Source organism: Staphylococcus sp. Z5-21, assembly GCF_056529615.1.
Map to the genome: position 1 here is coordinate 2,248,620 of NZ_CP096462.1, position 57,671 is coordinate 2,306,290.

Sequence of the window (57,671 nt, forward strand, 5' to 3'; positions counted from 1 at the left end):
CAATGTTACAGAAACATTACTAAAAGTGCAAATTTAAACTAAATATACGATTTATTATTTTGATTATTAGATAACCTAACTTTTGTAATTGTCTAACAAATCATCAGAAAACGCTTTACATCAGCCTTTCTGATGTTATACGACGTTAGACTGATAAAAAGTTGATACTGTAGACTCATGTATTTCGCATGAATTTCTATTATTATATGTAGTGTAGAGAGATGAAGGAGGGAAACTCAACATGATTATCTACAAACAGGCTTTTGAAAATGGTAACCCAATATATGAAATTATCACCAAGACTTTCAAAACGATTTCTGTTAAGTTCGATGAAAGCTTCAACACGAATGAATTATATAAGTTACTCTCTCTACTAGAAAATGATGTTGATAACATGAAATTAAGTTATTAAGTTATTTTCGACTCATCGAAGACAACACAGAAGATGCAATAAATTGAAATTAGAAGAAACGATATACAATTAACTCCCCTTATTAAGAAATATGAAATTAAAAAAAGTATGTCTAAGTTGTCCCCTTAAACATACTTTGAATAACACATCCCTATAAACACACACCCTAAGTGGTACACAGTTAGACAAAGATTGTCCCCTTTGTTTGCTTGGAGAGCAACCTCGAAGCAGTTCTAACTGATGTACCACTCTTTTTATACATACAGTAGCTTAAACTCTTCACAAACCATCATTGAAGTTTCATTAAAATCGATTTCTAATGATTCATAATACGGTTTAAAGAATGCTGTGTGCGCTTCACGCCAATATGTTAACGATTTATCTCCTTCACCTTCCAAGAAAGCATGATGTTCTGTCACCTCATTGAACGGCGTTTGGTATACACGTGTCGTCTCAATCACACATTGTGGATGACCTTTCTCATTTAATACAACACTGACATCTCCTACTTCCGGTAGCGGTTCACCTTCTACTTTGTATGTCTCATAACCACTGGTTGTTGCTGTTTTTTCACCTTGTTTTACTAAATTAGCTAATTCATCTTCATCAACACCAAAAGACCATGCTTCAAATTGTACACCTTTGTATTTTGGAAATGCTTCAATAAATTTGCGCCAATACTGCTCTACTGTCAAAGCCATATAAAATCCCCCATATTTATAAATAGTTCGTTACTATTTAAAAATAACACAAAACGAAAAAATCTTCGCGCAGACATTTTGAATGTACAAAGATTTTTGTATTATTATATTAAATTAGAAAGATTAACCTTCTAATAATTCTGCTTTATCTACTGTCAATCTATCTCGTAATAAGTAAACAATGAGCATCGCAGCCAAAGCACAAATTGTTTCTGCAATTAATAATGACCATACGATGCCAGTTAAACCGAATAATCCATTCAATACAAATAGAACTGGGATAATGACTACACCTTGTAAAATAGCCATGATCGTTGCACCACGTCCTTGACCAGTCGCTTGCAACATACCAGTAAATAAGAAACCAATGCCATTTAATAATAATGAGGTGATTGTTACTTTCAACATAAATGTCGCCATTCCTCCACTAGCCGCATCATTAGAGAAAATACCTATCAATTGATGACCTGTCGTAAACACAATGACCATGCACACTGCAAAAATCACAACGATTGTCATAATTACGACTTTAATAATATTTTTCATACGTGCTTTATCAGACATAAAATTGTAAGCAATTAATGGCACTACACCTTCACATAGCCCCATAATAATCAATTCAGGAAACTGTACTAATCTAAATGAAATACCATAACCCGCAATGGCAAAGTTATCATAGCCAGCTAAAAATAAATTTAAAACTAATCCTGTAACGCCCATTAAAATACTCATTAGAAATGCTGGAAAGCCTACTTTAAAAATTTCTACTAATATTTCTTTCGTCGGTCTTACATAGTTCAAACTCATTGTAATTATGTCACTTTTTCTCAAAAAATAAATGATAAAAAATAGCGACGCAACAACGTTTGAAATAGCTGTACCTAAAGCAGCACCTACTACATTTAAATCAAAACCAAATATTAAAATAGGATCTAAAATGATATTCAAAACCACACTAGCCAACATACCAATCATTGAGATAATTGGTGCACCAATGGATCGAGCGAATTGTTCTAAGATAAAGAACAATATGACAAATGGTGCGCTTAGGAACATTACTTTTAAATATGCACTTGTAAAACCAAGTGTTTCACCACGTGCACCTAATAAATGAGCAATTTGTTCAGTAGCGAAAATAGTCATTAAAATAACAATAACTCCTAATATAAGGCCGCCATAAATAGAAAAACTACTCACAAATTTCGTTTTCACATAATCTTTCGCACCTAATAACCGGGAAATATAAGTTCCTCCACCGATACCAAATAAATTACCTAAACCCATTAACACTGCAAATATAGGTAAAGTGAGTGAAATGGCTGATATCATGTGACTATCACCTAAAAATCCAATAAAATAAATGTTTAAAATACCATAAATTACACTTAATAAACTTCCTATCATCATAGGAATTGAAAAATGCATCATCGCTTTAAATACTGAAGATTTTTCAAAATAATATAACTGTTCGTCTTTCATTTCTATATTACTCCTTTTTATTTAGACACCTAATAATTAGATATCTAACTATATATTCAAAAATATGGTGGCTGTTAATTTTTCAATTTATAACAGCCACTTATAGTAACTAATCTTCTAAACTGCTAAGCATTTTAGATAGATTTTGTTTCATTGTTTCATTCTCTGCTTCTGATAACTGCGCACACATGAGTGCTTCAATCTCGTCAAATACACCTGTAAACCCTTCAACTAATTTCCTACCTGATGCAGTTAGACCTAAATTTTTTCGCCTAGTATCATCCGCGTCTACATAACGGTATATGAGCTTCTTACTTTCTAAGTTCTTAAGTAAATTACTTACTGTTGAACCTTTACGTTGTAAGGCATTCACAATGTCGTTCTGTGTAAGTCCATCCGCTTGGTGTGCATACAAGTAACCTAGCGCGTGACCTTGTTCGTTTGTAATATCATACATTTTCAAACGCTGATCTGCCTTGCGTTTCATCTCATGGCTTATCATTCTAAATAAATATCCATATGACTGTTCCAAACAAGCACCTCATTTAATTAGATATCTAACGATAATAATACACTGTTTTTTTCTAGTGTCAATTGTTATTTTGATATTTTTTAATTTAAGAACAATACTATCATCACTTTGATTTAAAAATATTGACTCAAGCGGCATTTATACAAAAAAGCTGCCATAAAGTCGCTAAACTTGATGACAGCTTAAAATTCAATTTTTTAATTTAAAAATATTTATTTAATTAAACACGTTTGTCTTTTGCCCACCACATTGCTTTATCAGGATTATTGGCATAATACTCGTACTCTTCATCACTTTCAACATTAGGATAAGAACCTTTAAGTGATTTACCAGAGGTACTTACATGTAATAATGAGATAACGATAATACCAACAATACTTACTGCTGTTAGATAATATGCTGGAGATAATGGATCTCCTGTCTTCGCTACAAGTGATGATGCAATTAATGGCGTTGTACCACCAAATAGTGATACAGATACATTAAATGTTACTGCTAGTGTTCTATATCTTATATGCGTATAGAACATTGTAGGTAAAGAACCTGGCATCGTTGCTTCGTAAGTTGATAAGAAGAAACCTAAAACGAAGATACCAACGATTACAAAGATAATTGTTGTTGTTTGAATTAATGCAAAGGCACCAATACTCAATACAGCTGTACCGATAAGACCAATTAAGAATACTTTCTTCTCACCGATTCTATCTGCAACGCGTCCAAACATTAATGCTAATGGAATCATCACTGCCATGACTACAGTAATTAATACGGATACTGTTGTACTATCTAATTTCACAATTTCTTGTAAATATGATGGCATATATGAAGTTAACATATAGTTTGTACAGTTAAAGAACGCAACTGCCACAAAACAAACAATGATGTCTTTATAGTAGTATCTGACAATTGTTAAGAAACCAATATTATCTCTCTTCGGTTTCGATGCAAGTTCATTTTCATAAACAGGTGACTCTTCTAATTTTCTTCTTAAATAAAAACCAAATATACCTAAGAATAAACCTAAGATAAATGGAATTCTCCAACCCCATGTTGCCATTTGGTCATCACTTAAGAAGAAGAATAATAGTCCACTTAAAACAGACGCTGCAATATAACCGGATAATGTACCGATTTCTAAGCCACAACCTAATGTATTTCGTTTTCTATCTGGTGATGATTCTGCTACATAAACCATAGCACCTGCGTACTCTCCACCAGTTGAGAAACCTTGTAATACCCTACCTAGTAAGAGTAATATCGGTGCCCAAACGCCAATTTGATCGTATGTAGGTAATAATCCAATGAGTAACGTTGAGAACGCCATCATAATAATAGTTGTCGTTAATACGACTTTCCGACCATATTTATCTCCAATCATACCGAAGATAATACCACCAACGGGTCTAAGTAAAAATGCAATCGCAAATGTCGCAAATGTAAAAATAGTCTTGAGTTGATCATTTTCAACCGAACTGAAAAAATTTTGCCCTAGTATGACCGCTAAATAAGAATACAAACCAAAGTCAAACCATTCCATCGCGTTTCCGATACCTGTGGCAAACACAGTTTTTTTAGCTGCTTTAGGATCAACCTTATTTATATTACTTTTATCAAAATCCTTTTCATAATCCATGAATGTGTCCACTCCCTTAACATGTTATATAATTATACGTAGTTAATTAATATTGTCAAATTGAATTAAGTTTTACAAAGGATTTCTAAATCATATTTATACAAAAAATGTATATTGATGATTGCAAAAATTCATCATATGCATTTGATTTTTACAAATAAATAAAACTAAAATTAATGGATTATTTTTTTAAACTTTAATTATTTTAATTAGGGTTTCATCATGTTGATTTAAAATAACTACGATACTTTCGGAAATCATTTGGAATTGTATCAACTCATTTATACCAACAGTTTCAATGTATTTAACGCGATATGATGTCCACTGTAATCGTTGACTTTGAAGTGCCATTTGCACAATCATTTGTCCAGGTACAATATGTGCATGAATCGGATTTTGGTCATTGATTAATTTTAAATAGGTGTTTATTTCTTTAGCGTTTATACTTAACATTTTAAAATTTCTCCATAAACGTTTGTCTGATAGTTATACATTTAGATTTATTTTTATAAATTTGCAATTCCAAGACATATTTCATAAATTGGCGTACCTTTTTCTGCTCTATCACGCACATTTGTGCTAAATAGTGTATATTCACCTTTATATCGTGTATTTGAGTAACTTGGGTTTCTCTAAGTATGATTTCTTTTTTTTGAAACGGTTGAAATAACGTAAATTCGGGCCATAACTTGGCGCAATAAAGTGGTTGAACGACATCTTCTTCCGAAATATTAAAAAACGCATTATATTGCCGTACTGCTTCAGCATTAAATATGATTACTTTTGTCTCATAACCATCTTTCAAATAAGGCTGCATTGCCCATTCCTCCTCCAATACCCATTGTTGCAATAGTACGTTTATCATTTTTCATGTGAAATAAGCGAGTTACAAGTGCAGCCCCACTTGCACCATACGGATGACCAGTAGCAATAGCACCACCATATTTGTTCAACTTATGTGCTGGAATATCCAAACATCTTTGACTGGCTACTACTTGAGACGCGAATGCTTCATTTAATTCTATTGCGTTGATGTCTTCTATCGTCATCTTGTTTTTGCGAAGTAACTTAGAAACTGCAAGTACTGGACCCATACCCAGCAATGTCGGTTCTACACCTATTGTAATGCTATCTTTAAATATTAAGCCTTCCTTAAATTTATGTGCTAAAGCAGTTTTTTTATCCATAATCATAAGTAATACTGCCCCATCATTTTTCATACAACAATTTCCAGCAGTAACTGTCCCCTCTGACAATAAAGGTTTTAAGCGACTTAATGTACGTACGTTTAATCTTTCTTTGATGCTATCATCTCTATTAAATATTTCACCTTTAGCACTTAAATTTATAATTTCTTGTTGAATGATATTGTTTTCATAGGCTTCTATTGTTTTTTTATGACTATTTAAAGCATATTGATCTTGTTCTTCTCTTGTAATTCCATAGGTTTTAGCAACATTTTCTGCTGCTTCAATCATTGATGGGTCTTGTCCATCTGGTGCAAACGAAGCACGTTCAAAGAATTCCGGTAAATGTGTATCATAAACCGATTGTGGCCTTTTAATTTTCCATGGTGCTCTACTCGTACTTTCTACACCACCTGCAATATAAATATGACCTGCACCCGCTTGTATCATTCTACATGCATGAATGACCGCTTCTAATCCTGAACCACACTGTCTATCTATCGTTAAACCTGGTATATGTTCACTTAACCCTGCTTCAAGCAAAGCTTTTCTAGCAATATTTCCACCATTACCTACTACATTTCCAAGGATTACATCATCAATATGAGCCATCGCTTCTGAATAGGTTTCAGTTAAATGACGAAATAATGGTTTTAATAATGCTTCAGGTTCCAAATGTTTTAATGAACCGCCATATTTACCAAATGCCGTACGTTTCGCAGCCACAATAACAACTTCTGTCATAGTTTAAAGTGCTCCTTTCATATAACGCTGTTTCATAGTTTCACGTGCAATTTTCCCACTTTGGGTATGTTCCATTTTTTCTATTTTTAACAGTTTGGAAGGTATTTGATATCTCGCTAATCGCTTCGATAAAAATGCTCTTAGTTCGCTGTAAGTCACGTGTTCTGTGCCTGTATATAATAAAACAGCAATTTCTCCAAATTTTGTATGCGGTGTACTAATCACTAAAACCTCATGAAAACTTTCGAAATCTTGTACAGCACGTTCAACCTCTATTGGATAAACATTTCTCCCACCAATAATCATGCGGTCATGCTCACGACCGTGTAAATATAGATAGTTATGGGCATCCATAGATGCAAAATCACCTATGCCTATCCAACAATCACTTTGATGTGCATCATCAACATATCCACTAAAGACCATGTTACTCTTAACTTTTAATTTACCAATACCTTTGTCGTCAGGCTGCTCAAGATCAATTTTCACATTTGGAAATAGCTTACCCACCGAATGGCTAGGGGCTTCATTATCATAGTTATAACTTATAAAACTTGCTTCCGATGTTCCAAAGAATTCTATTAACGTTGCATAAGGAAAATGCGTAGCAACACGATTTCTCAAACTATAAGGTAATTTATCACCAGTAGAAAAAATATATTTAATTTGTTGTATTTCCAATTGTCCAGATACATAGGCATCTAACATTGTTGGAACTACAAACAAAGCACAATGATGGATTGTATGATCATTTTGCATCATGTCCGCTAATGTCTGAGCATCAAATTGCTGTTGTCCAATAAACGTTCGTCCTGTGTATAGCGCAAAGACACACACAAATAAAGATAATGAATGTGACAAGGGGCCAGGTGCAATCATAGTATCTATTTCAGTTTTCATTAATTTTTCTGTTTCTTCATAAGAATATATCCAAGATAATTCATTTCTATAATAAGCTTTAGGCAAACCTGTCGTTCCAGAAGTAAAGCCAATATGTAATACATCTTCGTGCCACTTGAGTTGTCCCTGTTCATTTTGCGTTTTTATCACTTCTAATTCACTATTTATTAAAAATGGGATGCCATAATGATCTATCAGTGTTTTAATCTGTTCTTCTGACCAACGATAGTCCAATATACAAGGAATACATTGATGATGAAGCATGGTTAAATATAATTCTATGGTGGTTAAAGGATCTTCAATTAGTAACCCCACATAACTATATTGTGGTATATGCTGAAACTGTTGTTTATACCATTTCATATTTTGTACTAACCCTGCATACGTTTGTTTATCTCGTCCAAAGTCTAAAGCATATTGATTGGGTTGTTTTTTCGCATAATCATCCATTTTCTTTAATAATTCCACTATGATTCCCCCACTATTTGTTAACCTTCACAACAAATATGTTAACATTAAAACTGCTAAATAGCATGAATCTTTCCTTGTGGTAAATATGAACTTATATTTTCCATTTTCACCTCAATTAAGCGTTCATTTGGGTAATGATAAGTCAATATTCGAATTACATTTCATTAATTATGGGGAGTCATCCCATTTTGGTAATCAACCTAAAATAACCACTCTAAACCGTTGCATTTGTGTCACTAACTTGCAAAACGATTAAATACAAAATAGTAATTAAAAATTGTTTAAACCTGAGCATAAAAAAGTCGACAAAGCATTTATAACTTTGTCGACTCTCGAAAATCTAAGCAACACTGCTTAAATGTTTAATCGCTACTCAATTATTCTAAATTAGCGTGATTTTGTTGCATTGTTTCTTCATCCACGTTCAGTTCAGACATTAAATCTAAAACAATACTATCTAATAATATCTGTGATGCCTGTTCAAAAAGACTACCTAAAGGTTGCGTTGATCCCTCAGCATCATATTTCGTGCCAGCTGGTAACTCAATCACTGCATTTGCAAGTTTACCAATCGCTGAATTAGGACTTGTCGTTAGTAATACAACTTCAGCTCCAACACTTTTAGCCTTTTCAGTTAAGATACGCAAGTGCTCTGTAGAACCAGAGCCAGAAATAACAACAAATAAATCATCTTTCGTAATCGATGGTGTTGTTGACTCTCCGACCACATGCGCATATTTGCCTAATTGATTTAAACGCATAGCAAAACTATTCGCTACAAATCCAGAGCGACCTTTACCCGCTACAAAGACTTGATTCGCTTTGACTACTTGTGCTAAAAAAGCTTCCGCCTCATTATCTCTGACATGCGATAGTGTATGGTCTAATTCATCTAAAATTAATCGATAATTTGTAATTTCAGTCATATTATCTGCCTTCAATCGCATCTTTACATGCTTTTGCAGCTGCTACTGGATCATCTGCATTAGCAATACCGCCACCTACGACAACTAAATCTGGTTCTTCTGCTACAACCTCTTTAATTGTATCTGGTTTGATACCACCAATAACAGCTACCTTAGAATTATTAATAACTGATTTAACTTGGCGTAAGCTTTCTAATGGTGATTCACCTTCAGCTTGTAAATCATAGCCAGTGTGTACAGCGATATAATCTGCACCTAATTCATCTAATTCTTTAGCACGTTTTTGTAAATCTTGTACTGCAATCATATCCACTAATAGCTCTTTGCCATTTTTATGCGCCTCTTCAATTGCACCTTTGATAGATGCATCTTCAGCAACACCTAAGATTGTTACTACATCAGCACCAAATTTAACTGCTTGGCTTACTTCATAATCTGCTGCGTCCATAATTTTTAAATCTGCTAAAACTTTTACGCCATCAATATTATCGTTTAGATATTGTACTGCTGGTAAACCTTCGTTAATCACAATAGGTGTACCAATTTCTACGATATCTACATAATCTTTTACTTTATTTGCAAGCTCTGCCGCTTCTTCTTTATTTAATAAATCAATTGCTAGTTGTAATTCCAAAATGATCATCCCTTCTTGAATTAAATTATCAAAGCCATAACATGGCTAAACTTACTGATTACTCATTAAAATCATTTACTTAAAATGTCTACCCGTTTCATAAAATTTAAAACGAATTTCTATAATCGAGGTGCCGCTTCGTCATCAACATATATTTCTACATTTGGATGTGCATGTAATATCGTAGCGGGCACATCGCTGTTCACTTCATTTTCTGCTAATTTTTCAATAGCAGCTCTTTTTTTCTCACCAAAAGCTAATAAAATAATTCTATGCGCTTTTAATATGGTAGATAATCCCATAGAAACTGCTTGTTTGGGCACATCTACTTCGTTATCGAAATAACGACTATTTGCATTAATTGTACTTTCTGTTAAATCAACGACATGCGTTGCGCTATTAATATCTGTGCCTGGTTCATTAAAACCAATATGACCATTTTCACCAATACCTAGAATTTGAATATCTACTGGACCTTTTTGATTAATCAATTGTTCATAGCGTTTCGTTTCATCGTTTAAATTGTCGGCATTCCCGTTTGGTATATGAAGTAATGATGGATTAAAATAAGGATATTGTTTAAATAGCATCTCATTCATATAAGTATGGTAACTTTGCTCATGCTGTGCATCGAGTCCGACGTATTCATCCAAATTAAACGTTTCAATTTCACTAACATCTAATTTGTTTTTTCTTAATAATTGCACCAAAAAACGATATACGTCTACCATCGTGCCACCTGTAGCTAGTCCTAATTTACTATGATTTTGTTGGCTCATTTGTTTATATAATTCACACGCCACATAAAATGAAGCATATCCGCTTGTACCAAGATTTGTTATTTTCATATACGTGCCCTCCCCGTAAATAAATACAAAACGACTCTAATCTATCCATATACTTACATATACTTACACTTACTTATTATACGTGATTATCTTATTTTTGACAGAAATCGAATTCCTACATCATACTTAACAAAAAATTATAAAATACTTACGATTTATTGAGCATAGAGATACATTTATGATGTACTTTTTAGTAGAATGGAAAGATAATCAAAAAATACAATCTTATCTATAAAATTTACTTTTCAGGTAGAAAATGTATAAAAGTCGGTTTACACTAAGATATGGACTGATTTATTAATGAATACGATACCGAAAAATGATTTCAATAAATGAATTTTGTAAAATTAGGTTCTGAAAGCAAGGAGGCAATGAATTTGGAAGAGATCGATTATGACAAAGTACAAACTTTACTTTCATCATATGAGCATAAACCTGTATACCTTCACGTTGAAACGACAAATGGTGCATATGCTACCCACTTCGACCAACGCGTATTTAATGCCGGTACTTTTTTAAGAAATATTCAAGTTACTTATGAACATGCGCAACTCAAAGGTGGTAACAAAGACCCTTATCGTGTTGGACTCAAACTAAAAGATAATGGTTGGGTTTATGTACAAGGATTAACGCATTTCGAAGTCAATGAAAATGATGAATTTCTATTAGCTGGATTTAATTATGAAGGACAATTAGCCGCTGCCTTAGAAATCAGTACAACACCATTTAAAGCGTAAGGAGGGCATACCATGTCAGAGGAAAGCCAAGTATTAGTCATTTTTCCGCATCCAGATGATGAGTCATTCTCATCTGCAGGCACATTAGCACGATATATTGATCATGGCGTACCGGTTACGTATGCATGTTTAACATTAGGTCAAATGGGCCGTAATTTAGGTAATCCGCCTTTTGCAACACGCGAAACACTTCCGGATATTCGTGAAAAAGAATTAGAAAACGCAATGGAAGCCATAGGCATAACTGACTTGCGTAAAATGGGATTAAGAGATAAAACGGTGGAATTCGAACCCCATGATGAGATGGACGCAATGGTTCAATCGCTAATCGATGAATTACACCCATCTGTTATCATCTCATTCTACCCGCAATTTGCTGTGCACCCAGACCATGAAGCGACTGCAGAGGCTGTCGTTAGAACAGTTGGTCGCATGCCAGCATCTGAAAGACCACGTTTACAACTCGTAGCATTTAGTAATGATGCACCAGAAAAACTAGGTGCCCCTGATATACTAAATGAGATCAGTGATTATAAAGAGGTAAAACTTCGCGCATTTGAAGCCCATTCATCTCAGACAGGTCCTTTTTTAAAACAATTAGCCACACCTGAAGTATCTGGAGAAGCACAAAGTTTCTTAGAAGTAGAACCTTATTGGACTTATAACTTTGAATCTTAAGTGGAGGCAATAGCATGACAGAATTTGACTTATCTACACGTGAAGGTCGTTGGAAACATTTTGGATCCGTCGACCCAATAGAAGGTACGAAACCAACAATAAAAGAAGAAATGAAAGATTTACAAAGCACCCATAAAAACTTCTTATTTGAAATAGAAGAAGTCGGTATTAAGAATCTGGTTTATCCAGTACTTGTTGATCGTTTCCAGACTGCTGGTAATTTTAGCTTTTCAACTAGTTTAAACCTAGACGAAAAAGGGATTAACATGAGCCGTATTTTAGAAAGTGTTGAAAAACATTACCATAACGGTATTGAATTAGATTTTGATGCACTATACCAATTATTACGCAGCCTACAAGAACGTATGAATCAAAATGCTGCAGGATTAGACGTATCAGCAAAATGGTTTTTTGACCGTTTTAGCCCAATAACACAAATTAAAGCAGTTGGACATGCGGACGTCACTTATGGTTTAGCAGTTGATAAACAAAATGTGACACGTAAAGAAATTACGATTGAAGCAGCGGTAACGACACTATGTCCTTGCTCTAAGGAAATCAGTGAATATTCTGCACACAATCAACGTGGTATTGTAACTGTGAAGGCATACATTAATAAAGACATTGAGCTGATTGATAATTACAAAGATGTGATTTTAGATGCCATGGAAGCCAATGCAAGCTCTATATTATACCCTATCTTGAAAAGACCGGATGAAAAGAGCGTAACGGAACGTGCATATGAAAATCCTAGATTTGTTGAAGACCTCATTCGCTTAATCGCAGCAGATTTAGTCGATTTTGATTGGCTCGATGGCTTCGATATTGAATGCCGTAATGAAGAATCTATTCATCAACACGATGCATTCGCAAAATTAAAATATAGAAAATAATCATTATGACTTAGCATATGTGTAACCCTCTTGATTCGGTTGCGCATATGCTTTTTTGTCATTTTTCATTTAATTTATTTTCATTCTAAATTCATCTCAATTTTTATCAAAGTAAAATTTTAATGTGTTATGCTAAAATTTACACCCTAAATTTTGCAATAATCTATTAATATTAAAACAATAGATATTAATAATTAAATTTCGCTGATGTTCTATAGACAATTTACATATTAAAATTATTATGGCAGTATTTCTATCTCAATTTAATCATACAAATTGTTGATAATAATAAAATGGATTATGACCAAACATGGCATCTCCTTTTCTAGGAAAACTAATCCATTTTCCTAAAATTACTTATGAAAGCAAATGCGTTATGACTCTATACATTCATTAGCGGGTTTAAAAAGAAATGAGAGGTTAGATATGAATACAATTTTATATGAAAAAAACAGAAACATCATAAAAAAGGCAATCAAGAAAGATTTAGGTTTAACATTTTTAGAAATTATTATTTTAGAACAATTGAAATACTTAAATAAAGACAAAATTGATGCAGTAGAACTTAAAAGACATTTAAACATTGACAATACACCGATTTCGATTCAAATAAATAACCTGAGTAACTTCGGTTTATTTACAAAATCACGCCATGAACATGATGAACGACGTATCTATTTACATAGTATTGATTTTGACAAAATCACTAAAATTATACGACAGTATCATTCGATTGTTTCTAATATCTTAAAAACAAACAGTTAATCAAAAGCGCCTATAGATTACCTATATCTGATAGATAACCTATAAGCGCTTCTTTCTTGCTTATTGAACTGGCTTATTTTAAATGTTCATATGGACTGTTTTTTACAAATGAAATAATTTGATCTACAAATAAACGCGCACGTAATTGAAATTCTTCATTAGCTAAATAATATGTACCATCATCTAATTTTTTAAAATCCGTATCATGTGTAGCAATTTGTGTAGGTACTGCAATACCTAATAACGAACGTACAATTAAACGTAAGTGTGACAATGGTTCAGAACTGACAATACCACCACTATTACCTATTAATCCTACTGGTTTCATTTTAAAATCATCCATTGTTAAATGGTCTAAAGCATTTTTTAAAATACCTGAGTAAGAACCGTGATAATTAGGACTACCTAGTACGAAAAAATCAGCTTCTCTTGCTTTAGTTTTTAATGTTTGTAAATTATTTTTATAACTTTCACTTGGATTAGATGCTCCAGAAACATCAAGTTGGTGGATAGGTTGCTCCGCCAAATCAAAAATTTCAACATCAAAGTCATGTTCTTCAAAATGACCTTTCAAATATTGAGATAGTGCTATTGTATGTGACCCCACTTTAGCACTACCAACTATAATTAAACCTTTCATTTATTACTTCACCTCATACTATTTTTTGTTATTTTCTTGAAGTAGTTTCATAATCGCTTTACCGACACCACTTTCTTCATTTGAATCCGTTGTGTACGTCGCGACTGCTTTTACTTCTGGTGCTGCATTTGCCATAGATACCGAATAACCTACTCGCTCTAACATAGAAATATCATTCATGTTATCTCCAATGGCCATTACGTTTTCCATATCAATATTTAATCGCTCAGCAATTGTTTCCAGTGCAATGCCCTTTTGAGCATCTGAATGTGTGATTTCAATATTACCTCTAGATGAGGATGAGATGGCAAGACTTTCTGATTGTGCTAATTTTTCACTCACACGATCAATCTTTGCTAAATCACTATCAAATGCCAATATTTTCATCACAATTTCACCCGGTGTATCCTCAATTTTGTCGTAATTATCTACAACTTTTAATGTGCCATTATCAATACGCTTTTGAATACCTGCTTTAATCTTTTCAACATCAGCTTTTTGACCTGCACGTTCTGCAATATCGATATAGATTTCTAAATCTCGTTGAGGGTTTTCAGTATAAATACCTAAATTTGTATATACTTGATAATATATATCTTCTGACTTTAACTCATTTGTAATTCGATTAATCAATTCACGATTTAAATTGGATGTACTCATAATATTAAATGATTCATCTCTAACTTCGGCACCATTCAAGCAAATATAAGGTAGTTTTAAATCTGTTTGATTTACCGGTGAATTCGCCTCATAAAAAGCACGTCCTGTTGCTATAACAACTGTAATACCTTGGGATTGTGCATACTTTATAGCTTTTATATTTTCTTCCGATATTTCATGTGCAGCATTTAGTAACGTCCCATCCATATCTGTAGCAATTAAATTTATCATTTGTTTACCTCTTTCCCTTCTAAGATCGATAACACAAAATCAATTATATATGATTCTCATTTGCCATAATTTTGTAACATATTCATATTCTATCAAATGTTCACTTTTTTGTATTATCGGCTGTTCGAATGTTTTTTTTATTTTTTCTTATATTTTTAAAAAACGCAGTTAATAACTGACTACATGATTCTTCTAAAATACCAAATTCTACTGTTGCCCGATGATTAAATCTTGGTTCTTGCAACAGATTCATTAGACTACCGGCACACCCACCTTTGGGGTCCTTAGCTCCATATATCACAGAAGGAATACGACTCATCACTATACTCCCCGCACACATCACGCACGGTTCTAAAGTTACATAAAGAGTACAGCCTTCTAGTCTCCAACTTCCTAAAGCAGCTGCGGCGCGTTGAATCGCAATATGTTCAGCATGTGCAGTTGGATTTTGTTCAGATTCACGTAAATTATGCGCTCTAGCAATAATTTCATCATTTTTTACAATAATTGCACCGATAGGTACTTCACCTATATTGCCAGCTTTTTTTGCTTCTTCAATCGCAACTTCCATATAAAATTCATGATTTGTCATGTATCTCACACACCTCACATATGGTACAATATTTATTGTCTATTTTAACATTGGAGCGGTAAATATGAAAAAACAATTTATTGCTGTGGAAGGTCCGATTGGAGTCGGAAAATCTTCTTTAGCACATAAACTTAGTCAAACTTATAAATATTACGAAGAAAAAGAAATCATCACAGAAAACCCATTTTTATCAGATTTTTATGAAGATATTTCCAAATGGAGCTTTCAAACAGAAATGTTCTTTTTATGTAATCGATATAAACAATTTCAAGATCTCGCATTAATTGAAAACGGTATTGTCAGTGATTACCATATTTATAAAAATAAAATTTTTGCAAATAATACCCTAACTACAACGGAATACAATAAATTTTCAAGAATCTATGATATTTTAACCGAAGATTTAGAAATGCCTAATATGATTATCTTTTTAGACGCTGATTTGGCGACACTAAAATCACGTATTGCGCACCGTAATCGGAGCTTTGAACATCAAATTGCAGATGATTATTTATTAAATTTAAAACGTGATTACAATGACTATTACGAATCTTTAAAGAACGATGGTGAACGTGTTATACGTATTGATACGACACACCTTGATTTTATGAAGTATGAAAACGATTATAATTATATTTTAGAATTAGTGAAGCCACTGATTGGAGGACATGAGCATGAATAATTACGGTATCCCGCAAGATGCTGTCATTACTATCGCCGGAACTGTAGGCGTTGGTAAATCAACATTAACAAAAGCTTTAGCAGAGCGCTTTAATTTTAGAACTTCATTTGAAAACGTAGACCACAACCCTTATCTGGATAAGTTTTATAATGATTTTGAGCGTTGGAGTTTTCATTTACAAATTTATTTTTTAGCAGAACGTTTCAAAGAACAAAAACGAATGTTTGAATATGGTGGCGGTTTTATTCAAGACCGTTCTATTTATGAAGATGTCGATATTTTTGCGAAAATGCATCAAGAACAAGGTACGATGAGTCCTGAAGACTTTGAAACTTATTCTGAATTGTTTAACGCAATGGTCATGACACCTTACTTCCCTAAACCAGATGTATTAATTTATTTAGAGTGCGATTATGACGATGTCATCAATCGTATTAAACAACGTGGCCGTCAAATGGAAATTGAAACGGATACCGCATACTGGCAAAAATTATATCAACGTTATGAAGATTGGATTAGCGAGTTTAATGCTTGTCCAGTTGTTCGAGTCAATATTAATGAATATGATCTGCACGAAGATCCTGAAACACTCAACCCAGTTATTGACAAAATTCGCAACGTCATCGAAACATATCGTAAAGTCGATCAACGTTAAATTCAATATATTAAAAAAAAGTCACTCCACTAAGTTTTGGTCGGAGTGACTTTTTATGTGTATAGCCGTAAATTACTCAATATGGCTACGGTAAATAATTTTTTCAATTTCATCGTCTGTCACATATTTACTGTAATAATGTTCATCCGTTTGTACTAAACCAAAGGTACTTGCCTTATCTTGGTCTTCGGTTCCGATATATAGTTGTCCTTCCGTATCTTGATACAAATCAAAAATTGCGCCACCGTATCGCGCTTCTTGATATAATGCGTAAAGCTCATCGATATCATCACGTGCTACTTGTTTAAAATATAATGTATGTTTAGAATGTTTTATTGTTTTAGCTTCAAACCCTAAATCTAACGCTCGTTCATCTTCAGTAACCAACACCACATCATTACTTATCATTTCCACAACTTTAAACGTCTCGCCATGATAATCTGCATACTTCCCATCAATCATTTTGATCACCTCAATATTTAAAATTAAATATTAAAAAAGTCATAATATACGTTAAGCATATTATGACATAATTTAGACACTGCGCCTATTTTTTTAATATATTTACGATATCATTTGCTGTTTCTACAGTATAATCCGCTTGGGTAAATTCCTCTGCTAATCCTACACCAGTTAACACCGCAACTTTTAATCCGAGCTGTGCATTAACACCGGTTTGCATATCATTTGCAGTGTCACCAACAATAGCGACGTCTTCAGGAGCAACATCATATTGATTAAATAATGGATTTAATACTTCTGGATTTGGTTTTTCGACTGCATTCGCTTCGGTTGAAATAACGACATCAAAAAAGTGATTAAATTGAGCAATCTCTAAAAATTGCTCGACACCTTTCTTCGAATCACTTGTAACAATGCCCATTTTATATCCTTGATTCTGTAATGTTTTTAACGTATCCTCGATACCTTCAACCAATACATTTTCAGGCACTCTATTATCTACTAAGGTTTGACTGCGTGCTTGTGCCCATTTCGTGACATCTTGACCAGCAATATCACAAAACGCTTGCACCATTTCATCCAGTGCACCTGAAGCCATGATTGTACCCGGCTGTATTTCACCGTCAACCACACCTAAATGTGCATATGCTGCTGACTTATCATCAATATCTTGATCATACGCTTCCATAAAATCATCTACTAATTGTAGACCAATCTTCATCCAACTACGATCAAAATATATAATCGTGCCATCTTTATCAAATAAAATCCATTTCATGCTTGAACAGCTCCTATAATTTCGCTTAATTAAAATAATTCATGCTTTATATTTTAGTACAAAAATGTCACACGAAACAAATATTGTAACTGAATTTGATTTAATTGCATGTATCTGATACTTAACTTAATTTGCGTTCTATACGTATTATCTTATCATAATGACGACAAATATAAATTCTGCAAAACATTTAAATGTTACAAGGGGGGTTTTTAAAATAGGTTACTTTATAGTATTTGTAATTATTGCAGTATGTATTGGTATCTATTTTCAAAAAGAGATAAGCCAATGTCACCATCCAGTTGGTTTAAAGGCATCGGTGTCATTGCATTTGCCATGGTCATTGTCAGTGGATTCTATCATGTAGATGACATTAAGCAAGGTGGAGAAAATGGCGAGCATAAAGCAAAAAATGAAGAAAAAATTTAAAAATAAAAAGTTAAAATCATTTCATACATATTAATAAAGGGGTAAGCGTATCATGATTTATGCAATTACTTTTATTATCGTTAGCATTCTAATCGGCGTTTATTTTTCAAAACGACAAAAACCGATGTCACCATCGAGTTGGTATAAAGGCATTGCCGTCATTATCTTATCCTTATTTGTTGTTAGCTTTTTTGATAGTTTTGATGCAGTAAAACAAGGTTTTAAAGAAGGCATCAACGAAGATGTCTTTAATGACATTTCAAAAGATTAACATCGTTCAGCGGCTGTCATTCAAATAAATATCATCATAAAAAAGGTTGGTAACGCGCATGCGTTACCAACCTTTTTAGGATTAATTTTAATATCTTGGTACTACGACTCTCCATCCTTGTGGATCATTAAGTTTACCACTTTGAATGCCTGTATAATGATCATATAAGTTTTGTGTGATTTCACCAGTTTCATTATTATTAATTACGATTTCTGTCTCACCGTATTTTAATTGGCCTACTGGAGAAATGACTGCTGCTGTACCTGTACCGAATACTTCTGTTAATTCGCCCTTATTGTGCGCTTCAATCAATTCATCGATAGATACTTTGCGTTCTTCCACTTCATAGCCTAAATTTTGAGCTAATTCAATCACCGTCTTACGTGTGATACCCGGTAAAATACTACCATTTAATTCTGGTGTTACCAATTTACCATTTTCAACGAAGAAGATATTCATACTTCCGACTTCTTCCACGTATTTTTGTTCAACACCATCTAACCAAAGTACTTGATCATAACCTTGAGCTGAAGCGTTAGATTGCGCTAATAAGCTTGCTGCATAGTTACCTGCAACTTTAGCATAACCTACACCGCCGCGTACGGCACGCACATATTGATCTTCGACATAAATTTTAGTTGGGTTGAGTGATGCACCACCATAATATGAACCCGATGGAGATAATATAATTAATAATTTATAAGAGTATGAAGGACGTACACCTAAAATACCTTCTGTCGCAAAAACATATGGACGAATATATAATGATTGTCCTTCACCTTCCGGTACCCAATCACGTTCAACATCTACAAGTTGTTTTAAACCTTCTAATACCACTTCTTCGTCTACTTGTGGCATATCCAAGCGTGCCAACGATTTATTAATACGCTTGAAGTTCTCTGATGGACGGAATAAATCAACTTCTCCATTATGTTTATAAGCTTTTAAGCCTTCAAATACAGATTGACCATAATGAATACCTTGTGCTGCTGGAGAAATTTCTATTGGACCATAAGGTACAATTTTTAAATCATGCCATCCTTGATCGATATCATAGTCGAAACTCAACATATAATCAGTGAAGTATTTCCCGAAACCTAATTCACTTGGATCCGGTTTTTCTTTAAGTGTTTCACGCTGTACAAATTTAATTTTTTCTGACATGATTGCTTCCTCCCAATGTTTATTCTTAAGTATTATATTAAATTATACCAATCCACTAGTCTGTGTTCAATAATTTTCAAAAAATTTCAAATAAACCAACAATATGTATCTTGGATAATCAAACCACTGTTCGTACATTAATTTATGGTTTAATTGCTCGCATTTTGTATTAAAATCGCTGTTATTTAAACAAAAAAGAAGCCGAACCTATAGTCGACATACACTTCGTTAATGTCATCACCTAAAATAGTGAAATGCTTAACAACCGTATATCGAACGAAGTTCTATCTTCAAAAAATAGATGATTTATTTTACTTCTGCTTTCTCTTTGCCTTCAATAGCATCTAGCATCACTTTAGTCATTGCACTTAAGTCATATTGAGGATTGAAGCCCCATTCTGCTCTCGCACAACTTACATCAATACTATTAGGCCAACTATCTGCGATGGATTGTCTAACTGGATCTACATCGTAGTCTAATTTAAAGTCTGGATAATATTCTTGAATCGCTTCTTTAACCATTTCTGGTTCAATACTCATCGCACTTAAATTATAAGCATTTCGATTAATTAATTTAACGCCGTCTGCTTCCATTAGTTGGATAATCGCATTAATGGCATCTTCCATAAACATCATATCCATAAATGTATCTTTCGCGATAAAGCTTGAGTATTGCCCTTCTCTAACTGCTTTAAAATAAATATCTACAGCATAATCTGTCGTACCGCCACCTGGTTCTTTAATATGTGAAATCAAACCTGGGAATCTAACGCTGCGTGTATCTACACCAAATTTTTCAAAGTAATATTGGCATAGTAATTCTCCAGCAACTTTATTCACACCATACATTGATGTAGGACGTTGAATCGTTACTTGGGGTGTATTAACTTTAGGTGTTGATGGACCAAAAGCACCAATAGAACTTGGTGTGAAGAATTGTAATTTATATTCACGTGCTACTTCTAATGCATTCATTAAACCACCCATATTTAAGTCCCACGCGAATAATGGATTTTTTTCAGCAGTTGCTGATAATAATGCAGCCATATGCATCATTGTGTCTGGTTTGAATGATTCGACTAATTCATCCATACGTGCTTTGTCTGTTACATCTAAAATTTCAAATGGACCATCTTTCAATGCAGAGCCTTCTTCAGGTTCTCTAATGTCAGTGGCTAAGACATTGTCATTTCCATATAATGTTCTACATTTTACAACTAACTCAGTTCCAATTTGTCCTAATGCACCAGTAATCATAATTTTTTTCATATTTCTATCTCCCTTGTATATTACAGAAACTGTAATGTATTTCCCTCGTGGACAATAACCTTATTTTCACCTATATTATATTATAAAAACGCTTTATTGTATATATCGAAAGAACATTTATTTTAAAAATATATAGTCCACACAATAATTGATTGCGATTTCAATATTATATTATTAAACCGGATTTGACACATAAACGATAGCCTGTTATAAGATAATTATTAAACATATATGGAGATGATGATATGTTGCACAAAAATGCTACATTATTAATACAAAGTGTTCGATTAACGTAGTCGATGCTTTGTAATTTAATTCCTTATCACAAGGCATCTAACTTATGCATGTAAGCTATATTTATGTGAGAGGAACTAATAAAAATGGAAAAACAACTTTACCCTTATCAATTTAACTATATAAAAGAACGCGTTGCACATTTAGTCAATGCTTATAATTCGGTCAACGATCCCAATACAATCGCTTCAATCAAAGATGTCACACGTGATGAAATACTTAGTACATTTAACTCAAGAGACACTACCATTCGTTCAAACGTTGAAAAGCTCATGAATGTACAACTTACCAAAGAACAAGCTCAAAAAATTTTAACGACCATACAAATGTATGTTAAGCCATTTGAACATCCGAGTAATAAACAAGTCACTAACCTTTTTAAAAAAGTTAAAAAGCTAAAAACACCACTTATCAGTGATGAAGTGCTACAAACAAGTACGTATATCGGTTGGAATGATATTGCTTCAAATAGAAAATTCATCATTTATTATGATAACTTTGGAAAATTAAACGGTGTATACGGAGACATTTCTAACCAAACTGTCAAAGGTTTCTGCTCTATTTGCAATAAAGAATCCCGTGTTGCTCTATTTATGCGAAAAACACGTACTGGCAATGATGGTCAATATACCAAAAAAGGTGACTACATTTGTTTTGATAGCACCTTATGTAATCACCAAATATCCGATTTATCGCACTTCCATCATTTTTTGAATAAGATTCAATAAACCAAAAACGGGCCCTATTATTAGGGCCTTTTTTTGATATAGACAACCCCACCTATTCATTTGTGGCAGATTTGTCTATTGTTATATTTATGTTATTACTTAAAATAACTATCAATACCTTTTAATTTATGGCGTATCATGTTTTTCATATCATAAAGGTAGTTTTTAGGGACGACTTCTGGAAAAAACGCTAACCGAAGATTACAGGCTAAGGCGGTGCCTGTGGAAAGCGTGCACAAAAAACTGCCGACAAAGTCAGTTTTTATTAGGCCTCCATACTCACTTTCTTAAATAATCAATAAACGTTCGAATCGTTTGTTCATTTGTTCTATCTGAATGGGTGATAGCAGTAAAATAAATATAATAGTCAAAAGGCGCGCCAATAGGTAACATTTCAATAAGACCATTTAAAAGAAACGGATCATCTTCAAGCATCAAACTAGAAACAATACTGACACCTAACCCTTCAGATACTGTTTTTATCAAAACGCTAGGATTATTTGTACGAAAAACAATTTTCAGCGGACCATTTTCATCTTCAAATTGCTTAAAATTATGATGATAAAAATTGCGGTCATATAATACAAATGGATATTGTTGAATAGCTTCCATTTCAACCGTATCTTGTAATGATAATTTAGATTTTTTAGGTACAATCAATCTGAAATTTGTAGATATATTAAGCGAATTAGAGACGATGGTCTGCCCGAATGTTTCACTTTCAGTCTTCCCAATCAAGCCAATATCCACCTCATTGTCCTTTACCATTTTCATAATTTTGTCTCTGTCACTTTCAATCACTTCAACCTCAATGTGTGGATAATCCTTTTTAAAGGTAGACAATGCTTTCGGTATGATTTTGTTAAATAATGTCGGTATCGTCGCAATTTTAAGTGAGCCTACAATATTTGAATGCATGGCATCAACCTCTGATATTAAATGTGCTTTTGCTTCTAAAATATCAATGATTAAAGGGATTAATTTTTTACCTACCTCAGTTGGCAACGTGCCTTTTCGAGATCGATCAAACAGTTTATAGCCAAGTTCTGCTTCTAAATTTGCGATCGATTGACTCATTGCAGATTGACTAATATGCATCGCTTCCGAAGCATGAACGATGGATTCCGTTTCATAAATTTTTTTAACATAAGCTAATTGTTCAAAATTCATACCTTCACCCCTTTTTACATAAGTGTTTCTTATATAAATATTAAAAATACTAATTTTACATTAGCACACATTAATCATTATAATAAATAGTGCATGAAAAAATTAATTAAAGGACGGTCTTCTTATGTATGATAAACTCTGGTCTAAAGATTTTATCTCTATTACCTTTGTGAATTTTTTAATGTATTTAATTCATTATACATTAATTGTTACCGTAACTATATTTACCATTGATAAATTCCATGCATCCGAAAGTATGGGTGGCTTAGCTGCAGGTATCTTTATCATCGGTATGCTTTTCGGTCGTTTAGCATCCGGGCGCGTAATTGACAATCTACAACCTAAAAAAGTATTGCTCTTCGGCATTATCTTTTCAATTATTACTGTTGGCTTATATTTCCTTATTAGCAGTCTATTTTTATTAATGCTTGTCCGTCTCTTACATGGGATAGCGTTTGGTTTGGCTTCGACAGCAACTGGAACAATTTCATCAAGAATTATTCCTGAAAAACGTAAAGGCGAGGGCATCGGTTACTACGCCCTCAGTGTTACCACAGCATCAGCAATTGGTCCTTTTTGTGGCATTGTATTAAACCAACGATTCGGTTTCGAATCTATTTTCATTGTTAGTTTAGTTATCATCATCATTGCATTCATTGCTGCACTATTTATTAAAGGACTACCAAAACCACCTGTTGAGAACAACAATGAAAGAGAAAATAAAGGAATTCGTGCATATATTCAAAAAGAAGCACTACCTATTTCATTTGTCGTTATATTCGTCGGCATTGCTTATTCAAGTGTATTGTCTTTCTTAACTGTTTATACGGAACAAATATATTTAGCGACTGCATCTAGTTTCTTCTTTATTGTTTATGCAGTCAGTACCTTTGTTACACGTCCATTTACAGGAAAAATTTATGATGCCTATGGTGAAAATAAAGTCATGTACCCTGTCTTATGTAGCTTTGCAATTGGCTTAGTACTGTTAGCAATCACACACACAAGTCTATTGTTACTTATTTCAGCTATATTTGTAGGTATCGGTTATGGAACGATTGTCCCAAGTGCGCAAGCCATTGCCATTCAACAATCACCTGTTGATAAAATTGGTTTAGCAACCTCAACATTCTACATGTTTGCTGACTTTGGCGCTGGTATTGGTCCATTCGTATTAGGCATCATGGTGCCAATCATGGGATATCGTTATCTATATATCACGATGGCTATTGTAGTCATTGCATCCATTATCCTTTACTACTTTATGCATGGTAGAAAAGCGATACATTACACAAGCACCAGCAATTGATAAACTTATAATCATTAATACATCCAACAGAAATCAAATGATTAAAAGTAACATATAACAATGGAGTGCCACAAAATAACATTTCTGCGGCACTCCCTATTTTTATCCAATATTAGTTTTTTAATTTTTTAACAAGTGACGATTTCAATCCAACTAGACCAATCTTATCCACTTTAGCATCAATATCGTGACCATCTTCAGGTTCTACGATACGGATACTTTTCACTTTAGTACCTTGTTTTATGACAAATGAAGTGCCTTTTACTTTCAAATCTTTAATCACAGTGACCGAATCACCATCTACTAGTTCATGACCATTCACATCTCTTGTAATTTGCGCTTCCATATTTTCTTTATTTTCAGTTTCAGACCATTCGTGACCACACATTGGGCAAACAAGTAGGTTACCATCTTCATATGTGTAACTAGATTCACATTTTGGGCAATTAGGTAAAGTATATTCCATAATTAAACCTCCGATAAGTTATTATTTAGCTGATAATCTACCATATTATAAAATATAAACTCTATTTTCTCCACTTTTTTTATTAAAGTTTGTTCTGTTTTTTTATTTTTTCTTCAGCCATCCACAACCGCTACAAAGCTTATTTCATTCTAAAAATAAATTCAAATTCAATTTTTATTTTTTAAATTCCCAAAAAAAATCAGAAAAATGTTTATTTAATGATATAAGTGGAAAAGTACTTGTGTCACAAATCATAAAGGAGGCTTTTATAATGAGTAAATTTGATGATTTTAAAGACCAAGCAAAAGACAAAGTAGACGAAGTGAAAAACGACAAAGATAAACAAAAAGAAGTTAAAGATCAAGCTCAAGATAAAGCAAAAGACTTAAAAGATAAATTTTAAGCTTTCTAAATTATCTTGAATCTAAATATAAATAAAAGCATCTGTCAGTACATTAATTGTACTGACAGATGCTTTTATTTATATTTAAGAATTATTTTAAATTTAATTTTTCTGCAATTTCTTGCTTTTTACTATCAAAGTCTAATGCTTGTTGATCTATAGATGATCCAGTTTCAGCAACCTGCTTAATGTTTTCCATTTGGAACTGCCAGCCTGCAAAATCAAGTATAATATGTGGAAATGCAAACGGTAAACATTCATCGAAAATCAATACCGTTTCTTTACCAGTATCATGTAAATCAAACCTTACTGTACCAATATCCCATGTATAGCCAATTGTTTCATTTTCTTCAAAGGCTGTAATTTCCATTTCTTCGTCGTCTTGCCCATCCATTTGGAATTTCATCTTACCACCAACTTGACGGTCTTCAAATGATAATTGTGGAAACCATTGTTGAATACCTTCTGTTGTGCTTAAAAGTTTAAACACTGTTGCTACATCTTGTTCAATGATTATTTTTAATGTTTGATATGCACCTTGTTCATCTTTAGAATATACAGCTTCCATATGAATATGCCCCTTTCGATTTACAATCGCCTCATTTTGAAACACATATGAATTGATAGTACTGCTATTCCCATCTTATTTTATTTTAATCCTAGGTCTGATTGGTTATTCACTTCTAATTTTCGCGCTTTTCTTGTATATCTTAAATAAATCAAGCCAAGTAAGATAAACCACAGTGGTGATAATACAACACCCATTCTTGTTTCTGGTACAACAAGTAAGATAATCAATACGAATACAAAGAATAGCTGTACCATTCTTGCCATATGAATACCACCGGGCAATTTAAAGTCACTCTTTTTATGTAATTCAGGATGTGTTTTAACGTATTTTGCATAGGCATGAACAATAAACATCCATACAGCGACTAATAAAATTGTTGAAATTGCTGTGACATAAAAGAACACTTGTGTTGCGTTCGGTATTAAATAATTTAATAACACCGTAATAGATAACAAAGCGCATGTTACCAATATTGCTATATAAGGCACACCTTTTTTATTTGTTTTCATTAATAAATGATGTGTTTGTTTTTTCTCAGATAACCCAAATAAGATTCTACTATTTGCAAATATACCACTATTACATGCCGATGATGCTGCAGTTAATACCACAAAGTTTATTAACCCCGCTGCAAATGGCACACCAATAAGTGCAAATAAACTTACAAATGGACTATTATTTGGATCAATATCTTGCCATGGAATAATGGACATCATCACCGCTAATGCACCAACATAAAATAATAATATTCTGATTGGTACACTGTTAATTGCTTTCGGTATCGTTTTTTCAGGATTTTTTGTTTCTCCAGCTGTTATACCTAATATTTCAATACCTGTAAATGAAAAGACAACCATTTGGAATGACATGAAAAAGCCAGATGCACCATGAGGGAACCAACCACCATTATTATAAACATTAGAGACCCCCGTCTTACCAAAAGGTGTTTGAATTGCAAATACAATCATGACAATACCAATAACTATCAATGCAATGATTGTTACAACTTTTATAATTGCAAACCAAAATTCTAATTCACCAAACATTTTTGTACTTGTTAAATTAAAAGCCATAAGAATCAATATACAAGACAAAGATGTGATCCAATTTGGTAAATCGGGTATCCAAAATTCTACATATTTTGCAACAGCAGTAATTTCTGCCATCCCTGAAGTAATCCAAGTTAACCAATACGTCCACCCGGTTACAAATCCTGCAAACGGACCAATCTGATCGTGCGCAATATCTGCAAATGTTTTATATTCTGTATTAGAAAGTAACATCTCACCCATTGCACGCATAAACATAAACAATACAAAACCGACAATAATATACGTGAGTAAAATCGATGGCCCCGTTAAACTAATGGACTGACCAGCCCCTAAAAATAAGCCAGTTCCAATAGCTCCACCAATCGCAATAAGTTGAATATGTCTATTACTCAACTCTCTGTTCAAAGTATTTGTCATAAATCTTGCCCCAATTCCAATTGTTTTTAAAGCATCATTAATATATCGCCTTAGCTTATTAACCCCTTTGTTATCAATTAATAAACTAATGTAATGATTACATGCATATATCTCAATAATGCTTGGTTGTATAATATTCTTTTTTTCTGAAAATTACAACTAATGCTATAAATCATTTTTGATAATTTTGTATTTTTACATTTTTGATTTTTTAACCCTTTAATTGATTAAAACAATAAACTATAATCTCATTTTTAATATTTGAATTTCTTTTTTAACCATTAAATATCATGTGCCTTGATGAAATAAAAAATGCACACTTTTATTACTTAACGACATCGTTAAAACAAAAAGTGTGCTCTGATTTCACATACGATGAACGTACCTTTGAACAAATATTTTATAAGCACTTATTGCGTTTCTATAGCCTCTTTAATAGATTTAATGTTCTCTGGTGTTGTTTGACAACACCCTCCAATAATCTTGACGCCTTGGTCTAACCAATCAGGTATTTGTTCAACAATTAAACCTTGATTACCTACACTTTCCCATTCTTTCTCCACTGCATTGTACTGTGCACCGCCATTAGGATAAAGCGCTATTGTTTGAGGTACATTTTTCAGTCCTTTGCTTATAGCTTTATTTATACCCGCGACGGATGAACAATTAATACCAAACACCGGTATGCGTTCAGCATATTGCTTAATATAAGCACATAACTTTTCAAATTCTGTGTCATCAGATAAATCACCGTCTTCATTAACTGTGACAGATAACCAAAATGTCTGATTTGTATAATGTGGCACAATATATTCAACAATCGCTTTAATTTCCTCGAAATTAGGCACGGTCTCAAATACAAAATCATTGATACCTCTTTTAACCAATGCTTCTATACGCGTTTTATGGAATTGAAAATAATCTTCCTTACTTAAATCGTATGCACCTGTGTACTCAGAACCATCACTTAAATAGGCACCGTATGGCCCTAAGCTACCCACGATAACTTGTGTATCCGTCGTGGCTTCCATAATTTGATTTACTGCAGTATTATATAGCTGATCTATTTCAGTTGCCTTCATCCCAATATCAGAAAAAGTTTGGTAACTCGCTTGATACGTACTTGTAAGCAATATGTCTGCCCCCACATCCGTAAATGCTTGATGTGCTTGTTTAATTTGTGTAGGGTTATTTTTTAAAACTTCACTGGACCATAATGAAGTTTTCAAACTACAGCCTGCTTGTTCTAATGTTGTTGCCAAACCGCCATCTAGTACCAATGGCGATTGAGCTTTCAATTTTTCTAATAACCGCATTTAATTACCTCTTTTCTTATGATACTTAATGAAATAATATATGAGTGCTATGACAGCGAATGGTACACCGAAATAAAGTGCAGGTGCCTGATTAGAATCAAAAACCATTCCTATACATGAAACTAAACATAAAATAAATCCTATAATAGGTATAGATTGATGAATTTTAAGGCTAGGATCATACCTTTTAGCATTGAAATAAGCAACACATATACTCATCCACACGATGACTACAGCGAGTCCTGCAATGGACACCAGCACAACATAGAGTGAATCCGCTGCATAGATGCTTGATAATAAAGCCAACAGACCACCTACCATACTAAATAATGTTGCGTTGATAGGCATGCGATATTTATTCAACTGTCCGAACCATTTTGGAAATACCCCTTCATTGGCTAAACTCCATATCATTCTACTTGCAGCATATAATCCAGAATTAGCGGCAGATAATAAGGCTGTGATAATGACTAGATTCATGATATCTCCAGCGTATGGTATCCCCATTTTTTGAAAGATGACTACAAATGGACTTTCCAAAGATTTCCCTTGATAACTTGGAATTAAAATAGAAATAATAACCATTGTACCGATAAAAAAGATAATTAAGCGCCATAAAGTTGCACGTATCGCTTTAGGAATGACTTGTTTAGGATTTTCAGTTTCTCCCGCAGCAATACCGATCAATTCCGTGCCACTAAATGCGTAATTCACTGCTAACATCGTTAAGAACACCGCACCTATACCGTTAGGAAAAGTAGGATTCGTATATCTGTTAGTCACTGTATGTATTCCTTCATAACCATTGTAATGTATCAAACCTAAAATGACACATATGCCTAAGATAATAAATACAATAATAGTAACCACTTTAACTAAAGAAAAATAAAATTCAACTTCTGCATAAAAGCGTGTCGATATGATATTAAAAATTAATACTAATATAATTGCACTTGCAGCAAAGATATATTCAGGTATTTCTGGAAACCACCTTTGCATCAAAATACCCACTGCTGTAAATTCAGAACCTAATGCTACTGTCCAGGTCAACCAATAAAACCACGCAACAATGTAGCCAATAGATGGATGTATATATTTACTCGCATATGTATGAAAACCACCTGTCACAGGGTGCTTAATAGCCAATTGTCCTAAACAAAGCATGACGAGATAAACAAGTATTGAACCTACTATATAAGATAAGACAGTCCCTAGAGGTCCAGCTTGTTGTAAAGTATACCCAGAACTTAAAAATAATCCTGTACCAATAACACCGCCAAAGCTTAATAACATGAGATGGCGCTGTTTCATGGCACGTTTAAATGATGTTTGTTCCATTGAATGTGCTCCTTATCTTTAAGTACTCAATATAGATTTTTGATATAATTAAACATTTTATTGATTTCTGAAAATTTAGTCAATAGTAAGTTATAGTATCTTTGATATCCCACTGCTAAATTATTAATTGGGTTTATTCATCCAGCTTAAAAGAAAGCGCTATCATATTAACTGAATTTTCACACTTTTATAAAAATTCAGTTTTTATATTGCTTTTCATTCTCAACGCTATTAACATAAACTATGTATCATTTAAAATATCTAAGTAATAAATAGAGGAGTTTTATAATGACAGAATATAATGACTTAGTAACTTCTACTCAAGAGATTACCAAAGAAGCTTTACATAAATTAGGTTTTGATGAAGGTATGTATGAACTTATAAAAGAACCTTTAAGATTTTTAGAAGTCCGCATCCCTATCCGCATGGATGACGGTACTGTAAAAACTTTTACGGGCTATCGTGCCCAACACAATCATGCTGTGGGTCCTACTAAAGGGGGTATTCGTTTCCATCCTGATGTTAATAAGGAAGAAGTCAAAGCACTATCTATGTGGATGACTATGAAATGTGGTATCACTAACCTCCCATTTGGTGGCGGTAAAGGGGGTATTATTTGCGATCCACGACAAATGAGTAACCAAGAACTAGAGCGTTTATCTCGTGGCTATGTTCGTGCAATTTCTCAATTTGTTGGTCCCGAAAGTGACATTCCAGCACCAGACGTTTATACAAACCCCCAAATTATGTCTTGGATGATGGATGAATATAGTAAGATTAATCGCTCAAACGCGTTTGCATTTATTACAGGTAAACCACTTTCATTAGGCGGTTCACAAGGACGAAATCGTGCAACTGCATTAGGTGCAGTAATCACAATTGAAGAAGCGACCAAGCGTAAAAACATTGACATTAAAGGCTCTCGCGTAGCAATTCAAGGTTTCGGTAATGCGGGTAGCTTTATCGCAAAAATTTTACATGATATGGGCGCTAAAATTGTAGCTATTTCTGAAAGTTTTGGTGCATTACATGATCCTAATGGGTTAGATGTAGACCGACTCGTTGAACTAAAGGAACAACACGGTCGCGTTACACATTTGTATGACAACGTTATTCCTAATGAACAATTATTTGAAGTCGATTGCGATATTTTGGTCCCTGCCGCACTTTCAAATCAAATTAACGAAGTGAATGCACATCATATTAAAGCAAAAATTATAGCAGAAGCCGCAAATGGCCCAACAACACCAGAAGCAACACGTATTTTAACTGAGCGAGGCGTCTTAATTATTCCAGATGTGCTTGCGAGTGCTGGTGGTGTGACAGTATCTTATTTCGAATGGGTACAAAATAATCAAGGTTATTATTGGTCAGAAGAAGAAGTAAACACAAAATTACGCGATAAAATGGTTGAAGCGTTTAATACGATATATGATTTAGCAGAAGATAGAAAAATGGATATGCGTTTAGCTGCCTATGTCTTAGGTATCAAACGAACTGCTGAAGCATCTCGTTTCCGTGGTTGGGCGTAATTCCTATAAATTAAGGGACTATATCCGACGAATAATCAAATGATGTATTGTTATCAATCAAATTTTCATAATATACTTAACTTAGCTATGAAGTCATCTATGACACGAGATGACTTCATAGCTTTTTTAGTTATAGCATCTAAGCGTTTTACATATCCGCTGTTTTATATTGCGCTTCATTGTTATATCTGAGGCTCACTTTTTTATTTTAAGCTGCTCCATCACACCTTCCTTTCTACCTCCTTAATACTAGTGCATACCTTCGCTTTTCAAAAATTAGAATTTTCTGATTTATTTGAAATACAAATTAATAATCTATATACTTATTTACAACAAAAGGGAGGATGTACAATTATGAAGAACAATATTTATGGTAATGTACCGTGTTTTTTAAATAGTAAGAATCTCAATCAGACAAATACATTAGATACAGACGTCATCGTTTATGGCGCACCATTTGAAGGTGAAAGTACTTGGGGCGACTATACGGGTGTAGAACTGGGTCCGAAACAAATTCGTGTTTGCTCAGCTCGCTATAGTCAATATCTACCTGAGCTCAATCACATTGATATCAGTGAACACCTAACGATGGGAGACGTTGGTGATGTGCCCTTTGTAGCACACGATAATAAGCAAAGTTACGACAATATTAGTGATTTTGCTAAAAAGCTTTGGGATAGTGGTAAATTCTTAGTTGGCTTTGGTGGAGAGCATGGTGTGACATATCCAATACTGAAAGCACTAACGGAAACAGGCAAAAAAGTAGGCATCATTCATTTAGATGCGCACTATGACAACATGCCTGATTACGAAGGTGAACCTTATGCGCGTAACACCCCTTTTATGAGACTTTATGAAACGGATGGTATACGCAACGAAAGCATTATTCACACTGGTATACACGGTCCTAGAAATAAGCCTGAAACTGGTCGCTTTGCTCAAGAAGCTGGTGCAGTAACTTTAACTATTAATGATATTCGAGCGGCTAAAGACTTGAAAGCATATGCACAAGAAATCTACGCGCAAGCGAGCAAGGATGTGGATGTTGTCTACCTAACTATCTGTAGTGATGTACTTGACTTCGCCTTTAATCCTGGTGGTCCTGTCGATGGTAATGGCTTATCTTCTTATGAACTTCTTACGATGATTCATGAATTCGGAAAACTAGGCCTTTGTGGCATGGATTACGTGGAAGTATATCCTATGATGGATGCCAATCAAAACTCAGCTCATTTTGTCTCTACAGCAGTGTTATATGTACTTGCTGGCCACGTCGCTTATTTAAATCAAATAAAATAATTTGAGGAGTGGTGCTATTGTTTAAAGAAGCTAGGAAGATTTTAAGATCAATCGGTCCAGGAATGATTATCACTGCCTCATTTATCGGTCCAGGTACAGTGACTACAATGACAAAAGGTGGTGCCGGTTTCGGTTATAGTTTATTGTGGGCCGTTGTATTTTCTATTGTAGCCACAATTGTGCTGCAGGAAATGATCATTCGCTTATCTCTCGTCACACATGAAGGTTTAGGTGAAGCAATACAAGATTTATTTAAACATAGAATCGGTAAACTTATCATTGTATGGTTTACATTAATAGCAGTTACAATTGGTTGTGCTGCCTATATCAGTGGTGACTTAATCGGGACTTCGTTAGGTGCTTCTTATTTATTAAATTTACCAGAGCATTGGGTAGCACCTGTCATCGGTATCATCATTTTACTCATTGGGTTATTTGGAAACTATCGTTTTTTAGAAAAAATTATGCTTGTACTTATGGTTATTATGGGCATTATCTTTATTACCACGATGATAGTAATTCAACCAGATATTGTTGGTATTTTAAAAGGTTTGTTTGTGCCTACAATTCCAAACGGATCTATTATCACAATCATCGCACTGATTGGGACTACCGTGGTTCCATACAATTTCTTTATACATTCAACTGCAGTACATGAACGTTTTGGTAATATTAAAGAATTAAAATATGCACGTTGGGACACCGTCATTTCAATTTCTATTGGTGGTATTATTTCAGCAGCTATATTAATTGCTGCTGCTACTTTAATACAAGGTAAAGAAGTGACAAGTGTGATTCAACTCGCTGGTCCACTTGAACCTGTACTTGGAGATGTAGCACCATTCGCAATCAGTATCGGATTATTTGCAGCTGGACTCTCTTCAGCTATTGCATCACCTGCAGGCGCCGCCGCAACGATCAGTAGTTTGTTAGGTTGGCAAGGCGGTATGCAAAGTAAGAAATATAAGACTGTTTTTACGATCATCATCATTATCGGTATTATTACTTCAGCTTTAGGCTTTGAACCGCTTCAAGTACTACTTGTGGCCCAAGCATTAAATGGTATTATCTTACCTATTGTGGCCATTCTTATTTTCATCATAATTAATAAGAAAAACTTGATGGGTCATTACGTAAATACGCTATGGCTCAATATAATCGGGGGTATTGTGGTACTTGTCGTTACATTCTTAGGCCTTTATAGCTTGATAGATGCGATTTCGAGTTTTATGTCTTAAATATTCAAAAAGCCCAAGTTAAGTTATTGAAAACTTAACTTGGGCTTTTAAATCTCAAATTAGGCAAAACCTATTACCTTCAACTTTGTCACTACTTATAAGTACTTTCTAAAAGTGACTTCACTGTAAATATTAACCTTCACATAGCTGTTTTAATCGCTCAAACATCAAGTTATAGCCTGTTTCCATTTCTTTTTTGACTTCTGTCTTATCCGCTTCAAAATCGTTTGTGTCGCCTTCAAAAGGAACTTTGATGCCTTGGTTAAATTTAACTTCTGTTGCTCCTGTTAAATCAACAAATTCAACAGTGATGATATCTTCTAACTCACTAAATTGAGGCATTTTAAATGAAAACGTCAATTTATAGGACTGACAATATCTATATACGTGCCAATTGCTCTATATTCAACGCCCTCTCTGACATCGATAATTTCCCAGTCTCCATTGATTTCAAATTGATTCTTGGCAACTTTATTCGTTTCTTCTGTTGTCATAAACCACTGTTTAAAAAGACTCGGCTTAGTCCAGGCACGAAACACTTCTTCTACTGGTGCATCTACTTTAAACGTCATGTCTAAATTTACAATTTCCCATTCCATTATCAACATCTCCTTCAAGTGTAATACGTTATTATTTAATTACCTCTTTTTCAGTGCACAAACCAAAATGATTTTCCATTCATGATTGCGGTCGTTGATTTTAGTCATATCACTCTTATAAAAACTTACATTAATGCGCTCACATTACGCATAATACGTGCTTTTTTATATCCCAGTAAATCATGTAATTCTTTATAGGCATTGAATAATTTTTTATAAATTAAGACCTGTGCATGATCTGGTTCTACTTGATATAAAACAGGTTCTTTCATTGCTTGGATAGCTGAAGAAAAATTAGGATGCGCACCGCCACAAATCGCACCTAAGATGGCTGCTCCGATAGCTGGTGCATACTCACTATCAATAACTGTAATCTTCTTGTTCAATACATTTGCGTAAATTTCCATTAATAAATGATTCTTTTTAGGTATACCACCACAAGCAAAAACGCGTTCCACTTCCATTTGCCAACCTTGATATTGTTGCATAATCATTTTTGTTCCAAATGCTGTTGCTTCCATATATGCACGATATATATCTTCATGTTTCGTTTGTAAACTTAAGCCAAATAGACTCCCTTTCAAATTACTATCACTTAACACACTCCGATTCCCATTATGCCAGTCCAAAGCGATCAGACCACTTTCTCCAGGATAACACTGACTTGCTTTTTCATTAAGTAATTCAAAAATTGAAATTCCTCTATCTTCTGCCGTTTTTACATATTCATATGGGGATTGATTAGCTACATATTCAAACAAATCACCAACTGCTGTTTGTCCTGCTTCGTATGCATATAAATCTGGTATAATGGCACCTTTAACTGACCCCGAGATACCAGGTACTTTATGTTGCTCTTTATTCAGCATTAAATGACACGTGCTTGTTCCCATAACCATTGTCATTTCCTTATCTTTTTCAGCACCAATACCTAGTAAACTTGAGTGCGCATCTATAATGAATGGACTTACCACCGTTTCAGGTGAAAGCCCTAATTTATGTGCCATCTCTGTACTCACTGTACCTACACTTTCACCTATACTGACGATGGGCGCTTCTACTTTCGTGCGCACAATATCTGATAGATTGTCATCCACTTTATCAAATAAATCATAATGAAAGCCTGTAGATGATTCCCAAAAAGACTTAAAGCCCAAACCACAGTTAGATCGAACATTTTCACCAGTAAGTCGATTCACAATCCAATCCCCAGCTTCCATAATATCAGCCGTTTCTGTCATGACTTCTGGCGCTTTATCGTTCACTTCCATGATCTTAGGAATCATCCATTCGCTACTCACATTAAATCCATAGTATCCTAACCAGCGATTCTTCTCTTCTATCGCAGTATTAAACAATAGATCTGCTTCTGCCTGAGCGCCATGATGCTTCCATAATTTCACATAAGCATGAGGATTGTTATAAAATTTAGGATTGTTATGCATTGGTTCCATCTGGTCATCTACAAATATGACTGTGGAAGAAGTGAAGTCTATACCTATACCAACAATATCCTTTGCATCTATATTTGTTTTTGCCAAAATTTCTGGTATCCCTGTTTCAATGACTTCCATATAATCATTCGCATTTTGTAATGCATAACTTTGTGGCAGCTTGTGTCCATTGAGTTCACCTTCAATTGTGCCATGGGCATATGTTTGTACATATTGACCTATGATTTCTCCATTCTCAGTGTTCACCAAGAACACTCTTCCTGAGCCAGTTCCAAAATCTATCCCTATACTGTAAGTCATAATTTATCCTCCAGTTCGCTATAAGAAAACGCTTTCCTAAATCATAATGAAGATAGTTATAAAAATCAACACAAACATTCATAAAAATACATAAAGAAACACAAAAAAGCATTATAATCATTGACAAAGCATTATGTAAGCGTTTACTATTAGCCGTACAAACATAAATGAACATAAATATAAAGGAGTTGCGCAAATATGAAAATCGAATCGAACGCTTTTCGCTTAATCGAACCTGGCGTATTCAAAAAAGATACCCTTACGCATGATTTCGAAGAGAAAGATATTATCGTTAAACCTACAAAAGCAAGTGTCTGTCATGCAGATTTACGTTATTATACTGGCAATCGTCGCCCAGAAGCACTCGCAAAGAAATTACCTATGGCACTCTTTCACGAAGGTATCGGTATCGTAGAAGATTCTAAACATCCTGATTTTCAACAAGGAGATAAAGTTGTCATTGTACCAAATATCCCTTCTCACTTACGTAAAGGTACATATCCACCGACTTCATTCCAAGATAATTATGATGAAAACGCCGTATTTATGGGCAGTGGATTTGATGGTATATGCCAAGATCGCATGGTGGTGCCTGGCGATAATGTCGTAAAAGTTCCAACAGATTTAGATGAAGATGTCGCATTACTTGCTGAGTTATGTTCAATATCACTGTTTCCAATCAATCAACTTGACGAGATAACAACTGAAACGTCCCCACAAGTTGCGATCTTTGGAGATGGTCCAGTCGGTTATTTAGCAGCAACTGCCTTACATTATATTTATGGTATTGATAAAGCAAATTTAATTGTATTTGGTGCAGTTCAAGAAAAACTAGCTGCCTTTGAAGACTTTGCCACAACACATCTCGTATTTGACTTCGATTTCAATCAGTATCGAGGCGTACATACCGTTTTTGAATGTACAGGTGGTAAATTTTCAGAATCTGCAATTAACCAAGCCATCGATTTGATCGATAGACAGGGGCATATTGTATTAATGGGTGTCACGGAAGAACGCGTTGGTATTAACACCAGAGATGTTCTTGAAAAAGGTCTGACATTTTCAGGTAGTTCACGTAGTACAAAACGTGAATTCGAGCAACTCATTCATGCCTTTAGTAATAAACAGTACCAACAAGCATTGAGACAATTGATTCCAGAGGCTTACTATCATATTCATGATACTTCAGATTTAAAAGAAGCCATGGATGATACTGCAGCACACAAAGGATGGAAAAAAACTTATTTACAATATCATTGGTAAACAATGACTGAAAAGGTGGTATATAAATGAATCATTCGAATTCGATTTTAGGCATGCCTCGACAAATTGTATGGGGCTATATTGGTATTATCATCTTCATGATGGGTGATGGTTTAGAAATTGGATGGCTAAGTCCATGGCTACACGGTCACGGCTTTTCGGTTCAAGAAACAAGTTTACTCTTTTCTGCATATGGTGTAACAGTTGCATTAGCAAGTTGGCTTAGTGGTGTATTTGCCGAAGCACTCGGCGGTAAACGAACAATGGTGCTAGGTTTAACCTTCTATATTATTGGTACAATATTCTTTGTCGGATTTGCGATTCCATCACAAAATCTTGCACTCATGTTACCTGCATACGCACTTAGAGGTTTAGGTTATCCGTTGTTTGCTTATTCCTTCTTGGTATGGATTTCTTACCGTTCAGAACAAAAGACACTCGGTGCAGCCGTTGGTTGGTTCTGGTTTGTATTTACCGGTGGCTTAAATGTATTAGGTGCGCTTTATTCTATTTGGGCAATTGAGTATCTCGGTCATATCAATACATTATGGAGCTCATTATTCTGGGTGGTACTCGGTGGATTCTTCACTTTAGTTTTGAACAAAGACAAATTACCATCTAATCAAGGAAGTTCAAAAGAAAAATTAAAAGAAATACTTAAAGGCATAACGATTATGAAAGATGAACCGAAAGTATTATTAGGTGGTATCGTTCGTGTGATTAATACGACGGCACAGTTTGCCTTTCCAGTCTTTTTACCAATCTATCTTTCATCATTTGGCATACCCACTTCGAAATGGCTTGCGGTATGGTCAACGATCTTCGTTGGTAACATTATCTTTAACTTAATCTTTGGTATCGTCGGAGATAAAATTGGTTGGCGTAATACCGTGATGTATTTCGGTGGTATTGGCAGTGGTATTTCTGTTTTATTAATGGGTTATGTCCCTATTTGGACAGATGGTAACATTGTCCTATTAACTGTAGTCGGATTCTGTTGGGGTGCATTTATCGCTGCTTATGTACCATTATCCGCATTGATACCATCACTTGTTAAACAAGACAAGGGTGCGGCTTTGTCTGTACTTAATTTAGGTGCAGGATTACCTGTATTTGTCGGACCGATGATTGTCTATTTATTCATTGGCAGTATACAAGCAATTGGTGTGATTTGGGTACTCGCAATTCTATACTTTATTAGTACGATTCTGACTTACTTTATTAAAATGCCAAAGCATATGCAAAGTGGCGAACATGAAACAGCATAGCTATTTGAAAATTTAATCATCATTTAGGAGGCGTCATCGATGTTGCCAGCTGAACGCGAACAATTTATCATTACTTTTTTAAAAACCAATAAAAAAGCGACCATTCATGATCTAGCGCTTGAATTCAATGTACATGAAGCGACCATTCGTCGTGATTTAAATAAGTTAGAGCAATACAACCAGATCAAGCGCACGCATGGTGGCGTCGTGTTGAACGATTCAGAAGTATGGGATGAATTGAATTTTGATGATCGTGAAACAAGTTATTATGATGAAAAAGTAGCAATTGGTCTTAAAGCAGCGGAATTCGTTGAAAATGGCGACACCCTCTTCATTGATTCGGGATCGACGACTATTCACTTTGCGCGTGCGCTTACACAAAAAAGTAATTTAACAATCATCACGAACGACATTCACATCGCTTCGATTTTAAAATCAACTGCCAATCAGATTATCGTCACTGGAGGCATTTTATATCAAGATAATTATTTACTTAATGGCATGATTACAAACGAAACATTAAAATTATTTAACCCTTCTAAATTATTTTTAGCGACGCCTGCAATTGATTTAGAAAAAGGGATTACACATTTTAATGACACACTTGCTTCTACAAAAATACAAATGGTGAAACAAGCTAAAGCCGTTTATGTGCTCACTGATAGCTCTAAATTTGATAAAGTATCACTTTACAATGTTTGTTCTAGCGATACAATTGATGTCCTAATCACTGATCAAACCAACAAGAACATAGATTGGCAAGCTTACGATAACCACTTCAAACATTTAATTACGGTTCATGCAGAAGCACATCCTGAGTAATTTTGCTGAAGCATAATTAATAAAGTATTTTATAAAAATTGAACGCATAAGGTATAAATATCTAGGTTCATCATAAAAAGGACTCATCCATAATTTTAAATGTACTGAACCCCAAAAGTTGTACTTTGGTTTAGTGTAATATTTCAAAGGTTTATTTCCTAAAATTTTTAGGAGACAAGCCTTTTAATTTTGATTTAATTCTTTCATCATTATAAAAAATAATATAGTTTTGAATAGCTTGCTCCAATTGATAAAAATGATCAAATTTTTCTCCATAAAACATTTCTTGCTTCAATAATCCAAAAAAGTTTTCCATAACTGAATTATCGAGACAATTTCCCTTTTTTGACATACTTTGAAACACTTTATTTTCTTTTAAAATATTTACGTATTTCGCATTTTGATAATGCCAACCTTAATCGTATTGGCAATATCTAAAAATGATGCTGCATCATCTGCACGCATGACTGTGATATGTTGCCCTTGTTGAATTTCTTTCATTGTCTCTGTGGATTTCATCTTGTCATCGCCTTGATAGAATTTTAATTTTTTGAAAATAACAACGTTGTTATTAATGTTCAAAAAAATATTGTAACGCTTACCTCTATGGTATAATTAATTCTAACTTAAATCAATCTATTTCAAGGAGAAATTTTATGGCAGTAACGTTAAAAGATGTTGCCGAAGCCTGTGGCGTAAGCTATTCCACAGTTAGTAAAGCATTAAAAAATTCCCAACTTGTTAAACCAAATACAAAACAAATGATTCAACAAAAAGCGCTTGAAATGAATTATATTCCCAATCACTCCGCAAGAGCACTCGTTTCTAAGAAAAGTGGTACGATTGGATTGATATGGCCATCTGTCGACCGTGTTGCCGTAACTCACCTCATCACTGAAATTAATTTAGCCATTAAATCCTTAGGCTATGTCATGTTTGTGTCGATTGATGATGTTGCTGCCGCTTCGAAAAAATTTGTCGAATTTGGCTGTGATGGCATTGTCATTTTTGATGAAGGTGAAACAACGAACTTACCTCCAGAAATTTACAACAATGTACCTGTCGTAGCATATGGCGTTGATCGTGATATTCCTTATCCAATTGTTAATGTAAATCACGCAGAAGCAATGATTATCGCCATTAAGGAATTACTCGCAAAAGGTATTGATCGTATAGATTATATCGGTGATATTCGCACCAATGACGCGCGCCAAATTGCTAAAAAAGATGCCATTGCAAATTATTGTGAACAGCATCGCATCCAATATCGCATGATTGATTCGAGCGGATTAAATGCGATTGAAGCCGAGACCTCAGTTAAACACTTTCTTCAAGAATCATCGTTGGCACCTGGCGTTATATGTGGGAGCTACGATATCACAGTAGGGACGATCAACGCTATGGGATCTGATGAACAGCCAATCATATACTCTTACGATAATATTCCACAAATTAAAAAAATTGATTATCCTGTACAGGCAATTGGTGTACCTACTGCCGAAATTGCACAACAAGTTGTTGCTATCTTAGATAAAGTAATTAAAGGGGAACCGATAGAAAATACCTATCACCTACACCCATCACTAAGTCATAATCAATAATTGAGTTTACCATTGCTAACATCACTCATAAATAAATGAGCCCAATACTACATGGACAGTGTAGTGATGGGCTCATTTATTTGAGAAATATTTATCATATCTAGAGGGTTATTTCTTTTTTATCGCAACAAAAATATAAGTTTTAAAATATTTACATGCCTAACTTCATTTTGGTTAAAGTACGTATGAGACATCAATCGATGTGTGTAGCAATAACTAGATGGATAACCGTCACATACCCAAATATTGTTTTTTTACATATAAATATTAAAATAAAAGCTGTCTGTATACATATGAAAGATAACATTTGTAGATCCTATCATGTTAAAGACTAAAGATTGTATCGAAACATAGCCACCAATGATCGTTTTGGTTGAGGGGGTTTAAGTTTTAATTTTGGGAGAAAACTTAGGTTATTTGGTTTCAACTTATATTTCGTGAACATGATATTAACAAACATTATCCAGACCTCGATAATTTCTTCGCATAAGGGGTTACAAAGCAATATCAAATTTAATGCCATCACACCGTCTCTGTGTCATGCAACATTCATCCGTTTCATCATATGCTTACAAGCTTACTTAGTATCTTTTTTAAGTTATGGAGTCTGACATGTATCACGTGCGTTTTATATACTGTGTATCTATGCTGTTTGACGTCATAAACACTTCGTGAAGACTTACGTTAAAGTATTTGTCTGCTTAGGTAATCAGTGCACATAACCCTCTACAAACCCTATTATAATACGCCACGACCTATGCGCAAAATACATAGTTGGAATAATGAAGATTCCCTATCAGCATACGTAATTTTTGATGATTTCATATCACGTTAATTATATGGCATTATCTATAACTTTTTAAAAAGTTAATCCATTCGCGCGTGACATAATTGATATAACTTTCCTTTTTCCAAATGATACCTAAGTTCCAATTCACATCTGCACCCGTTATTTCGATACCAGTGATATCCTTATTTAAAATACTCACAATACTCTCAGGTAAGATACTCACTCCGATACCATCTAAAATCATATTTTCAATAAACGTGATTTGTGCCATTTTCGCTACCACTTTTGGATGGAAGCCTACTTTTCGACAGCTTTCAATAATTTGATCTTTAATATAATAATCATCATGAAACATGATAAAACGTTCATTCTTCAAATCTCCTAAATATACGGAGGATTGCTTTGCATACTTAGAATTTTTATCAACTACGAGCATTAATTTCTCCTTATATAAAGGAACTGCGTGATAAATGTCATCGTCGACTGGCAATGTTGTAATACCAACGTCAATTTCATCATTATTTAAATAAAATTCAACCGCTTTACCGCCGCCTTCAACTACTTCATACGTCACATTCGGATACATACTGTGAAATTGATTCAAACTTTCTGTGAACAAACGTACATCCATAATTGCTGAGATACCTAGCCTGATATGACCACGCTCTATGTTTGTGACATCATCCATTTCAAGTGATAAATCATCTAATATCGCTAATGCTTCTACGCACTTATCGTAAAATATTTGACCGATATCGGTTAAAATAATATGTTTCTTTCTTCTATCAAACAACGTGACATTAAATTCGTCTTCAATACTTTTAATATTTTTACTAATTGTAGACTGTGCAATATATAAATGTTTTGAAGCCCGAGTCATGCCACCATTTTTTACAACTTCAACAAAATATTTCATTTGCTTAATTTCCATTTTAATCTCCTCTGAATTACCCTTTGTTTAACTTATAATTATACGCCTTTATTGCGCTACTTTAAATACTTAATCACTTCTCTGGCAGAATCTGAAATTACTTTATCATTAGGTTTCGCATCTTTTTGATCTTGTTTGGAATAAATTGCTAAAATAATTGGCTTATCCTGTCCTTTAGGATAAATAAAAGCGAGGTCATTACGTGTTGCATATGTTAAAGCTTGTCCGCTTTTGTCACCAACTGTATAACTGTTAGGCATGCCCGCTTTAATCAAAGTATCACCTGTCTTATTTTCTATCATTGTTTGTTTTAACAATGATAAGTTAGATCCATTCATTTCATTACTAGTTAAAATACTATTTAACGTTTGTGCGGCAGCTCGTGGTGTCGTTGTGTCTGCCTTGCTATTTGGATCAAAATAATTTAATTCTGGCTCCAATCTTTGTGGTTCCGAAACATCATCACCTAATTGCACCAACTCATGTTTTAAACCGTTGACACCACCCAATTCTTGCATAATTTTATTATTTGCCGTGTTATCACTCTGCAACATAGATGCTTTAATTAAAGCCTTTAATGACATTGTTTTACCTATGTATTGTTCAGTGACTGGTGAATTTGCCACAATCTCTGATTCATTGATTTCAACTTTTTTATTCAATTCTGATGGAGCTACTTTATTCAATAATATACCACTGGCTATAGCCTTATATGTTGACGCAAAAGCAAATCGCTCATCCGCATTATGTTGATATGCTTTGCCATTTTCCGTATTAATCCCATAAATCCCTACTTTATTATTGTATTCATTTTCTATTTGATCTATGTCTTTAGCAAAAGTTGTATTATGCATCGATGATAAGCCTATTAAACACACACTACTCAAAACAAACGCAATAAACCATTTCTTTATATATTGATTTATCATTGAAAATCCCCTTTTTTTAAATTTAAAAATTTTTATCTATTTATAATTATAACTTTAATATCTTTATTAAGAAAATCATAAAAAGCGAGAAAGAAACCAAACATTCACATTTGATTTCTCAATCTCGCTCATAAACAAATACTTAAATGACTCGTATGTGACTTGGCCTTTCCGTTACAATCATTAATCTTCAAAATTAATCATTATCTTCATTAATTTATCATTTTTATCAAAATATGCTGTGTATATACCTGCATTGGTTTGATATTCTAAGAATGTGCCTTCGTCTGCTTCACCTTTATTAACAATTTGATTAGAGACATGTGCTTCTTTAAATGTATCCTTAGATATTGTATTAGGTTTTGTTAAAAATGTAATACCGACTACTTCATCGCTACTATTGAAATCAACAGTTGTATCATAAACTTGTTCACTTCGAACAGGTTCTCTATCTCTATGTGGATTAACCTTGTAGCCATTAATTGTCACATTGTCATATTTTAATGCACGCACAAAATTATAATCTTGCGTGAAAGACGGATCATAAGTCGTATAACCTTCGTAGCTATACCAAGGTGTTTGTGCTTTCAAATCTGTTGTACCTTGTGTACTCGCACCACTAGCGCCACCTTCACCATGACCCCATTTTTGTACTTGCTCTGCTGCTTGCGTATCCGTGTTATTCGTTGAAATATTAGCTGCTGAAGATCCGACGACTAGTGTTGATACAACCACGGTTGCTGAAAGTAATTTCCCTACTTTGTTCATTTAATCTCACTTCCAATCATTATAACCATTGTTTAGATGCTTTTACTGTCCAATTGTCACTTCCATTAATCTGTCATTTTGATCAAAGAATGCTATATAGAAACCATCATTCGTCGCATATTTGACATATGAACCATCTTTATTACCTAATTTACCTTCCTCGGTAATTTCATTAGATGCATGCGCTTTTTTGAATGTCGCTTTAGATACTGAATCTGGTTTCGTGAAGAAAGTGATTTGTACGACTTCGTTATCACTATTAAATTCTACTGTCGTATCATAAACTTTCTTATTATGGTCAAACTCTTTCTTAGCATCTGTATCTACTTTATAACCATCAATTGAAACGTTGTCATATTTTAATGCACGCACAAAGTTATAATCTTGTGTGAAGGACGGATCATAAGTCGTATAACCTTCATAGTTATACCAAGGTGTTTGTGCTTTTATATCTGCAGTACCTTGTGCACTTGCACCGCTTGCGCCACCTTCACCATGGCCCCATTTTTGTACTTGCTCTGCTGCTTGTGTATCCGTACTATTCGTTGAAATATAAGCTGCTGAAGATCCGACGACAAGTGTTGATACAACGACGGTTGCTGAAAGTAATTTTCCTACTTTACGCATAATAAATCACTCCTCATTTTTTGAATCCCTTTTGGCGAAACATGAGCAATACATAATGCATTCAAACACTAGTACATCAATTCATCCCTATTAGCAAGTTAACTTTCATATTACGAGAAAGAAACCCTAAGCAAAGTTACATTTACATATGATATAGACACATACAATGGATACGATTTCTATAAGAAAATCAATTAATTATTTCTAAATCACCCCTTAGTTTGTATTTCCCTATTGACAAAAGTGTAATAATTCACTTTAATCATACACCAAATATATATAATTGCAAGAATATATAAGATATTTAATCAACTCATTCACCTTTCCTATTATTATAATGAAAGCGGTTTATTGTCATTATGATTAATTTGTTTTAAAATGAATCTCATAGTCTGAATTAATTTTTTTAATAAATCATATTTATATATATTTTATCGATAAACACAAATCGCTCTATATCGATACTATACATAAAGCGGAGCTTCAAGTGACAACACAAGACTATCAACTATTGATTATTACAGTGATAAGTATTTTATTTCTCATCTTTTTAATCACTTCAAAATTAAAATTCCATCCACTACTTGCACTACTACTAACCGCAATCTTTGTCGGTTTCACTTCTGGATTAGACATTGATAGAATTGTTGAATCTATAGAAACTGGGGCTGGTTCAACACTCGGTGAAACGGGCGTAACCATCGCGTTAGGTGCCATGCTAGGTAAGATACTTTCTGATTCAGGTGCCAGCGACAAAATTGCATCTTCGATACTACACAATGCGTCTTACAAAAAATTACCATGGATGATGGCGTTAGCTGCGTTTATTATTGGGATTCCAATGTTTTTCGAAGTTGGTTTAATTATGCTACTGCCACTGATTTTTACAATTGCTAAAAAATTAGAAGATGAACATAAAATGAAAGAATCTGCCTATGTAGCTATCGGTGTGCCTGTTATTGCTGCATTAGCAACGATGCATGGTATGATGCCACCACATCCTGGCCCACTGATTTCAGTGAATCAGTTTGGTGCGAATATCGGGATAACTATGGTACTTGGTGTCATATGTGCGATTCCAACCATTATCATCGCTGGTCCACTTTACGGTAAATTTATCACACCGCGATTATCTGTGAAGCCAAATCAAGATTTGTTAAATAAATATACGAACGACAACAACGAAAACACCCAAGCACCATCAGCATTCATAGCCTTTTCTACTATATTAGTTCCAGTGATTATGATGTTATTACATGCCATTGCTGGTATCTTTTTTGGAGAAAAAACATTACAATACAAGATTTTCGAATTCTTCGGAAGCCCAATCATCGCCATGTTTGTGGGTGTGCTTTATGCCATTATCGTTCTCGGCTATTTAAAACATCGCGACACACAAAAAATTCGCGATGCTTTAGGTAGCAGTTTGAAACCTATCGCCGGTATCATGCTAATCATTGCGGGTGGTGGCGCATTCGGTCAAGTCCTTGAAGATTCTGGCGTAGGTACGGCAATCGTTCACCTTGCCGACAATTTCTCATTATCTGCGTTATTAATGGGATGGGTAGTGGCTGCATTATTATCTATATCAACAGGTTCCGCAACCGTTGGTATTGTTGGCGCAACCAATTTACTTTACCCATTGATTCAAGCAGATCCAAGTATTAACAAAGAATTATTAACGATTGCTATTGGTTCTGGCTCTTTATTCTTTAACTATGTAAATCATGGCGGCTTCTGGTTAGTCAAAGAATCCTTTGGTATGTCCATGGGAGAAACATTTAAAACGATTACGATTGTACAATCCATTGTCGGTATTTGTGGTCTGATTATGGTACTACTCTTGAATGCTATTATTGGTTTGTTTTAACGCTAAAAGGAAATGGGACAGAAATCAAATTTTTTAATTGAGATTTCGAAGTCCCATCTATACAATCAAGGCAAGGCTGACTAGGATTGAAAGTTTTCCTGAGCTGAAGCTCATGCATAAGTCTCACTAGCATTTTTATGCATAAGAACTACTCATTTTCATAAATAGAAAAAGCAGTAAGACTTTACTTCTTCAGTTCAGTCATGTACTGCCTAAATGAAAAGGCGTCCGAGACATTTATTTTTGTCCCAGACGCTTAAGACTGTCGATAAAGTCTCAGGCTTTGTTGACAGTTTTTTCATACTTTACCTTCAATCGCTTTAAAAATGACAAATACTTCAAATTATAGCAACGTGTCTTTTCTTTCCATCAAACGATTATATCCTTCTAAATAAGTCTTTTCAGCATCAGAAGCTTTGTCATAAGCGTTCATCGCGCGATGCCATAATGGATAAATCGGTTCTGGTGTAGTTAATTCCGTAATTGTCTTAATTTCATTGCTTGTCAGCTGTAAATGATAAGAAGCAATATTATCTTGCAACTGCGCTTTCGTTCTCGCAGCTAATACAAGCGAATCAACATTAGGTCGATCTCTTAACCATGCCAAAGTGACTTGAGCAACTGACACTTGATGTTGCGTTGCAATTTCTTGTAACGTATCTATCAAATCATAAAACAACGCTGTATCTTTGACGTATGGTTCTGCCCAACCGTCACCTTGTCTAGTACCCGGTTCACCAGCCTGTTGTCGGTTAATCTTTCCAGTTAAAAGCCCTTCACCTAACGGAGACCAAATACTGTTACCGACACCTAATTCCTTACCGGCTGGTAGTAACTCGTATTCCGCTTCTCTAGATTCAGGTGTGTAATATATTTGTTGCGCAATAGGTGGCGCCATATGATTTGCAACTGCCAAGGTGTGCGTCTTCGCTAAAGACCATCCGCTATAATTAGATACACCCCAATAACGAATCTTACCTTTTTGAATTAAATCATTCATCACTTGAATCGTCTCTTCTACAGGTGTCTGACCATCCCATAAATGTGTATAATACAAATCAATGTAGTCCGTGTTCAAGCGCTGTAAGGATTCATCTATAGAACGCTCAATATTTACACGCCCTGCACCACCATCGTTAGGATTATCCGTTAATTGAAATCCAGTCTTACTACTAATCACCATCTGATGTCGTTTATCTCTAATCGCTTTACCTAATGCAATCTCGGAATCGCCTTTAGAATACAAATTCGCAGTATCAAACTGATTGATACCTTGATCCAAAGCATAATCAATCATATGATTGGTCATGTCTTGAGACATACCGCCTGCATTTTCAAATCCATTTGTACCTGTAAATGGAATACTGCCTAGTGCATATTTAGATACTGATAATCCTGAATTACCTAATTGTGTATAATCCATTATTTTCCTCCTCACATTTGCTTACTACACTTTATGTTCCCTTTTATTCGTGAATTAAATCCAAAGCCACTATCTCACAATGCTTGTTATCCAATGAACATGGATAAGATTTATCCAACACTTTTCAATGTTTGTCGGTACCTTCCTTTTAAAATTGCGCGTATGATAGATCTATAAATATAAACATTGGATGGATGTTGAAGTATGGTCACTATTTTACAAGTTGATTTTCCATTAGAAGGTCCTTTTGGAGAAGCCATGGCACAACAATTTGAAGATTTAGCGAAGGCGATTAATGACGAACCAGGATTTTTGTGGAAAATTTGGACAGAAAATGAATCTGAACAAGAAGCTGGTGGTATTTACGCTTTTGATACTTACGACAATGCACAACAATATTTAAACATGCATCGTACTCGTTTAAACTCAATGGGTGTTTCAAAAGTTAATGCTAAATATTTTGACATTAACGAAGGCCTTACAACAATTACGAACGGACGCATCGATTGATTTCACAAATAATATCCCCCCTTAAACATGCACGTAATCGTGTCTCATTAAGGGGGACGTTGTTTTATATTTTAAATTATTTTACTGATGTTCTCACCAAGTCAATTGTATACATCCATACCATATGACCTAGCAATTCGGAGAAATGTTCTTCGGGTGGCAGTTCGTCACGTTCTGGCGTAAGTTTAAGTTTCGGTAAGACAAATTCATGGAATAACACATGCACACCTATGCCAAACAAGCCACCTTTCCAAGCCGTAACAGATTCAGATTGCTCGCTTAATAACGCATACAGTGTCGCATTTGTAACAGAAAATCCATAATGGATGCCCATCACTGCTAATGGCACTTCATTATCATTATATACATATGATGCATGCCGTATTTTATCTGGTACATTGAATATCTTCATCATTGTGACAGGCGGTGGTTCTTCATCTCGTTCAGGTGTACGTGGCGGTAGCAAGCCTTCCCAGCCCATTTTCACAGCACCAGCTAACAGTCCACCAATAACACCAGTGATTGCTACACGTTTGATTGAAATATTAGACATTTTCTTCACCTCACTAGATTATTATCCACTACTCTATTTACCCTAAACGGAAATAAGTTAGTGATTTTAATCTGTGAAGCCTTAGAATTAGATCATTTCCCAGGAAATGCATTATGATTAAAGTTTACCCATGCCCTCAATAAATGCTTCATATGTGATTTCATTCTTTGAAAACTTCGAAACAAGCATATACATTTTTTCATTTTTTGTATATTGCGTTTTATAGAGTATAGTCTCTGCCTCTTTTTCTTCCGGTAATGGCTGATTGATGTGTGTTTGTCTTGAGAAAGCGGCAAAATAACGCATGCCCAATAAGCGTTGTGAGTTGGCATTGATATGAATGGCATCTGGGTTAGCCGTAATATCTTGTGCCGTGACGTAATAAGAATTTGTTGTTAATTGCGTAACACGTTTGAGTGCCTCATTGATTTGTGCATATTCTACTGCACTTTGACCAAATGCTGCTTTGCCTAAAAAGTCAGGTAATAATCCGACAATAAATGGTACTTCAGGAATATTTAACTGTTCTCTAAAATAATTGATCAACGTTTTCAATTTCTTGTCATAGTCTTGGTAGCGTTGATTTAAGCTATCACTCTCACCTTGATGCCACAATATCCCAATGATTTCACTCGTTTCTTGAGCAAATGTCGCCTCTGCAAGTGCGTGTCGTGTCAGTATTTGATTCGGCGCCCAATCATCAATCGTTGTACCACCGTCAGCGCACGGAATTAAACCAATCGTTTTATTTGGGTGTTTATCCAACCACAATTTTGCAAAAGAAGCAGCCGGACCAATGCCAGCGACTGAGCGATCACTATGAATCGGCTCCTCCATCATTTGCCACTTACCATTTCTTAACATCATCATCCGTTCATCAATGATGGGCGGTACTTCATCTATAAATCCACGTCCCGCCATATTTGATTGACCTACCAGTAGAATTGATTTCATATATAACTTCCTTATATCGATATTTATTTAATATAAGTATCATACTATATCCTTAAATTCGTTGAAAATATAATCACTCTATGAAAACTCCAATGAATGTTCACATTTATTACGTTTGATATATACCTAAAACGGAAAATAATTATAGAAAGCAAAAAATTGGAGGACTTTACTATCACAAAAGTATTCGTAACAGGTGCCACTGGATTAATTGGTACTAAATTAACACAAAGATTATTACAAGAAGGCTATGAGGTCGCTGGCTTTACAACTTCGCAACAAGGTAAAGCGAAACTTGTAGATGCAGGCGTCGAAGCTTACATTGGAGATATTTTAAAATATGATACTGTCGAAGCTGCAATTTCAGATTATAAACCAGACATTATTATGAATGAAATTACAGATTTAAAAAATGTAGACATGTCCGCAAATACAAAAGTAAGAATTGAAGGTACGAAAAACCTTGTTGAAGCAGCGTTAAAAAACAATGTAAAACAAATGCAATCCCAAAGTATTGCCTTTACTTATGAAGGTGGCGATACTCTAGCTACAGAGGAAACACCACTGGATACTCAATCAACTGGCGACCGTAAGATTACAGTGGACGGTGTAGAAGGTTTAGAAAATGAAACTGCACGAATCGAAAATAGTGTTGTGCTTCGTTATGGCTTACTTTATGGACCAGGCACATGGTATGGCAAAGATGGTATGATTTATAACTCATTTAAAGAAGATACTGTCACAATGACAGATGGCGTTCAATCATTTATCCATATCGATGATGCTGTTGAAGTAGCAATTCAGGCACTTAACTTTGAATCAGGTATCTATAATGTAGCGGATGATGAACCAGTTAAATGTGACGTTTGGGCAGCATGGTACGCTGACTTATTAAACGTTAATCCACAACTCAATATCCAACCAGCTGAAACTCATGAAAGAGGTGCTTCGAACGCTAAATTCCGCGCTCAAGGCGGTAAACTAATCTATCCTTCTTGGAAACAAGGCATGGCTCCAATTAAATAAAGATAGTAACAATTAAGTTTTGATGATGAATCCCCCCTAAAGTTGAATGTTAATTTCAACTTTAGGGGGGATTTAAGATTTTATCATCCATTTCATTATTACTTTTTTAATCACATAAAATCAGCAAATCTATCTCTAAAATGCATATGTATGATTGAACCCAATATATAAAGCAAAATAACAAGCACAATATTATATATTGTTAAATGCCAGTGGGTAATAAAATACCATTCATGATGTAATATTGCTGCTCTATATCCTTCTGCTAGAAAATAAATGGGATTTAATTTCATAACGAACATCACTATGTCGTTATTAGGTAAATATAATATCGAAGAAACAAAGAAAACCATTCTCATTAAAGCTTGTAAAATTAAATGGATGTCTCGAACTAATATACTTAATGTGGATGCTACTAATGCAATAGCATTTGTTAAAATAAGTGCATAAACTAAGTATAGAAGTAATTGTAACGTATATATAGAGGGATGATATCCTCCAATAAAACAAATAATCATAACAATGATTAATAAAAATAGATGCCCATAAAATTACTGAAAACGACATAACTTGGAATTATCGAAAGTGGAAAATTCATTTTAGCTACTTGATTAAACTTTGATATGATAGATTTACTACCTTCTAAGACACCTTCGTTTATAAAAAACCACATACTAATACCAACAATTAGCCAGTAAATAAATGGAACGCCTTCCATCATCTTATTACTTCTAAGTGCCAAACCAAAGATAAACCAAAAAACTGCGATTTGCATAATCGGATTAATTAATTCCCATACCATGCCTAGATAATTGTTCTTATTAGAAATTCTTAACTGAAATTCAGCTAATCTTCTTATTAAGTATAAATTAGTCAATTGTTCTTTCATTACAAAATACGTTGATTTCATAAAAATCCAACCACTCTTTCAAGAGATATGCCAATAATATCTACAAAATAAATGCTATAAATAAAGATAGAAGCAACTTTTAATAGGTTACAACATTAAAGATTTAAAAACAATATATTGAAAGTACAAAAAAAGACAAGACACCTGTAAAATACAAATATTTTGTCATAGTTATTGAGCTTAATTGAGTTTTTAAGACTGTCTCTCTCTAATATAGCTGTATTTATTGTTTTACTGCTTTTTGATAAAAGTAATTCGCCACAACGATATCTACAATTGCGACACCAACGGATTTGAAAATGGTTATTTCTTCATCAGACAACCGTCCTGCTAATTTCCCGGCAACGATATGTCCTAATTCACCATGTAATCCATCTTTAGCAAACACACCTTCATTAACTGGATTGATTAAATCACCTGTTTCAGCCATAGCCGCTTTATGAGCCTCCACTACGACTTTATCTGCCTCTGCAATAGCTTGAGATGGGAGTTCTTGCATATCAGGTTTAAAAGAACCAACTGCATTAACATGTACCCCTGGTGATAAATGTTTCTGAAATACTGGTGTTGTCGCATTCGTTGCAGTCACAATTATATCTGCATCAGTCATTGCTGATTCAACATCTTCATATACATATAACTCTAAATCACGATGTTGATGCTCGACATCTTTTGAAAATTTAAGTGCTTTGTCATAAGTACGATTATAAAATTGAATACGTTCAATATCTCTAACAGCAAGTACCGCTTCTATCAGTCCTTCTGCTTGATCACCCGTTCCAATTACACATAGCGTCTTAGCTTGTTCACGTGCTAAATATTTTGTAGCAACACCCGAGATTGCACCTGTACGTATTTTTGTTAAGTAAGAACCTTCTAACACTGCCAACGTTTCACCTGTTTCATAGTCTGAAAGTGTTACAGAACCAACAATGGTAGGCTTACCTATTTTTGAATTATTTGGAGCCACGGTGACCGTCTTAACACCAGCTACTTTCAGCGTATCAGAAAGTGCAGGCATGACCAGATACCGATTGGCTTCATTGAATGGTAAAGAATACCGCAATGGTGTATCTGTTTCACCTTCAGAATATGCTTTAAGTGAGTCTGCCACCACTTCCACGATTTCTTCCATATTTAATAATTGTGCTTGTTCTTGTGCATCTATATAACGCATAAGCCACCCCTATTCATCTTAATCGTCTTCATGATCTATAATTTCTGTTTTCTTTTCCAACTTAGATATCATTACTAAAAATAAAACAAAAATGATTACTATGACTAACAAATATTTCCACATGGTTTGACCATCCAAATATATAGAAACAAAAAATAGTGTTGCTAAAAATCCATAAAATATCATATTACGAACAAATAGCAACCAGTAGTCTACTTTAATACTAAACCACGGTTTTATATTTGGGTCTTCTGTTTTAATGCTGTACCTCGTGGTGATGACGCCTCTAATAATCGCATATATCAATACTAAAATCATAATCGCTGTCATTATTTTTGTATATAACGGGTCATCCAAAAAATCTGAAAGTATCGTTAGCCCTAAACTAGTTACGATAGGCAACCAATCTGCATTTTTGGCGTTAGTATTTTTCATTAGCAATCACCTTCAATTTGTCTATATTCCGTTAATTTCAACGTAACATATTTTCATTGAAAATGAATTAGAAATTAAAATTTAATTGCACAATATATTTAAACTATTGAACCGTATAACCACCATCTATCAAAATCGCTTGTCCCGTGACACTTTTCGCACTATCGCTACACAAGAATAAAGCATAATCAGCTATATCTTTAATATCTAACAAGCGTTTTTGAGGAATTAAAGGATATAAAACGTCTTCAAGTACTTGTTCTACTGCCACACCACGTTCTTTAGCTAAATCATCCATTTGATTACGCACTAACGGTGTATCAATATAACCTGGACAGATAGCATTCACTGTAATACCTTCTGTAGCGGTCTCTAATGCGGTTACTTTTGTTAAACCAATAATCCCGTGTTTCGCGCTATTATAAGCCGCCTTACCAGCAAAGCCAATCACACCATTAATTGATGCCATATTTAAAATACGTCCTGATTGTTGTTGTTTCATAATAGGCAACGCATATTTTGTACCTATAAAACTACCCGTCAACATAATATCAATCATCTGTCTGAACTTTTCTGTTGGGAATGATTCGATACTTTCAACATGCTGTAACCCTGCATTATTAAATAAAATATCTAAGCGTCCATATTGTTCAACTGTTTGATCGATCATAGCTTTGACAGCTTGTTCATCTGTGACATTCACTTTTATTGGCATACAGTCATATCCCTGGGATTTCAATGCATCTGTTTCTTGAATTAATTTATCTTCATTCAAATCAGCAAGCACCACTTTGGCACCATTTTCTAAAAATACTTTTGCTATCGCTAGCCCAATACCACTCGCTGCGCCTGTAATAATTGTTACTTTATCTTTTACCAATTACGCCACCTACTTTAAATGATTTTCGAAATGTGCATCCGTATGTGCTTTAACGTCTTCTAAAGTTGTGTCAGATTGTAATTCAACGAGTTTCATGACACCCGCTTCAAATTGAAAAACAGCTAAATCTGTAATCAACGTATTGACTACACTAGCACCTGTTAACGGTAATTCACATTGTGATTTTATTTTGGACTCACCATGTTTATTCATATGATCCATAATGACAACTACTTTTTGTGCTCCGACTACTAAATCCATCGCGCCGCCCATACCTTTAACAAGTTTGCTTGGGATCATATAATTCGCTAAGTCCCCTGTTTCTGAGACTTCCATGCCACCAAGTATGGCTAAATCGATATGTCCGCCTCGAATCATCGCAAATGATTCTGCATTGTCAAAGTAAGACGCCCCTTTAGCAGCTGTTACAGTTTCTTTACCCGCATTGATTAAGTCTGGATCCACTTCATTTTCAGTCGGATATGGTCCGATACCAAGTAAGCCATTTTCAGATTGAAAGTACACATTTTCAACATGGTCATTCATTTCATTCGCAACCAATGTAGGCATACCAATACCTAGATTAATTACCATATCACTTTTAATTTCTTTAGCAGCACGTTGGATAATTTTTTGACGTTGTACTTTTTTATCCATGATTGGCCTCCTTCACTGTACGCTTTTCAATACGCTTCTCAAAATGTTCGCCGACATAGATGAAATCTACATACACACCTGACATATGAACGGCATCCGGATCAATTTCTCCTACCTCTACAAGTTCTTCTACTTCAACGACCGTTGTTTTAGCTGCCATCGCACATAATGGATTGAAGTTCCGTGCTGTTTTTTCAAACACTAAATTCCCGAATGTATCTGCTTTTTGTGCTTTGACAATACCAAAGTCACCTGTTAGTGTGCGTTCCATTAAATAAGTTTCTCCATCAAATTCACGCGTTTCTTTACCTTCCGCAATGGGTGTACCGACACCTGTTTTTGTATAAAAAGCCGGTATACCCGCGCCTCCAGAACGTAACTTTTCAGCTAATGTGCCTTGCGGTGTCAATTCAACATCTAATTCACCATTAATCAGTTGTTGTTCAAATATTTTATTTTCTCCTACATAGGAACTAATCATTTTATCTATTTGCTTATATTCTAATAAACGGCCTAAGCCGAAGTCATCTACGCCGCAGTTGTTACTCACAACAGTTAAGCCTTTTGTACCTTTTGTACGAATTGCTTCGATACTATGCTCAGGAATACCACATAACCCAAAGCCCCCAGCAAGTACTGTCATTCCATCTTCCAAGCCCTCAAAAGCTGTATGTATATCTTTAATTACTTTCGACATTATTAAACCTCATTTCTAACATTTGTTTTTAATACCTAGTACTAATTATACTTGAAAATTATAATGAAGTCCTTTATTTATGTTTGCGGTTTTATAGTAGACTCATCATTTATAAATTTTGAAACATTTAAATAAAAAAAGAGGCGATAATCTTTTAAGATTATCAACCTCTCGTTTAATTACGCTATTTCAATTTGGAAACGGCGGACAACTGTGCCATCTTCCAGTGTCGATGATTCAATTTCTTCGCCACCGTTATGCTTAATGACTGCTACAGACGCTTCATTATCTTCCGTACATGTCACTAATGCTTCTCGAACACCGATTCTTGATAGGTAATCCAATGATTTTTTCAGGATTTTATTACCAAACCCTTTACCACGATGTTTCTTACGGATACCGTAGCCAACATGGCCGCCTATTTTTTTAAGCTGTTCATTTAAATTGTGACGAATGTTCGCCGCACCGATAATTTCATCATCCTCTATTAAGAATAATGTGGTATTATCCACTGATTCATCATGTGACTTATTATCAGCTAATTCATGTACTAACTCTTCAAAATTACTATATTTTGTAATATTTGTAATTGTAGGGACAATTTTTTCATCATGATCAATCCACTCTCTCATATAATCACAATACATTAATTCGTCACCCATTGTTAACTCTCTAAATTCAACCATGTTGACACTCCTTCCTTTCTCGACCTACGTTTAT

General features: G+C 34.4%; 64 protein-coding genes and 2 pseudogenes (1 of these 66 only partly in view). 22 read left to right on the plus strand and 44 right to left on the minus strand.

Translation table 11 applies throughout. The features are described 5' to 3' along the window. Positions 1 to 241 precede the first annotated feature (241 nt). A complete protein-coding gene (gene vraX / locus M1D64_RS11240) occupies positions 242 to 412 on the plus strand; it encodes a C1q-binding complement inhibitor VraX (protein WP_002484080.1) in 171 nt (56 codons plus the stop codon). Positions 413 to 666: 254 nt separating this feature from the next. On the opposite strand, the gene M1D64_RS11245 is transcribed toward vraX, so the two are convergent. The 11 genes from M1D64_RS11245 to nagB all read right to left on the minus strand — a co-directional run bounded on the left by M1D64_RS11245 (position 667) and on the right by nagB (position 10,467). Beyond that, the gene (locus M1D64_RS11245; protein WP_002484081.1) at positions 667 to 1,113 is read right to left on the minus strand and encodes an ASCH domain-containing protein; all 447 of its coding nucleotides are present in this window, start codon (positions 1,111 to 1,113) and stop codon (positions 667 to 669) included. Positions 1,114 to 1,236: 123 nt separating this feature from the next. Beyond that, positions 1,237 to 2,592: an MATE family efflux transporter gene (locus M1D64_RS11250; RefSeq protein WP_480977486.1), complete on the minus strand. Its 1,356-nt coding sequence runs from the start codon at positions 2,590 to 2,592 to the stop codon at positions 1,237 to 1,239. 109 nt (positions 2,593 to 2,701) lie between these two features. Continuing rightward, positions 2,702 to 3,124 (minus strand): MarR family winged helix-turn-helix transcriptional regulator, encoded by a 423-nt coding sequence (locus tag M1D64_RS11255; protein ID WP_041079775.1) that lies wholly within the window; start codon positions 3,122 to 3,124, stop codon positions 2,702 to 2,704. Between the two features lie 220 nt (positions 3,125 to 3,344). Further along, on the minus strand, positions 3,345 to 4,757 hold the full coding sequence (locus tag M1D64_RS11260; protein ID WP_075339814.1) for an MFS transporter: 1,413 nt from the start codon (positions 4,755 to 4,757) through the stop codon (positions 3,345 to 3,347). A 189-nt stretch (positions 4,758 to 4,946) separates the two neighbouring features. After that, a complete protein-coding gene (locus tag M1D64_RS11265; protein WP_041079776.1) occupies positions 4,947 to 5,210 on the minus strand; it encodes a hypothetical protein in 264 nt (87 codons plus the stop codon). A 1-nt stretch (position 5,211) separates the two neighbouring features. After that, on the minus strand, positions 5,212 to 5,574 hold the full coding sequence (locus M1D64_RS11270; RefSeq protein ID WP_037539051.1) for a hypothetical protein: 363 nt from the start codon (positions 5,572 to 5,574) through the stop codon (positions 5,212 to 5,214). Next, positions 5,546 to 6,688 carry a thiolase family protein gene (locus tag M1D64_RS11275; RefSeq protein ID WP_002484086.1) on the minus strand — a complete coding sequence of 381 codons (1,143 nt, stop codon included), beginning with the start codon at positions 6,686 to 6,688 and terminating at the stop codon, positions 5,546 to 5,548. Before M1D64_RS11275 ends, M1D64_RS11270 begins: the two co-directional genes overlap by 29 nt. Before the next feature lie 3 nt (positions 6,689 to 6,691). After that, positions 6,692 to 8,056, minus strand: coding sequence for an AMP-binding protein (locus M1D64_RS11280; RefSeq protein WP_081324751.1), 1,365 nt, complete (start codon positions 8,054 to 8,056; stop codon positions 6,692 to 6,694). Positions 8,057 to 8,436: 380 nt separating this feature from the next. Further along, positions 8,437 to 8,985, minus strand: coding sequence for a 6-phospho-3-hexuloisomerase (hxlB, locus tag M1D64_RS11285; protein WP_002484088.1), 549 nt, complete (start codon positions 8,983 to 8,985; stop codon positions 8,437 to 8,439). Position 8,986: 1 nt separating this feature from the next. Beyond that, positions 8,987 to 9,619, minus strand: a complete 633-nt coding sequence (gene hxlA / locus M1D64_RS11290; RefSeq protein ID WP_037539054.1) for a 3-hexulose-6-phosphate synthase — start codon at positions 9,617 to 9,619, stop codon at positions 8,987 to 8,989. A gap of 119 nt (positions 9,620 to 9,738) precedes the next feature. Continuing rightward, entirely contained in the window at positions 9,739 to 10,467 is a 729-nt protein-coding gene (nagB, locus tag M1D64_RS11295) for a glucosamine-6-phosphate deaminase (RefSeq protein WP_037539056.1), read from the minus strand. A gap of 371 nt (positions 10,468 to 10,838) precedes the next feature. On the opposite strand from nagB, the gene M1D64_RS11300 reads away from it, so the two are divergent. From M1D64_RS11300 to M1D64_RS11315, 4 genes are all read left to right on the plus strand, one after another. Further along, on the plus strand, positions 10,839 to 11,204 hold the full coding sequence (locus tag M1D64_RS11300) for a YojF family protein (RefSeq protein ID WP_164971903.1): 366 nt from the start codon (positions 10,839 to 10,841) through the stop codon (positions 11,202 to 11,204). Positions 11,205 to 11,216: 12 nt separating this feature from the next. Then, on the plus strand, positions 11,217 to 11,882 hold the full coding sequence (gene bshB2 / locus M1D64_RS11305; RefSeq protein WP_002484092.1) for a bacillithiol biosynthesis deacetylase BshB2: 666 nt from the start codon (positions 11,217 to 11,219) through the stop codon (positions 11,880 to 11,882). Between the two features lie 14 nt (positions 11,883 to 11,896). After that, positions 11,897 to 12,775, plus strand: coding sequence for a GTP cyclohydrolase FolE2 (gene folE2, locus M1D64_RS11310; protein WP_129303462.1), 879 nt, complete (start codon positions 11,897 to 11,899; stop codon positions 12,773 to 12,775). A 426-nt stretch (positions 12,776 to 13,201) separates the two neighbouring features. Continuing rightward, positions 13,202 to 13,540: a transcriptional regulator, SarA/Rot family gene (locus M1D64_RS11315; RefSeq protein ID WP_069825691.1), complete on the plus strand. Its 339-nt coding sequence runs from the start codon at positions 13,202 to 13,204 to the stop codon at positions 13,538 to 13,540. A 73-nt stretch (positions 13,541 to 13,613) separates the two neighbouring features. On the opposite strand, the gene M1D64_RS11320 is transcribed toward M1D64_RS11315, so the two are convergent. The 3 genes from M1D64_RS11320 to tadA all read right to left on the minus strand — a co-directional run bounded on the left by M1D64_RS11320 (position 13,614) and on the right by tadA (position 15,663). Further along, a complete protein-coding gene (locus tag M1D64_RS11320; protein ID WP_129303461.1) occupies positions 13,614 to 14,180 on the minus strand; it encodes an NADPH-dependent FMN reductase in 567 nt (188 codons plus the stop codon). Between the two features lie 18 nt (positions 14,181 to 14,198). After that, on the minus strand, positions 14,199 to 15,071 hold the full coding sequence (locus M1D64_RS11325; protein WP_041079782.1) for an HAD family hydrolase: 873 nt from the start codon (positions 15,069 to 15,071) through the stop codon (positions 14,199 to 14,201). Between the two features lie 100 nt (positions 15,072 to 15,171). Continuing rightward, on the minus strand, positions 15,172 to 15,663 hold the full coding sequence (gene tadA / locus M1D64_RS11330) for a tRNA adenosine(34) deaminase TadA (RefSeq protein WP_041079783.1): 492 nt from the start codon (positions 15,661 to 15,663) through the stop codon (positions 15,172 to 15,174). A gap of 64 nt (positions 15,664 to 15,727) precedes the next feature. Here tadA and M1D64_RS11335 point away from each other — a divergent pair, with 64 nt between their 5' ends. Beyond that, positions 15,728 to 16,345, plus strand: a complete 618-nt coding sequence (locus M1D64_RS11335; protein ID WP_002484098.1) for a deoxynucleoside kinase — start codon at positions 15,728 to 15,730, stop codon at positions 16,343 to 16,345. Continuing rightward, entirely contained in the window at positions 16,338 to 17,000 is a 663-nt protein-coding gene (locus M1D64_RS11340; RefSeq protein WP_002484099.1) for a deoxynucleoside kinase, read from the plus strand. Before M1D64_RS11335 ends, M1D64_RS11340 begins: the two co-directional genes overlap by 8 nt. A gap of 72 nt (positions 17,001 to 17,072) precedes the next feature. Here M1D64_RS11340 and M1D64_RS11345 read toward each other — a convergent pair whose 3' ends face one another. Further along, positions 17,073 to 17,462 (minus strand): hypothetical protein, encoded by a 390-nt coding sequence (locus tag M1D64_RS11345; protein WP_041079785.1) that lies wholly within the window; start codon positions 17,460 to 17,462, stop codon positions 17,073 to 17,075. Between the two features lie 85 nt (positions 17,463 to 17,547). Further along, entirely contained in the window at positions 17,548 to 18,240 is a 693-nt protein-coding gene (locus M1D64_RS11350; protein WP_115340709.1) for an HAD family hydrolase, read from the minus strand. 288 nt (positions 18,241 to 18,528) lie between these two features. On the opposite strand from M1D64_RS11350, the gene M1D64_RS11355 reads away from it, so the two are divergent. Both M1D64_RS11355 and M1D64_RS11360 read left to right on the plus strand, forming a co-directional pair. Further along, on the plus strand, positions 18,529 to 18,669 hold the full coding sequence (locus M1D64_RS11355) for a hypothetical protein (RefSeq protein ID WP_002484102.1): 141 nt from the start codon (positions 18,529 to 18,531) through the stop codon (positions 18,667 to 18,669). Positions 18,670 to 18,721: 52 nt separating this feature from the next. Then, a complete protein-coding gene (locus tag M1D64_RS11360) occupies positions 18,722 to 18,940 on the plus strand; it encodes a hypothetical protein (RefSeq protein WP_037539066.1) in 219 nt (72 codons plus the stop codon). An 87-nt stretch (positions 18,941 to 19,027) separates the two neighbouring features. Here M1D64_RS11360 and M1D64_RS11365 read toward each other — a convergent pair whose 3' ends face one another. Together M1D64_RS11365 and M1D64_RS11370 are read right to left on the minus strand one after the other, a co-directional pair. Beyond that, a complete protein-coding gene (locus M1D64_RS11365; RefSeq protein ID WP_041079787.1) occupies positions 19,028 to 20,104 on the minus strand; it encodes a branched-chain amino acid aminotransferase in 1,077 nt (358 codons plus the stop codon). Between the two features lie 306 nt (positions 20,105 to 20,410). After that, positions 20,411 to 21,373 (minus strand): NAD-dependent epimerase/dehydratase family protein, encoded by a 963-nt coding sequence (locus M1D64_RS11370; protein WP_002484105.1) that lies wholly within the window; start codon positions 21,371 to 21,373, stop codon positions 20,411 to 20,413. Between the two features lie 380 nt (positions 21,374 to 21,753). Here M1D64_RS11370 and M1D64_RS11375 point away from each other — a divergent pair, with 380 nt between their 5' ends. After that, a complete protein-coding gene (locus M1D64_RS11375) occupies positions 21,754 to 22,395 on the plus strand; it encodes a FusD family fusidic acid resistance EF-G-binding protein (protein ID WP_041079788.1) in 642 nt (213 codons plus the stop codon). A gap of 279 nt (positions 22,396 to 22,674) precedes the next feature. Here the strand turns inward: M1D64_RS11375 and M1D64_RS11380 are convergent, their stop codons facing one another. Then, on the minus strand, positions 22,675 to 23,565 hold the full coding sequence (locus M1D64_RS11380; RefSeq protein WP_041079789.1) for a LysR family transcriptional regulator: 891 nt from the start codon (positions 23,563 to 23,565) through the stop codon (positions 22,675 to 22,677). Between the two features lie 124 nt (positions 23,566 to 23,689). Between M1D64_RS11380 and M1D64_RS11385 the strand changes: the two genes are divergently transcribed. Beyond that, positions 23,690 to 24,874 carry an MFS transporter gene (locus M1D64_RS11385; RefSeq protein ID WP_041079790.1) on the plus strand — a complete coding sequence of 395 codons (1,185 nt, stop codon included), beginning with the start codon at positions 23,690 to 23,692 and terminating at the stop codon, positions 24,872 to 24,874. 112 nt (positions 24,875 to 24,986) lie between these two features. On the opposite strand, the gene M1D64_RS11390 is transcribed toward M1D64_RS11385, so the two are convergent. Next, complete coding sequence (locus M1D64_RS11390) at positions 24,987 to 25,340, minus strand: zinc ribbon domain-containing protein YjdM (protein WP_011303800.1); 354 nt, start codon at positions 25,338 to 25,340, stop codon at positions 24,987 to 24,989. 271 nt (positions 25,341 to 25,611) lie between these two features. Between M1D64_RS11390 and M1D64_RS11395 the strand changes: the two genes are divergently transcribed. Then, positions 25,612 to 25,743: a hypothetical protein gene (locus M1D64_RS11395; RefSeq protein WP_002484110.1), complete on the plus strand. Its 132-nt coding sequence runs from the start codon at positions 25,612 to 25,614 to the stop codon at positions 25,741 to 25,743. 91 nt (positions 25,744 to 25,834) lie between these two features. Here the strand turns inward: M1D64_RS11395 and M1D64_RS11400 are convergent, their stop codons facing one another. From M1D64_RS11400 to M1D64_RS11415, 4 genes are all read right to left on the minus strand, one after another. Beyond that, the gene (locus M1D64_RS11400; RefSeq protein ID WP_002484111.1) at positions 25,835 to 26,311 is read right to left on the minus strand and encodes an SRPBCC family protein; all 477 of its coding nucleotides are present in this window, start codon (positions 26,309 to 26,311) and stop codon (positions 25,835 to 25,837) included. An 80-nt stretch (positions 26,312 to 26,391) separates the two neighbouring features. Continuing rightward, positions 26,392 to 27,783, minus strand: coding sequence for an amino acid permease (locus tag M1D64_RS11405; RefSeq protein ID WP_041079791.1), 1,392 nt, complete (start codon positions 27,781 to 27,783; stop codon positions 26,392 to 26,394). Between the two features lie 410 nt (positions 27,784 to 28,193). Then, positions 28,194 to 29,099 (minus strand): homocysteine S-methyltransferase, encoded by a 906-nt coding sequence (gene mmuM, locus M1D64_RS11410; protein ID WP_002484113.1) that lies wholly within the window; start codon positions 29,097 to 29,099, stop codon positions 28,194 to 28,196. Next, positions 29,100 to 30,437 (minus strand): amino acid permease, encoded by a 1,338-nt coding sequence (locus M1D64_RS11415; RefSeq protein ID WP_002484114.1) that lies wholly within the window; start codon positions 30,435 to 30,437, stop codon positions 29,100 to 29,102. A gap of 288 nt (positions 30,438 to 30,725) precedes the next feature. Here M1D64_RS11415 and M1D64_RS11420 point away from each other — a divergent pair, with 288 nt between their 5' ends. The 3 genes from M1D64_RS11420 to M1D64_RS11430 all read left to right on the plus strand — a co-directional run bounded on the left by M1D64_RS11420 (position 30,726) and on the right by M1D64_RS11430 (position 34,507). Further along, positions 30,726 to 31,970: a Glu/Leu/Phe/Val family dehydrogenase gene (locus M1D64_RS11420; RefSeq protein ID WP_041079793.1), complete on the plus strand. Its 1,245-nt coding sequence runs from the start codon at positions 30,726 to 30,728 to the stop codon at positions 31,968 to 31,970. A gap of 354 nt (positions 31,971 to 32,324) precedes the next feature. Continuing rightward, complete coding sequence (locus M1D64_RS11425; protein ID WP_447809007.1) at positions 32,325 to 33,269, plus strand: agmatinase family protein; 945 nt, start codon at positions 32,325 to 32,327, stop codon at positions 33,267 to 33,269. 17 nt (positions 33,270 to 33,286) lie between these two features. Then, positions 33,287 to 34,507 (plus strand): Nramp family divalent metal transporter, encoded by a 1,221-nt coding sequence (locus M1D64_RS11430; protein ID WP_447809008.1) that lies wholly within the window; start codon positions 33,287 to 33,289, stop codon positions 34,505 to 34,507. A 132-nt stretch (positions 34,508 to 34,639) separates the two neighbouring features. Here M1D64_RS11430 and M1D64_RS11435 read toward each other — a convergent pair whose 3' ends face one another. The 3 genes from M1D64_RS11435 to M1D64_RS11445 form a co-directional block, all read right to left on the minus strand. Beyond that, complete coding sequence (locus M1D64_RS11435; RefSeq protein WP_256093039.1) at positions 34,640 to 34,849, minus strand: SRPBCC family protein; 210 nt, start codon at positions 34,847 to 34,849, stop codon at positions 34,640 to 34,642. A gap of 14 nt (positions 34,850 to 34,863) precedes the next feature. Beyond that, complete coding sequence (locus M1D64_RS11440) at positions 34,864 to 35,106, minus strand: SRPBCC domain-containing protein (RefSeq protein WP_241686685.1); 243 nt, start codon at positions 35,104 to 35,106, stop codon at positions 34,864 to 34,866. 125 nt (positions 35,107 to 35,231) lie between these two features. Continuing rightward, positions 35,232 to 36,860, minus strand: a complete 1,629-nt coding sequence (locus M1D64_RS11445) for a ribulokinase (RefSeq protein ID WP_129531055.1) — start codon at positions 36,858 to 36,860, stop codon at positions 35,232 to 35,234. 198 nt (positions 36,861 to 37,058) lie between these two features. Between M1D64_RS11445 and M1D64_RS11450 the strand changes: the two genes are divergently transcribed. Genes M1D64_RS11450 through M1D64_RS11460 form a run of 3 tightly spaced genes read left to right on the plus strand, consistent with a single transcriptional unit; the run spans position 37,059 to position 40,213 of the window. After that, positions 37,059 to 38,123 carry an alcohol dehydrogenase catalytic domain-containing protein gene (locus M1D64_RS11450; protein ID WP_480977487.1) on the plus strand — a complete coding sequence of 355 codons (1,065 nt, stop codon included), beginning with the start codon at positions 37,059 to 37,061 and terminating at the stop codon, positions 38,121 to 38,123. Between the two features lie 26 nt (positions 38,124 to 38,149). Further along, the gene (locus tag M1D64_RS11455) at positions 38,150 to 39,391 is read left to right on the plus strand and encodes an MFS transporter (RefSeq protein WP_037539073.1); all 1,242 of its coding nucleotides are present in this window, start codon (positions 38,150 to 38,152) and stop codon (positions 39,389 to 39,391) included. A gap of 39 nt (positions 39,392 to 39,430) precedes the next feature. Continuing rightward, the gene (locus M1D64_RS11460; RefSeq protein WP_002484122.1) at positions 39,431 to 40,213 is read left to right on the plus strand and encodes a DeoR/GlpR family DNA-binding transcription regulator; all 783 of its coding nucleotides are present in this window, start codon (positions 39,431 to 39,433) and stop codon (positions 40,211 to 40,213) included. Between the two features lie 151 nt (positions 40,214 to 40,364). On the opposite strand, the pseudogene M1D64_RS11465 reads toward M1D64_RS11460, so the two are convergent. After that, a pseudogene (locus M1D64_RS11465) lies at positions 40,365 to 40,628 on the minus strand (transposase); the annotation flags it as partial. Beyond that, positions 40,598 to 40,732: a hypothetical protein gene (locus M1D64_RS11470; RefSeq protein WP_256106617.1), complete on the minus strand. Its 135-nt coding sequence runs from the start codon at positions 40,730 to 40,732 to the stop codon at positions 40,598 to 40,600. The pseudogene M1D64_RS11465 and the gene M1D64_RS11470, both read right to left, overlap by 31 nt. A 137-nt stretch (positions 40,733 to 40,869) precedes the next feature. Between M1D64_RS11470 and M1D64_RS11475 the strand changes: the two genes are divergently transcribed. Then, entirely contained in the window at positions 40,870 to 41,814 is a 945-nt protein-coding gene (locus M1D64_RS11475; RefSeq protein ID WP_069838221.1) for a LacI family DNA-binding transcriptional regulator, read from the plus strand. A gap of 845 nt (positions 41,815 to 42,659) precedes the next feature. On the opposite strand, the gene cidR is transcribed toward M1D64_RS11475, so the two are convergent. The 4 genes from cidR to isaB (M1D64_RS11495) all read right to left on the minus strand — a co-directional run bounded on the left by cidR (position 42,660) and on the right by isaB (M1D64_RS11495) (position 45,859). After that, on the minus strand, positions 42,660 to 43,535 hold the full coding sequence (gene cidR, locus M1D64_RS11480) for a cidABC operon transcriptional activator CidR (RefSeq protein ID WP_041079801.1): 876 nt from the start codon (positions 43,533 to 43,535) through the stop codon (positions 42,660 to 42,662). A 56-nt stretch (positions 43,536 to 43,591) separates the two neighbouring features. Then, on the minus strand, positions 43,592 to 44,464 hold the full coding sequence (bla, locus tag M1D64_RS11485) for a class A beta-lactamase (RefSeq protein ID WP_069821714.1): 873 nt from the start codon (positions 44,462 to 44,464) through the stop codon (positions 43,592 to 43,594). 183 nt (positions 44,465 to 44,647) lie between these two features. After that, on the minus strand, positions 44,648 to 45,232 hold the full coding sequence (isaB, locus tag M1D64_RS11490) for an immunodominant staphylococcal antigen IsaB family protein (protein WP_069838219.1): 585 nt from the start codon (positions 45,230 to 45,232) through the stop codon (positions 44,648 to 44,650). A 42-nt stretch (positions 45,233 to 45,274) separates the two neighbouring features. Then, a complete protein-coding gene (gene isaB, locus M1D64_RS11495) occupies positions 45,275 to 45,859 on the minus strand; it encodes an immunodominant staphylococcal antigen IsaB family protein (protein ID WP_069821712.1) in 585 nt (194 codons plus the stop codon). 487 nt (positions 45,860 to 46,346) lie between these two features. Here isaB (M1D64_RS11495) and M1D64_RS11500 point away from each other — a divergent pair, with 487 nt between their 5' ends. Further along, positions 46,347 to 47,729, plus strand: coding sequence for a GntP family permease (locus M1D64_RS11500; RefSeq protein WP_210124658.1), 1,383 nt, complete (start codon positions 46,347 to 46,349; stop codon positions 47,727 to 47,729). A gap of 343 nt (positions 47,730 to 48,072) precedes the next feature. On the opposite strand, the gene M1D64_RS11505 is transcribed toward M1D64_RS11500, so the two are convergent. Beyond that, entirely contained in the window at positions 48,073 to 49,152 is a 1,080-nt protein-coding gene (locus M1D64_RS11505) for an aldo/keto reductase (protein ID WP_069838217.1), read from the minus strand. A 204-nt stretch (positions 49,153 to 49,356) separates the two neighbouring features. Between M1D64_RS11505 and M1D64_RS11510 the strand changes: the two genes are divergently transcribed. After that, positions 49,357 to 49,662 carry a monooxygenase gene (locus tag M1D64_RS11510; protein WP_069838216.1) on the plus strand — a complete coding sequence of 102 codons (306 nt, stop codon included), beginning with the start codon at positions 49,357 to 49,359 and terminating at the stop codon, positions 49,660 to 49,662. A 76-nt stretch (positions 49,663 to 49,738) separates the two neighbouring features. Here the strand turns inward: M1D64_RS11510 and M1D64_RS11515 are convergent, their stop codons facing one another. Both M1D64_RS11515 and M1D64_RS11520 read right to left on the minus strand, forming a co-directional pair. After that, the gene (locus tag M1D64_RS11515) at positions 49,739 to 50,215 is read right to left on the minus strand and encodes a DUF1440 domain-containing protein (protein ID WP_048787685.1); all 477 of its coding nucleotides are present in this window, start codon (positions 50,213 to 50,215) and stop codon (positions 49,739 to 49,741) included. Between the two features lie 117 nt (positions 50,216 to 50,332). After that, positions 50,333 to 51,169: a sialate O-acetylesterase gene (locus M1D64_RS11520; RefSeq protein ID WP_069838215.1), complete on the minus strand. Its 837-nt coding sequence runs from the start codon at positions 51,167 to 51,169 to the stop codon at positions 50,333 to 50,335. Positions 51,170 to 51,343: 174 nt separating this feature from the next. On the opposite strand from M1D64_RS11520, the gene M1D64_RS11525 reads away from it, so the two are divergent. Then, positions 51,344 to 52,195 carry an NAD-dependent epimerase/dehydratase family protein gene (locus M1D64_RS11525; RefSeq protein WP_069838237.1) on the plus strand — a complete coding sequence of 284 codons (852 nt, stop codon included), beginning with the start codon at positions 51,344 to 51,346 and terminating at the stop codon, positions 52,193 to 52,195. 110 nt (positions 52,196 to 52,305) lie between these two features. On the opposite strand, the pseudogene M1D64_RS11530 reads toward M1D64_RS11525, so the two are convergent. The 8 genes and pseudogenes from M1D64_RS11530 to M1D64_RS11565 all read right to left on the minus strand — a co-directional run. Continuing rightward, positions 52,306 to 53,105: pseudogene (locus M1D64_RS11530) on the minus strand (ABC transporter permease). Between the two features lie 223 nt (positions 53,106 to 53,328). Then, on the minus strand, positions 53,329 to 54,282 hold the full coding sequence (locus tag M1D64_RS11535) for an ornithine cyclodeaminase family protein (RefSeq protein ID WP_041079808.1): 954 nt from the start codon (positions 54,280 to 54,282) through the stop codon (positions 53,329 to 53,331). Between the two features lie 18 nt (positions 54,283 to 54,300). Further along, entirely contained in the window at positions 54,301 to 54,717 is a 417-nt protein-coding gene (locus tag M1D64_RS11540) for a hypothetical protein (RefSeq protein ID WP_041079809.1), read from the minus strand. Between the two features lie 103 nt (positions 54,718 to 54,820). Then, the gene (locus M1D64_RS11545; RefSeq protein WP_002484138.1) at positions 54,821 to 55,597 is read right to left on the minus strand and encodes a 3-hydroxybutyrate dehydrogenase; all 777 of its coding nucleotides are present in this window, start codon (positions 55,595 to 55,597) and stop codon (positions 54,821 to 54,823) included. A gap of 9 nt (positions 55,598 to 55,606) precedes the next feature. Continuing rightward, positions 55,607 to 56,254: a 3-oxoacid CoA-transferase subunit B gene (locus M1D64_RS11550; RefSeq protein WP_115338676.1), complete on the minus strand. Its 648-nt coding sequence runs from the start codon at positions 56,252 to 56,254 to the stop codon at positions 55,607 to 55,609. Next, positions 56,247 to 56,951: a CoA transferase subunit A gene (locus M1D64_RS11555; RefSeq protein ID WP_041079811.1), complete on the minus strand. Its 705-nt coding sequence runs from the start codon at positions 56,949 to 56,951 to the stop codon at positions 56,247 to 56,249. The genes M1D64_RS11550 and M1D64_RS11555 overlap by 8 nt, the downstream gene beginning before the upstream one ends. Positions 56,952 to 57,130: 179 nt before the next feature. Continuing rightward, on the minus strand, positions 57,131 to 57,637 hold the full coding sequence (locus tag M1D64_RS11560; RefSeq protein WP_002484147.1) for a GNAT family N-acetyltransferase: 507 nt from the start codon (positions 57,635 to 57,637) through the stop codon (positions 57,131 to 57,133). Between the two features lie 30 nt (positions 57,638 to 57,667). After that, positions 57,668 to 57,671: the 3' end of a GNAT family N-acetyltransferase gene (locus tag M1D64_RS11565; RefSeq protein WP_069821688.1), read on the minus strand. 563 nt of this gene lie beyond the right edge of the window; the window shows 4 of its 567 coding nt (coding positions 564–567); the start codon falls outside the window, past its right edge; its stop codon occupies positions 57,668 to 57,670.

Bases quoted from the DNA above. Each gene is read 5' to 3' on its own strand.
- vraX (WP_002484080.1), top strand. From the start codon at position 242: ATGATTATCTACAAACAGGCTTTTGAAAATGGTAACCCAATATATGAA.
- M1D64_RS11245 (WP_002484081.1), bottom strand. From the start codon at position 1,113: ATGGCTTTGACAGTAGAGCAGTATTGGCGCAAATTTATTGAAGCATTT.
- M1D64_RS11250 (WP_480977486.1), bottom strand. From the start codon at position 2,592: ATGAAAGACGAACAGTTATATTATTTTGAAAAATCTTCAGTATTTAAA.
- M1D64_RS11260 (WP_075339814.1), bottom strand. From the start codon at position 4,757: ATGGATTATGAAAAGGATTTTGATAAAAGTAATATAAATAAGGTTGAT.
- M1D64_RS11265 (WP_041079776.1), bottom strand. From the start codon at position 5,210: ATGTTAAGTATAAACGCTAAAGAAATAAACACCTATTTAAAATTAATC.
- M1D64_RS11270 (WP_037539051.1), bottom strand. From the start codon at position 5,574: ATGCAGCCTTATTTGAAAGATGGTTATGAGACAAAAGTAATCATATTT.
- M1D64_RS11275 (WP_002484086.1), bottom strand. From the start codon at position 6,688: ATGACAGAAGTTGTTATTGTGGCTGCGAAACGTACGGCATTTGGTAAA.
- hxlB (WP_002484088.1), bottom strand. From the start codon at position 8,985: ATGACTGAAATTACAAATTATCGATTAATTTTAGATGAATTAGACCAT.
- nagB (WP_037539056.1), bottom strand. From the start codon at position 10,467: ATGAAAATAACAAATCTTGGTACAAGCGGATATGCTTCATTTTATGTG.
- M1D64_RS11300 (WP_164971903.1), top strand. From the start codon at position 10,839: ATGAATTTGGAAGAGATCGATTATGACAAAGTACAAACTTTACTTTCA.
- bshB2 (WP_002484092.1), top strand. From the start codon at position 11,217: ATGTCAGAGGAAAGCCAAGTATTAGTCATTTTTCCGCATCCAGATGAT.
- folE2 (WP_129303462.1), top strand. From the start codon at position 11,897: ATGACAGAATTTGACTTATCTACACGTGAAGGTCGTTGGAAACATTTT.
- M1D64_RS11315 (WP_069825691.1), top strand. From the start codon at position 13,202: ATGAATACAATTTTATATGAAAAAAACAGAAACATCATAAAAAAGGCA.
- M1D64_RS11320 (WP_129303461.1), bottom strand. From the start codon at position 14,180: ATGAAAGGTTTAATTATAGTTGGTAGTGCTAAAGTGGGGTCACATACA.
- M1D64_RS11325 (WP_041079782.1), bottom strand. From the start codon at position 15,071: ATGATAAATTTAATTGCTACAGATATGGATGGGACGTTACTAAATGCT.
- tadA (WP_041079783.1), bottom strand. From the start codon at position 15,663: ATGACAAATCATGAATTTTATATGGAAGTTGCGATTGAAGAAGCAAAA.
- M1D64_RS11335 (WP_002484098.1), top strand. From the start codon at position 15,728: ATGAAAAAACAATTTATTGCTGTGGAAGGTCCGATTGGAGTCGGAAAA.
- M1D64_RS11340 (WP_002484099.1), top strand. From the start codon at position 16,338: ATGAATAATTACGGTATCCCGCAAGATGCTGTCATTACTATCGCCGGA.
- M1D64_RS11345 (WP_041079785.1), bottom strand. From the start codon at position 17,462: ATGATTGATGGGAAGTATGCAGATTATCATGGCGAGACGTTTAAAGTT.
- M1D64_RS11350 (WP_115340709.1), bottom strand. From the start codon at position 18,240: ATGAAATGGATTTTATTTGATAAAGATGGCACGATTATATATTTTGAT.
- M1D64_RS11355 (WP_002484102.1), top strand. From the start codon at position 18,529: ATGTCACCATCCAGTTGGTTTAAAGGCATCGGTGTCATTGCATTTGCC.
- M1D64_RS11360 (WP_037539066.1), top strand. From the start codon at position 18,722: ATGATTTATGCAATTACTTTTATTATCGTTAGCATTCTAATCGGCGTT.
- M1D64_RS11365 (WP_041079787.1), bottom strand. From the start codon at position 20,104: ATGTCAGAAAAAATTAAATTTGTACAGCGTGAAACACTTAAAGAAAAA.
- M1D64_RS11370 (WP_002484105.1), bottom strand. From the start codon at position 21,373: ATGAAAAAAATTATGATTACTGGTGCATTAGGACAAATTGGAACTGAG.
- M1D64_RS11375 (WP_041079788.1), top strand. From the start codon at position 21,754: ATGGAAAAACAACTTTACCCTTATCAATTTAACTATATAAAAGAACGC.
- M1D64_RS11380 (WP_041079789.1), bottom strand. From the start codon at position 23,565: ATGAATTTTGAACAATTAGCTTATGTTAAAAAAATTTATGAAACGGAA.
- M1D64_RS11385 (WP_041079790.1), top strand. From the start codon at position 23,690: ATGTATGATAAACTCTGGTCTAAAGATTTTATCTCTATTACCTTTGTG.
- M1D64_RS11390 (WP_011303800.1), bottom strand. From the start codon at position 25,340: ATGGAATATACTTTACCTAATTGCCCAAAATGTGAATCTAGTTACACA.
- M1D64_RS11395 (WP_002484110.1), top strand. From the start codon at position 25,612: ATGAGTAAATTTGATGATTTTAAAGACCAAGCAAAAGACAAAGTAGAC.
- M1D64_RS11400 (WP_002484111.1), bottom strand. From the start codon at position 26,311: ATGGAAGCTGTATATTCTAAAGATGAACAAGGTGCATATCAAACATTA.
- M1D64_RS11405 (WP_041079791.1), bottom strand. From the start codon at position 27,783: ATGACAAATACTTTGAACAGAGAGTTGAGTAATAGACATATTCAACTT.
- mmuM (WP_002484113.1), bottom strand. From the start codon at position 29,099: ATGCGGTTATTAGAAAAATTGAAAGCTCAATCGCCATTGGTACTAGAT.
- M1D64_RS11415 (WP_002484114.1), bottom strand. From the start codon at position 30,437: ATGGAACAAACATCATTTAAACGTGCCATGAAACAGCGCCATCTCATG.
- M1D64_RS11420 (WP_041079793.1), top strand. From the start codon at position 30,726: ATGACAGAATATAATGACTTAGTAACTTCTACTCAAGAGATTACCAAA.
- M1D64_RS11425 (WP_447809007.1), top strand. From the start codon at position 32,325: ATGAAGAACAATATTTATGGTAATGTACCGTGTTTTTTAAATAGTAAG.
- M1D64_RS11435 (WP_256093039.1), bottom strand. From the start codon at position 34,849: ATGCCTCAATTTAGTGAGTTAGAAGATATCATCACTGTTGAATTTGTT.
- M1D64_RS11440 (WP_241686685.1), bottom strand. From the start codon at position 35,106: ATGGAATGGGAAATTGTAAATTTAGACATGACGTTTAAAGTAGATGCA.
- M1D64_RS11445 (WP_129531055.1), bottom strand. From the start codon at position 36,860: ATGACTTACAGTATAGGGATAGATTTTGGAACTGGCTCAGGAAGAGTG.
- M1D64_RS11450 (WP_480977487.1), top strand. From the start codon at position 37,059: ATGAAAATCGAATCGAACGCTTTTCGCTTAATCGAACCTGGCGTATTC.
- M1D64_RS11455 (WP_037539073.1), top strand. From the start codon at position 38,150: ATGAATCATTCGAATTCGATTTTAGGCATGCCTCGACAAATTGTATGG.
- M1D64_RS11460 (WP_002484122.1), top strand. From the start codon at position 39,431: ATGTTGCCAGCTGAACGCGAACAATTTATCATTACTTTTTTAAAAACC.
- M1D64_RS11470 (WP_256106617.1), bottom strand. From the start codon at position 40,732: ATGAAATCCACAGAGACAATGAAAGAAATTCAACAAGGGCAACATATC.
- M1D64_RS11475 (WP_069838221.1), top strand. From the start codon at position 40,870: ATGGCAGTAACGTTAAAAGATGTTGCCGAAGCCTGTGGCGTAAGCTAT.
- cidR (WP_041079801.1), bottom strand. From the start codon at position 43,535: ATGGAAATTAAGCAAATGAAATATTTTGTTGAAGTTGTAAAAAATGGT.
- bla (WP_069821714.1), bottom strand. From the start codon at position 44,464: ATGATAAATCAATATATAAAGAAATGGTTTATTGCGTTTGTTTTGAGT.
- isaB (WP_069838219.1), bottom strand. From the start codon at position 45,232: ATGAACAAAGTAGGGAAATTACTTTCAGCAACCGTGGTTGTATCAACA.
- isaB (WP_069821712.1), bottom strand. From the start codon at position 45,859: ATGCGTAAAGTAGGAAAATTACTTTCAGCAACCGTCGTTGTATCAACA.
- M1D64_RS11505 (WP_069838217.1), bottom strand. From the start codon at position 49,152: ATGGATTATACACAATTAGGTAATTCAGGATTATCAGTATCTAAATAT.
- M1D64_RS11510 (WP_069838216.1), top strand. From the start codon at position 49,357: ATGGTCACTATTTTACAAGTTGATTTTCCATTAGAAGGTCCTTTTGGA.
- M1D64_RS11515 (WP_048787685.1), bottom strand. From the start codon at position 50,215: ATGTCTAATATTTCAATCAAACGTGTAGCAATCACTGGTGTTATTGGT.
- M1D64_RS11520 (WP_069838215.1), bottom strand. From the start codon at position 51,169: ATGAAATCAATTCTACTGGTAGGTCAATCAAATATGGCGGGACGTGGA.
- M1D64_RS11535 (WP_041079808.1), bottom strand. From the start codon at position 54,282: ATGCGTTATATAGATGCACAAGAACAAGCACAATTATTAAATATGGAA.
- M1D64_RS11540 (WP_041079809.1), bottom strand. From the start codon at position 54,717: ATGAAAAATACTAACGCCAAAAATGCAGATTGGTTGCCTATCGTAACT.
- M1D64_RS11550 (WP_115338676.1), bottom strand. From the start codon at position 56,254: ATGGATAAAAAAGTACAACGTCAAAAAATTATCCAACGTGCTGCTAAA.
- M1D64_RS11555 (WP_041079811.1), bottom strand. From the start codon at position 56,951: ATGTCGAAAGTAATTAAAGATATACATACAGCTTTTGAGGGCTTGGAA.
- M1D64_RS11560 (WP_002484147.1), bottom strand. From the start codon at position 57,637: ATGGTTGAATTTAGAGAGTTAACAATGGGTGACGAATTAATGTATTGT.